Origin of the sequence: Niveispirillum sp. BGYR6 (assembly GCF_027568365.1) — a bacterium.
GTDB lineage: Bacteria > Pseudomonadota > Alphaproteobacteria > Azospirillales > Azospirillaceae > Niveispirillum.
Genome location: NZ_JANLNL010000013.1, coordinates 115,343 through 172,478, shown reverse-complemented (window position 1 = coordinate 172,478; position 57,136 = coordinate 115,343). Strand labels below are relative to the sequence as shown.

General features: G+C 62.4%; 52 protein-coding genes and 2 pseudogenes (1 of these 54 only partly in view). 34 read left to right on the top strand and 20 right to left on the bottom strand.

Annotated elements, in window-relative coordinates; all coding sequences use genetic code 11:
- Positions 1-255: 255 nt before the first annotated feature.
- The 4 genes from PCJ49_RS21930 to PCJ49_RS21915 all read right to left on the bottom strand — a co-directional run bounded on the left by PCJ49_RS21930 (position 256) and on the right by PCJ49_RS21915 (position 1,329).
- Positions 256-420: a type II toxin-antitoxin system RelE/ParE family toxin gene (locus PCJ49_RS21930; RefSeq protein WP_269912837.1), complete on the bottom strand. Its 165-nt coding sequence runs from the start codon at positions 418-420 to the stop codon at positions 256-258.
- Positions 404-580: a hypothetical protein gene (locus PCJ49_RS21925; RefSeq protein WP_269912836.1), complete on the bottom strand. Its 177-nt coding sequence runs from the start codon at positions 578-580 to the stop codon at positions 404-406. The genes PCJ49_RS21930 and PCJ49_RS21925 overlap by 17 nt, the downstream gene beginning before the upstream one ends.
- 181 nt (positions 581-761) lie before the next feature.
- Complete coding sequence (locus tag PCJ49_RS21920; RefSeq protein WP_269912835.1) at positions 762-977, bottom strand: hypothetical protein; 216 nt, start codon at positions 975-977, stop codon at positions 762-764.
- Between the two features lie 223 nt (positions 978-1,200).
- Positions 1,201-1,329 carry a hypothetical protein gene (locus PCJ49_RS21915; RefSeq protein ID WP_269912847.1) on the bottom strand — a complete coding sequence of 43 codons (129 nt, stop codon included), beginning with the start codon at positions 1,327-1,329 and terminating at the stop codon, positions 1,201-1,203.
- Between the two features lie 22 nt (positions 1,330-1,351).
- On the opposite strand from PCJ49_RS21915, the pseudogene PCJ49_RS21910 reads away from it, so the two are divergent.
- A pseudogene (locus PCJ49_RS21910) lies at positions 1,352-2,158 on the top strand (IS3 family transposase); the annotation flags it as partial.
- Here the strand turns inward: PCJ49_RS21910 and PCJ49_RS21905 are convergent.
- The gene (locus tag PCJ49_RS21905; protein ID WP_269912834.1) at positions 2,122-2,391 is read right to left on the bottom strand and encodes a hypothetical protein; all 270 of its coding nucleotides are present in this window, start codon (positions 2,389-2,391) and stop codon (positions 2,122-2,124) included. The pseudogene PCJ49_RS21910 and the gene PCJ49_RS21905 overlap by 37 nt on opposite strands.
- Here PCJ49_RS21905 and PCJ49_RS21900 point away from each other — a divergent pair.
- The 6 genes from PCJ49_RS21900 to PCJ49_RS21875 all read left to right on the top strand — a co-directional run bounded on the left by PCJ49_RS21900 (position 2,366) and on the right by PCJ49_RS21875 (position 7,023).
- A complete protein-coding gene (locus PCJ49_RS21900; protein WP_269912833.1) occupies positions 2,366-3,640 on the top strand; it encodes a putative Ig domain-containing protein in 1,275 nt (424 codons plus the stop codon). The two genes, PCJ49_RS21905 and PCJ49_RS21900, sit on opposite strands and share 26 nt — an antisense overlap.
- A gap of 109 nt (positions 3,641-3,749) precedes the next feature.
- Positions 3,750-5,456 (top strand): TolC family protein, encoded by a 1,707-nt coding sequence (locus PCJ49_RS21895; RefSeq protein WP_269912832.1) that lies wholly within the window; start codon positions 3,750-3,752, stop codon positions 5,454-5,456.
- A 611-nt stretch (positions 5,457-6,067) separates the two neighbouring features.
- Positions 6,068-6,220, top strand: a complete 153-nt coding sequence (locus PCJ49_RS21890) for a hypothetical protein (RefSeq protein WP_269912831.1) — start codon at positions 6,068-6,070, stop codon at positions 6,218-6,220.
- Between the two features lie 57 nt (positions 6,221-6,277).
- Entirely contained in the window at positions 6,278-6,667 is a 390-nt protein-coding gene (locus PCJ49_RS21885; protein ID WP_269912830.1) for a PRC-barrel domain-containing protein, read from the top strand.
- A 15-nt stretch (positions 6,668-6,682) separates the two neighbouring features.
- Positions 6,683-6,841, top strand: a complete 159-nt coding sequence (locus tag PCJ49_RS21880) for a DUF3309 family protein (RefSeq protein WP_269912829.1) — start codon at positions 6,683-6,685, stop codon at positions 6,839-6,841.
- Positions 6,841-7,023: an entericidin A/B family lipoprotein gene (locus PCJ49_RS21875; protein ID WP_269912828.1), complete on the top strand. Its 183-nt coding sequence runs from the start codon at positions 6,841-6,843 to the stop codon at positions 7,021-7,023. Before PCJ49_RS21880 ends, PCJ49_RS21875 begins: the two co-directional genes overlap by 1 nt.
- A 379-nt stretch (positions 7,024-7,402) precedes the next feature.
- Here PCJ49_RS21875 and PCJ49_RS21870 read toward each other — a convergent pair whose 3' ends face one another.
- Both PCJ49_RS21870 and dps read right to left on the bottom strand, forming a co-directional pair.
- Positions 7,403-7,657 carry a hypothetical protein gene (locus PCJ49_RS21870; protein ID WP_269912827.1) on the bottom strand — a complete coding sequence of 85 codons (255 nt, stop codon included), beginning with the start codon at positions 7,655-7,657 and terminating at the stop codon, positions 7,403-7,405.
- Positions 7,654-8,145, bottom strand: a complete 492-nt coding sequence (dps, locus tag PCJ49_RS21865; protein WP_269912826.1) for a DNA starvation/stationary phase protection protein Dps — start codon at positions 8,143-8,145, stop codon at positions 7,654-7,656. Before dps ends, PCJ49_RS21870 begins: the two co-directional genes overlap by 4 nt.
- A 183-nt stretch (positions 8,146-8,328) precedes the next feature.
- Here dps and PCJ49_RS21860 point away from each other — a divergent pair, with 183 nt between their 5' ends.
- From PCJ49_RS21860 to PCJ49_RS21850, 3 genes and pseudogenes are all read left to right on the top strand, one after another.
- Positions 8,329-12,657: a CheR family methyltransferase gene (locus tag PCJ49_RS21860; protein WP_269912825.1), complete on the top strand. Its 4,329-nt coding sequence runs from the start codon at positions 8,329-8,331 to the stop codon at positions 12,655-12,657.
- 43 nt (positions 12,658-12,700) lie between these two features.
- Complete coding sequence (locus PCJ49_RS21855; protein WP_269912824.1) at positions 12,701-13,615, top strand: OmpA family protein; 915 nt, start codon at positions 12,701-12,703, stop codon at positions 13,613-13,615.
- 143 nt (positions 13,616-13,758) lie between these two features.
- Positions 13,759-14,751: pseudogene (locus PCJ49_RS21850) on the top strand (IS3 family transposase).
- A gap of 94 nt (positions 14,752-14,845) precedes the next feature.
- Here PCJ49_RS21850 and PCJ49_RS21845 read toward each other — a convergent pair.
- The 7 genes from PCJ49_RS21845 to PCJ49_RS21810 form a co-directional block, all read right to left on the bottom strand.
- Positions 14,846-15,667, bottom strand: a complete 822-nt coding sequence (locus PCJ49_RS21845) for an HAD-IIB family hydrolase (RefSeq protein WP_269912846.1) — start codon at positions 15,665-15,667, stop codon at positions 14,846-14,848.
- Between the two features lie 2 nt (positions 15,668-15,669).
- Positions 15,670-16,338: a methionine ABC transporter permease gene (locus PCJ49_RS21840; protein WP_269912823.1), complete on the bottom strand. Its 669-nt coding sequence runs from the start codon at positions 16,336-16,338 to the stop codon at positions 15,670-15,672.
- The gene (locus tag PCJ49_RS21830) at positions 16,335-17,255 is read right to left on the bottom strand and encodes a methionine ABC transporter ATP-binding protein (protein WP_347710443.1); all 921 of its coding nucleotides are present in this window, start codon (positions 17,253-17,255) and stop codon (positions 16,335-16,337) included. Before PCJ49_RS21830 ends, PCJ49_RS21840 begins: the two co-directional genes overlap by 4 nt.
- A 62-nt stretch (positions 17,256-17,317) precedes the next feature.
- Positions 17,318-18,133 (bottom strand): MetQ/NlpA family ABC transporter substrate-binding protein, encoded by an 816-nt coding sequence (locus PCJ49_RS21825; protein WP_269912822.1) that lies wholly within the window; start codon positions 18,131-18,133, stop codon positions 17,318-17,320.
- Positions 18,134-18,170: 37 nt separating this feature from the next.
- Positions 18,171-19,178 (bottom strand): 2-oxoglutarate and iron-dependent oxygenase domain-containing protein, encoded by a 1,008-nt coding sequence (locus PCJ49_RS21820; RefSeq protein WP_269912821.1) that lies wholly within the window; start codon positions 19,176-19,178, stop codon positions 18,171-18,173.
- A gap of 270 nt (positions 19,179-19,448) precedes the next feature.
- Positions 19,449-21,077 carry a chaperonin GroEL gene (gene groL / locus PCJ49_RS21815; RefSeq protein WP_269912820.1) on the bottom strand — a complete coding sequence of 543 codons (1,629 nt, stop codon included), beginning with the start codon at positions 21,075-21,077 and terminating at the stop codon, positions 19,449-19,451.
- Between the two features lie 41 nt (positions 21,078-21,118).
- Positions 21,119-21,409: a co-chaperone GroES gene (locus tag PCJ49_RS21810; protein WP_269912819.1), complete on the bottom strand. Its 291-nt coding sequence runs from the start codon at positions 21,407-21,409 to the stop codon at positions 21,119-21,121.
- Positions 21,410-21,790: 381 nt separating this feature from the next.
- Here PCJ49_RS21810 and PCJ49_RS21805 point away from each other — a divergent pair, with 381 nt between their 5' ends.
- The 10 genes from PCJ49_RS21805 to PCJ49_RS21760 all read left to right on the top strand — a co-directional run bounded on the left by PCJ49_RS21805 (position 21,791) and on the right by PCJ49_RS21760 (position 33,810).
- Positions 21,791-23,389: an FAD-dependent oxidoreductase gene (locus PCJ49_RS21805; RefSeq protein ID WP_269912818.1), complete on the top strand. Its 1,599-nt coding sequence runs from the start codon at positions 21,791-21,793 to the stop codon at positions 23,387-23,389.
- A gap of 4 nt (positions 23,390-23,393) precedes the next feature.
- Positions 23,394-23,900: a RidA family protein gene (locus tag PCJ49_RS21800; protein ID WP_269912817.1), complete on the top strand. Its 507-nt coding sequence runs from the start codon at positions 23,394-23,396 to the stop codon at positions 23,898-23,900.
- A gap of 173 nt (positions 23,901-24,073) precedes the next feature.
- Positions 24,074-26,590, top strand: a complete 2,517-nt coding sequence (locus tag PCJ49_RS21795) for a TonB-dependent receptor (protein ID WP_269912816.1) — start codon at positions 24,074-24,076, stop codon at positions 26,588-26,590.
- Positions 26,591-26,738: 148 nt separating this feature from the next.
- Positions 26,739-28,307: an FAD-binding protein gene (locus tag PCJ49_RS21790; protein WP_269912815.1), complete on the top strand. Its 1,569-nt coding sequence runs from the start codon at positions 26,739-26,741 to the stop codon at positions 28,305-28,307.
- Positions 28,304-28,651 carry a ferredoxin family protein gene (locus tag PCJ49_RS21785; RefSeq protein WP_269912814.1) on the top strand — a complete coding sequence of 116 codons (348 nt, stop codon included), beginning with the start codon at positions 28,304-28,306 and terminating at the stop codon, positions 28,649-28,651. Before PCJ49_RS21790 ends, PCJ49_RS21785 begins: the two co-directional genes overlap by 4 nt.
- Positions 28,652-28,816: 165 nt before the next feature.
- Complete coding sequence (locus PCJ49_RS21780) at positions 28,817-29,911, top strand: LLM class flavin-dependent oxidoreductase (RefSeq protein WP_269912813.1); 1,095 nt, start codon at positions 28,817-28,819, stop codon at positions 29,909-29,911.
- Between the two features lie 14 nt (positions 29,912-29,925).
- Positions 29,926-30,840, top strand: a complete 915-nt coding sequence (locus PCJ49_RS21775; RefSeq protein WP_269912812.1) for a TonB-dependent receptor plug domain-containing protein — start codon at positions 29,926-29,928, stop codon at positions 30,838-30,840.
- Positions 30,837-31,178 (top strand): hypothetical protein, encoded by a 342-nt coding sequence (locus PCJ49_RS21770; RefSeq protein ID WP_269912811.1) that lies wholly within the window; start codon positions 30,837-30,839, stop codon positions 31,176-31,178. The genes PCJ49_RS21775 and PCJ49_RS21770 overlap by 4 nt, the downstream gene beginning before the upstream one ends.
- Positions 31,179-31,249: 71 nt before the next feature.
- Positions 31,250-32,680 carry a TonB-dependent receptor gene (locus PCJ49_RS21765; protein WP_269912810.1) on the top strand — a complete coding sequence of 477 codons (1,431 nt, stop codon included), beginning with the start codon at positions 31,250-31,252 and terminating at the stop codon, positions 32,678-32,680.
- A 26-nt stretch (positions 32,681-32,706) separates the two neighbouring features.
- Positions 32,707-33,810, top strand: a complete 1,104-nt coding sequence (locus PCJ49_RS21760; RefSeq protein ID WP_269912809.1) for an LLM class flavin-dependent oxidoreductase — start codon at positions 32,707-32,709, stop codon at positions 33,808-33,810.
- Between the two features lie 77 nt (positions 33,811-33,887).
- Here the strand turns inward: PCJ49_RS21760 and PCJ49_RS21755 are convergent, their stop codons facing one another.
- Positions 33,888-34,052, bottom strand: a complete 165-nt coding sequence (locus PCJ49_RS21755; protein WP_269912808.1) for a hypothetical protein — start codon at positions 34,050-34,052, stop codon at positions 33,888-33,890.
- 61 nt (positions 34,053-34,113) lie between these two features.
- Positions 34,114-35,322, bottom strand: a complete 1,209-nt coding sequence (locus PCJ49_RS21750; RefSeq protein ID WP_269912807.1) for a phospholipase D family protein — start codon at positions 35,320-35,322, stop codon at positions 34,114-34,116.
- 364 nt (positions 35,323-35,686) lie between these two features.
- On the opposite strand from PCJ49_RS21750, the gene PCJ49_RS21745 reads away from it, so the two are divergent.
- The 8 genes from PCJ49_RS21745 (at position 35,687) to PCJ49_RS21710 (ending at position 45,972) form a co-directional block, all read left to right on the top strand.
- Positions 35,687-35,899 (top strand): hypothetical protein, encoded by a 213-nt coding sequence (locus tag PCJ49_RS21745; protein ID WP_269912806.1) that lies wholly within the window; start codon positions 35,687-35,689, stop codon positions 35,897-35,899.
- Positions 35,900-36,159: 260 nt separating this feature from the next.
- The gene (locus tag PCJ49_RS21740; protein ID WP_269912805.1) at positions 36,160-37,539 is read left to right on the top strand and encodes a metallopeptidase TldD-related protein; all 1,380 of its coding nucleotides are present in this window, start codon (positions 36,160-36,162) and stop codon (positions 37,537-37,539) included.
- Positions 37,540-37,544: 5 nt separating this feature from the next.
- On the top strand, positions 37,545-39,005 hold the full coding sequence (gene tldD / locus PCJ49_RS21735; protein WP_269912804.1) for a metalloprotease TldD: 1,461 nt from the start codon (positions 37,545-37,547) through the stop codon (positions 39,003-39,005).
- A 256-nt stretch (positions 39,006-39,261) separates the two neighbouring features.
- Positions 39,262-40,245 (top strand): AraC family transcriptional regulator, encoded by a 984-nt coding sequence (locus PCJ49_RS21730; RefSeq protein WP_269912844.1) that lies wholly within the window; start codon positions 39,262-39,264, stop codon positions 40,243-40,245.
- Positions 40,246-40,452: 207 nt separating this feature from the next.
- On the top strand, positions 40,453-42,768 hold the full coding sequence (locus tag PCJ49_RS21725; RefSeq protein ID WP_269912803.1) for a TonB-dependent receptor: 2,316 nt from the start codon (positions 40,453-40,455) through the stop codon (positions 42,766-42,768).
- Positions 42,769-42,945: 177 nt separating this feature from the next.
- Complete coding sequence (locus PCJ49_RS21720; RefSeq protein WP_269912802.1) at positions 42,946-44,781, top strand: SbmA/BacA-like family transporter; 1,836 nt, start codon at positions 42,946-42,948, stop codon at positions 44,779-44,781.
- Positions 44,765-45,100, top strand: a complete 336-nt coding sequence (gene trxA / locus PCJ49_RS21715; RefSeq protein WP_269912801.1) for a thioredoxin — start codon at positions 44,765-44,767, stop codon at positions 45,098-45,100. Before PCJ49_RS21720 ends, trxA begins: the two co-directional genes overlap by 17 nt.
- Positions 45,097-45,972, top strand: a complete 876-nt coding sequence (locus PCJ49_RS21710; RefSeq protein WP_269912800.1) for a hypothetical protein — start codon at positions 45,097-45,099, stop codon at positions 45,970-45,972. Before trxA ends, PCJ49_RS21710 begins: the two co-directional genes overlap by 4 nt.
- A 170-nt stretch (positions 45,973-46,142) precedes the next feature.
- On the opposite strand, the gene PCJ49_RS21705 is transcribed toward PCJ49_RS21710, so the two are convergent.
- Genes PCJ49_RS21705 through PCJ49_RS21695 form a run of 3 tightly spaced genes read right to left on the bottom strand, consistent with a single transcriptional unit; the run spans position 46,143 to position 49,187 of the window.
- Positions 46,143-47,549 (bottom strand): aminotransferase, encoded by a 1,407-nt coding sequence (locus PCJ49_RS21705; RefSeq protein WP_269912799.1) that lies wholly within the window; start codon positions 47,547-47,549, stop codon positions 46,143-46,145.
- A 14-nt stretch (positions 47,550-47,563) separates the two neighbouring features.
- On the bottom strand, positions 47,564-48,262 hold the full coding sequence (locus PCJ49_RS21700) for an aspartate/glutamate racemase family protein (RefSeq protein WP_269912798.1): 699 nt from the start codon (positions 48,260-48,262) through the stop codon (positions 47,564-47,566).
- Positions 48,252-49,187, bottom strand: coding sequence for a 3-hydroxyacyl-CoA dehydrogenase NAD-binding domain-containing protein (locus PCJ49_RS21695; protein WP_269912797.1), 936 nt, complete (start codon positions 49,185-49,187; stop codon positions 48,252-48,254). Before PCJ49_RS21695 ends, PCJ49_RS21700 begins: the two co-directional genes overlap by 11 nt.
- A 218-nt stretch (positions 49,188-49,405) precedes the next feature.
- On the opposite strand from PCJ49_RS21695, the gene PCJ49_RS21690 reads away from it, so the two are divergent.
- From PCJ49_RS21690 to PCJ49_RS21680, 3 genes are all read left to right on the top strand, one after another.
- Complete coding sequence (locus PCJ49_RS21690) at positions 49,406-50,095, top strand: GntR family transcriptional regulator (protein ID WP_269912796.1); 690 nt, start codon at positions 49,406-49,408, stop codon at positions 50,093-50,095.
- A 139-nt stretch (positions 50,096-50,234) separates the two neighbouring features.
- Positions 50,235-50,993: an SDR family NAD(P)-dependent oxidoreductase gene (locus tag PCJ49_RS21685; RefSeq protein ID WP_269912795.1), complete on the top strand. Its 759-nt coding sequence runs from the start codon at positions 50,235-50,237 to the stop codon at positions 50,991-50,993.
- A gap of 81 nt (positions 50,994-51,074) precedes the next feature.
- Positions 51,075-52,436, top strand: a complete 1,362-nt coding sequence (locus PCJ49_RS21680) for a flavin monoamine oxidase family protein (RefSeq protein WP_269912794.1) — start codon at positions 51,075-51,077, stop codon at positions 52,434-52,436.
- Positions 52,437-52,542: 106 nt separating this feature from the next.
- Here PCJ49_RS21680 and PCJ49_RS21675 read toward each other — a convergent pair whose 3' ends face one another.
- A complete protein-coding gene (locus PCJ49_RS21675) occupies positions 52,543-53,139 on the bottom strand; it encodes a TetR/AcrR family transcriptional regulator (RefSeq protein ID WP_269912793.1) in 597 nt (198 codons plus the stop codon).
- Between the two features lie 170 nt (positions 53,140-53,309).
- Between PCJ49_RS21675 and PCJ49_RS21670 the strand changes: the two genes are divergently transcribed.
- The 3 genes in view from PCJ49_RS21670 to PCJ49_RS21660 are tightly spaced (each overlapping or abutting the next) and all read left to right on the top strand, a layout consistent with a single transcriptional unit that may run on beyond the window.
- Entirely contained in the window at positions 53,310-54,818 is a 1,509-nt protein-coding gene (locus PCJ49_RS21670) for an efflux transporter outer membrane subunit (protein WP_269912792.1), read from the top strand.
- Positions 54,811-55,896, top strand: coding sequence for an efflux RND transporter periplasmic adaptor subunit (locus PCJ49_RS21665; protein ID WP_269912791.1), 1,086 nt, complete (start codon positions 54,811-54,813; stop codon positions 55,894-55,896). The genes PCJ49_RS21670 and PCJ49_RS21665 overlap by 8 nt, the downstream gene beginning before the upstream one ends.
- Positions 55,893-57,136, top strand: the 5' end (the start) of a protein-coding gene (locus tag PCJ49_RS21660; RefSeq protein WP_269912790.1) for an efflux RND transporter permease subunit. It continues 1,816 nt past the right edge of the window; 1,244 of the gene's 3,060 nt are visible here — the first part of the coding sequence; the start codon lies at positions 55,893-55,895; its stop codon lies beyond the right edge, outside the window. Before PCJ49_RS21665 ends, PCJ49_RS21660 begins: the two co-directional genes overlap by 4 nt.

Sequence of the window (57,136 nt, the reverse complement as noted above, 5' to 3'; positions counted from 1 at the left end):
ACCCCGGTCGCATGCAAAGTCGCATGCAAAGCAGAGGCGAAGCCGGAGCGTACAAGGAACTTCTAACATAGCCGCGCTATCTAACAAGCAAGACGGCCTTACTATATGCGCGCTAAATCCCGCCGTCCGTCGATGACCCGGACAATGGCCACTTGATCGACCATACCCTCGTCTGTGTCAGGTCGTGTTTCGTAGAGAATGAGATACGGCTCCTCGACCAGCACCCGCGTGCTTGTCTGAATATCCGGGCGCGGTTCAGGGGCCAAGCCTTGGGTGCTGGCTGAGTTGGCGCGCACGCATTTCCAACGCATCATAGATACGCTCTGCCGCCACCGGGTTCTCGATGCCGATGACCAAGTAAATATCCAGCAAGTCCGTGCGGGCCTGCGGATACCAAAGTACCTCAACCGGCATGCTCATTTGCCGTGTGTGCTTCGTTCAGGCGCTGCTGTGCTTTCCTGCCGCAGCCTGTCGAAATCCATCGGCACAGGTGCGCCGCTTCACCAGCATCGACGGCAGCGCGCAACGCAGCCACCTGTTCGCCGGTCAGGGCAACGCTTACTTTCTGGACTTCGGGCATACGATCCCTCCTCAATTCATGCCGCAATCTTACTACTAAGCAGCATGAATGTCTATTTTTGGTGTATTTTGCCCTGCTCGCCACAGACAAATAACACTAAATAAACTGTTAAATGTCAGATAAACGTCAGTTATCAGCTTGATAACCACCATGTGCAGCGTCGCGGCAGGCCAGTTGTGGCCTATTCGGTTCGCGGCACGGCCCCTGCCTGCTGTGCCTTTACCAGCGCGATGAAACGCTTGCGGATGTCATCCATCAACGCATGGGGAAGCACGCCATAGGCGATGCTTTCCGCGTCTCCCGCCCGCAGTGGGCGAAGATCGGGGCCGGGCCAGAAGAAGCGGTTTGCTTCCGTCAGCGCCACCCAGGAGCGTTCCCCATCCAGCCCAAGGCGCACTTGGTCATGGTGGGGATTTCGACGGCCAGCCGTGCATCGGAGGGCGGCGTATGGGGATGGGCAGGACGGTAACAACCTGTTCGCCGTCTTCCGTCGTGGTGACGAGGATGACGGCGCAGGGGCGATCCTTGACGCCTTCCTCCTGCCCACGGAGATATTCCCGTCGCCACAGATAGCTGTAGCGGATGACAAGCCCTTGAACGGGTGTGGGGAACGGCACGGCTTACAGCGGCATTTCGGCATTGAACGCGGCGGATTCAGGCGCGGGCTGCGATGCTTCCAGTGCTTCCAGATCGGCGTCGGTGAAATCGGCCAATGCCATCACTTGGCGGTCACGCCGCTTGAGGCGCATATACTCTTCGGACGACAGCAGTAGGAGCTGTCGTTTATTGGGCGTGAGCAGTTCGGGCTATTATGCCTGGAAGCGGTGACAAGCCCAGTCTTCGGCAATATGCGGACATGATACTGTTGGCGCATGTCCGTCAGCACTTTGCACTTTCGCACGAGACTTACGGAAGTCCCCGTATGTATGCAGAGCTGAAGACCGCTGGTCTGTCCTGCGGGCGGCGCCGGATTGCCCGGCTGATGCGGGATAATGGACTGAAAGCGTTGACGAAACGGCGCTATAAGAAGACAACCGACAGTGCCCATGGCGGGCCTGTGGCCGCCAACCTGCTGGATCAGGATTTCAGCGCCGAGGGCCCGAACCAGAAATGGGGCGTCGATATTTCCCACATCTGGACGGCGGAAGGCTGGCTGTATCTGGCCGTGGTCATTGACCTCTACTCCCGCCGGGTGGTCGGCTGGGCGGTCAGTGACCGAATGAAGAAAGATCTGGCGATAACAGCTTTGCAGCGCGCCATCGCCACGCGCAGACCAAAGCCCGACTTGATCCACCATTCGGACAGAGGAAGCCAATATTGTTCTGATGAATATCAGAAAATCCTGAAAATCATGGTCTGCAGATTTCCATGAGCGGCAAAGGAAATTGCTATGATAACGCAGTGTTGGAAACGTTCTTCAAGACGCTGAAATCTGAACTCATCTGAAGAACGGTTTTTCTGTCACGTTGGCAGGCAGAACGTGCCATTGGCACATTCATCGACGGGTTTTATAATCCCATACGGCGACACTCGGCCTTGGGCTACAAAAGCACGATCCTGTTCGAGGCCGCCGCCTGACGGTGAGAAAATGGCTCTCCACTTTGCCAGGGCAAGTCCAGCACGCTGACCCTCTCCGGCTCGCTGGCCGCCATCAACAGCTTCGTCAATGCTGGCAATGTCCGCTTCCAAACCGCCGCCAACAGCACAGCCAGCCAGACGCTCGCCATCACCATCAATGATGGCGGCAATACCGGCACCGGCGGTCCCCTGACTGCCAGCAGCGCCGTGACCATCAATGTCACGTCGGTCAACGATGCGCCGGCCGCTACGGGTGTCGCGATCCCGCTGATCCAGGGGCAGGTCGGTCAGTCCCTCAATGTCACTCTGCCGGCCGGGCTGTTCAGCGATGCGGATGCCAACGACACTCTCACCCTGTCGGTACGCAACCTGCCGGCCGGGTTGAGCTTCGATGCCGCTACCCGGACAATTTCCGGCAGCCCGCTGACCGCAGGTACAGGCATAACCATTACGGTTATCGCCACCGACCGGACGGGGCTGACCGCGGAAGTTACGGCACAGGTACAGATCGCAGCAGAACCGGTGACGATACCGATATCCCCACCGCCACCGCCGCCGCCGCCGCCGCCTCCCCCACCGCCCCCGCCGGCGCCGACGCCGACGCCGACCACCACCGCGCCGACAGTCTCGGTCACACCGACAGTGACGACCAGCCTGCCGACGCCAACAGTCACGCCGACCATCTCGGTGACATCGGTCACGCCCACCATATCGGTGGCACCCGTCACACCGACAGTCACCATCGTCACGCCAACCGGGACGATTGCCGCCACGTCCGGCTTCGTCGCCCCCGCTCAGACGGCGGTTACCAGCACTGCGGTGAACACCGGCGGCGCGATCGTCGCCAGACCGGTCGCCGATGTCTCCCTGTCAACCAGCGCCGGCAGCTCACCCCAGGTCTTCACGCTGCCCCCGGCAACCTTCGTCCTTGCCGATGTCGGCTCGGCGGTGACCGTGCAGGCCACCCTGGCCGACGGCAAACCACTGCCGCCCTGGGTCAAGTTCGATCCCGCCTCCGGCACCTTCACCGTCAATGTGCCCGCAAACTTCAAGGGCACACTGGAAGTGCGGGTGGTCGCCCGCACCGCAGAGGGGGACCAGGCCCAGACCCAGTTCGAACTGAATGTCGGTACACCAGCGCAAGATCAGGCACCGGCCCAGCGCTCCCCCAGCCAGGGCGATGGGCAGAACCAGAACCGTGACCAGAACCAGGACGGAAACAATCAGCAGGCACCCGGTCAGCGCACCGACATCCAGGGCGACGGCACCCGTCGGGCCGCTGCCGATCCGGTCCCAGAAGGCAAGCTGCCGGTGATCCAGCAGATCAAGCTCGCCAGCCGCAGCACCGGCTGGCTGGCCGACAGCCTGTCCTGGCTGGATAGTCTCGCCACCGTCTGGCCGGGCGCGGACAACGCCGATGCCGGCAATGACGAAAACGCCGCCCCACCCAAACCGGCCGAAACCGGGGAACGGGCAGCCTGATCATCCAATAATGCCGGGTGGTGCCAGCGGCACCACCCGGTTCCATCCCATCAAATTCAATTGAGCTTGTTAAAGACAAGCCGCCTTCCGCGGAAACGAAGGGGTCATCATGTGGCACGGTCTTGAAAATTTCTCATCCAGCCTGCCGGTGCGTCGGGCGCGCTTGCTGGGGACATCGGCGATTCTGCTGATCGGTCTCGGGGCTTGCTCGATCAAGCCCCAGCCCGTGGCGCTGAATGAGCAGATTGCCCAGGCCGCCGCTGATCGGGAAGCCATGTTCAACGGGCAGGAAGCCCTGAACGGCCCGGTCACGCTGGAACAGGCTCTGGCACGCGCCATCAAATATAACCTCCAGCACCGCCTGACCATGATGGAAAAGGCGCTGGAGGATCGGTTGCTGGATGTCAGTGCCCATGATCTGCTGCCCAAACTGACTGCCCGGGCTGGCCTGCGCACCCGGTCGAACGAATTGCTGACTGTGTCGGAATCCAGCCGTACCGGCAGCCGCTCCATCGATCCAAGCCGCAGCCAGGACCGCAATGGCGGCAATGCCGACCTGCAGCTGTCCTGGAACGTGCTGGATTTCGGTCTCAGCTATTATGCCGCGCAAAGCCAGGCCAATCGCCTGCTGGCGGCAGAAGAACGCCGGCGCAAGGTGGTGCTGAGCATCACCGAACAGGTCCGCTCCGCCTATTGGGAAGCGGTCAGCGCCCAGCAGTTGAAGGACGAGGTCGCCGGCGCCCTGGCCGATACCCGCAAGGCCCTGGATTATGCCCACCAGACAGAGCAGCAGCGCCTGCTGCCCCCTCTGGAAAGCCTGCGCTTCCAAAAGGCCTTGCTGGAGATCATCCAGCAGCTGGAGGCGCTGGATAGCGAGTTGGCCATTACCCAGGCCACCCTGGCCAGCCTGATGAACCTGCCGCCGGCCACCAGCTTCCGCGTGGCAGCCCCGGATACCACTGCCCTGACCGCGCCCAAAATGCCGCTTTCTGTCGATGATCTGGAAGCAATCGCCATGATCGAACGGCCCGAGGTGCGGGAAGAGGCCTATCTGGCCCGCAATACCGTGCTGGAAACCCGTTCAGCCCTGCTGCGCCTGCTGCCGGGCGCCAATCTTTATGGCGGGTTGAATTATGACAGCAATTCCTACCTGGTGAACCAGAACTGGGCCGATGCTGGCGTCCAGGTTACCTGGAACCTGTTCAACCTGTTGAACTGGTCTGACATCCGGGATGCCGGGGAAGCCCGCAAGCAGGTTGGAGAGGTGCGCCGCACCGCCCTGCGCATGGCCGTACTGACCCAGGTCAACCTCTCCTACCATCGTTTCGAGCGCGCCCGTGGCCTGTTCGACCGAGCCGGCGAACTGGAGAATGTCGAACGCCGCATTCTTGGCAATGTCGCAGCCGCGACACAGAATGACGCCCAGAACGTGCTGGAACTGGTGCGCGCCCGCGCCTCGGCCCTGCTGGCCAGCCGCGCCCGCGGCCGGGCCTATGCCGAACTGCAGAACTCCCTGGGCGCAATCTATGCCTCGGCCGGGCTGGACCCGCTGCCGCGGGAAGTGGCTGCCGACAATGTCGACGCCCTGGCTGCTGGCATTGTCGCTGTTTCCAAGGATCTGGAAGCCGGCAAGGTGACGGTGCCACGCATCGCCCCCGCCACCCCCGAAAACCCCGGCCCGCAAGCAACGGATGCCAGCACCCCGCAGACGGAAAAGGTTGCCGCCGCCCCGGCCGGCACCCTGGACAGGATCGGAACACCCGTGGTAGCGCAGGATCCGGTTCAGATGGCTGTGGCCAGTTCAGCAGCACCCTGATCGTTGCGCCGCTGGCAATCTTGACGCGCCAACCGACCTCTCCTGCCCGGCAGCACGCAGGCCCTGACACACCCTGGTGTCCGGGCCCAGATCAGCCCGCAACGTTATATACCCTGAATCCAGTAGAATTCCCGAGAGGGGTTTGCATGTTTTGTGATTTCTGATTCGCTATGTTTATGAGCGAATTGGTTCTGAGCTAGGCTGACCTGCTCCCTGGAAATGTCTCCGGCATAAAGTAAAGTCCTCCGATCGAAGGAGGGCTCTTCTTCATCAAATAGCCCTCCTCTCGGTAGGACAGGGCCTGTACCACTCACAATTCAAGAATTGGAGGGGGGCACGGTGGATTTCCGTGGTCATGCCGGGCGGCATGGATATGCCAGATAATTATCAATATATTTCAAATAATATCAAAAGGCATATAAATGTAAACTACATGGGTACTTTCCGAGTCTGTCTAATTTTATTGAATCGTTTTAGCTTTCAGCATGTTTGATGGTCCGTTCTCTCTCCGACGATCGGGCAGTCAACATTGTCGGCGCGAACTCCGCATATCCGCAGATGCCGCCTGACACCCCGCCCCACCCCGGGGCAGCAACAAGGAAGACACCGACATGGAAAAGCCCGGCAGCAACCACTCCGCCAAGCCCATCGTCACACCCGTTCACAGCGCCCCCGGCAAGCCGGCCGAGACGCCGCATATCCCGGCCGTTCATGCCGACAAGCATGACGCGGAAGCCGATGCCAAGCAGGCGCAGAAGAAGTAGCCCCGCTTGGATGTGCCGGCACCCTTTTCTTTTCAGCTTCATTGCGAAGGACGCATCATGACACGTCTTCATATTCTTCTGACCGGGCTCGCCGTTGCTGCCCTGTCCCTTGATGAAGGTGCTCTGGCACAGGGCGTCCCACAGACCATCGCGTTGACGCAGGTGGACCCGACCACCCTGGCAACTGGTTACCGTACCTCCAAGGTGGTGGGCAGCACGGTCTACAATGCTGCCGGCGAGACGGTGGGCACCATCGACGATCTGATCGTGACGCCCAACGACAAGGTGCCGTTTGCCGTGTTGTCGGTCGGCGGTTTCCTTGGCATGGGGTCGAAATATGTCGTCGTCTCCTACGCGGCGCTGAACGTGACGGACAAGAAGTTCGTTCTGCACGATGCCACCAAGGAAACGCTGAAAGGTCTGCCGGAATACAAATACACCCGCTGACAGAAAGGGTCGGTCATGAGTCTCGGCACCATTCTGCTGATCATCATCGTTCTGATGTTGATCGCGGCACTGCCACGATGGCCGCACAGCACCGGTTGGGGCTATTACCCAAGCGGTGGCATGGGCCTCATCCTTATCATCGTCCTCATCCTGTTCCTGACGGGCAGGATCTGATGACGCCACAGCTGCAGGAGGTCGAGATGACCGGGAAGACCCTTCCATTCCCCTTGCTGTTCGTGATGCTGTTTACGGCGACACCGCTGCTTAACGCCTGTCACACCATGGCCGGCGCTGGGGAGGATATCTCCAAGACCGGCACGGCCATCGAGAAAAGTGCCGAGAAACACACGCCTTGAGCCGGGTGCAAAGTCGGACGGCATAGCCACAAAACTGATGACGGGGCCGCATCCTTAAAACCGACGCGTTGCAAGGCGCCGGTTGCATGGGATGGGTGCGGCTCTCCGATGGGTTTGGCCAGACTTTTCTGCCGGCATCCGCCCGTTGCAGGGCTTCGGTGCGTCCAGGCGATGAACTTCTTCATCACACGGCTTTCCCCATGGTCTGCCGGATCGCGCGATGAAGATCGTTCGTGCGAAAGGGCCTGCGTAGGACCATCGCCCAGGCCGCAGCGATACGCCAACATCGAACAGGCGCGGTACGAACAAGGCGCGCATGACCGGCGCCGTCGCCGTCAATCTTTCATCGCTCTCAAGATAGGCATCAGCGATGATCAGATCAGATCAGATCAGGCGGGCTGGCAATCCCCAACCTTGCGGCTTGGTCATTCGACAGGGCAATGAACCGGACTTCATGCCCAAGATCGCCAAGCGCTGCGGCCAGCGGCAAAGAAATTAAGGGATCGCCGGCCACGATCAGGATGCGAAGGCTTTGCGTGCGATCAGGCGATTGCAGGGCGCCACCCTCATTGTCCCAACGGGACAGCGCGTCACGCGCTGTCATGGAGGGCAGCTGGTTGGGGGCGTCGCTCATGACAGCACCGCATGGGATTCAATCAACCAGAGTTGCCGGTCCATTCCGCGGCAAACTTCAGTAAACAGGTCGGCGGTGCCCGGATCGCCATGCGCGGTGGAGAGGCCAATAGCCTCGCGAACCGATTGGCCGAAGGCGGAGACCGCCTGGGAAAGGGCGAAAATGTGCTGACGTGATTCAGCCACCCCCAGCGTGTACGGCACCAGGAAGGAACGATCAGCTGCCACCTGGATGGTGCCGTGGGCAGTGCCGCCAAGCGCACCTGCCCGCTCTGCAATCAGGTCGGAATAGGTTTCGACCTCAACGGCGATATTATCGAACAACTCATGCACGGCGCCAAAGCCGCTGCCGCGCACATTCCAATGGGCCTGCTTGATCTGTCCATGCAGATCAATGGCCGCAGCCAGGTGGCGGTTCAACAGTTCGACCGACTGGCCGCGGATATTCTCCGACAAGGTGTTGTGCGTGTGGTGCATGCGATCCTCCACCTGATCTCCACATTTTGCGCCAGTTGTAATTCAGCGAGTGGATGACGCAAAGATTCGGGAAATACTCAAATGCATATGGAGTATTTCGGAAGTTTTATATATTTTATCGTATTGTTGTGTGATTGTGATACACTGGAACTAGGCCAATGGGAAGCTTATTGGCTATTTGAAGGTGATTTTACCATGACGCCCATCCCATCACGGCCCGCCGACGCAGTGTCCGTGGAGCGGGACTTCCCGGTGGTTGGCATCGGGGCGTCTGCCGGCGGGCTTGATGCCGCGAGCCGGCTGGTGGCGGCGTTGGGCGATGGCGGCGGGGCGGCCTTTATCCTGGTGCAGCATCTGGACCCGACCAACCGTGACAGCCTGCTGGTCGATCTTCTGGCCAGCCACACGGTCATGCCGGTATGCGAGGCGATGGACGGCATGGAGGTGCTGCCCGGTCGGGTACATGTCATCCCGCCCGGCACCTATCTGTCGGTGACCAAGGGTCTGTTGCGCCTGTCGCCGCCACGGGCCCGTCATGGTGCCCGCATGCCCTTTGATTTCCTGCTGGCGGCGCTGGCCCGCGAATATGGCGCGCGCGCGATCTGCGTGATTCTGTCAGGAACAGGCGCCGATGGCAGCGTGGGGCTGACGGCGATACGGTCGGCCGGAGGCTTGGTCCTCGTTCAGACGCCGGAGGAGGCCGGATATGACGGCATGCCGCGTAATGCCATTGCCACCGGATTGGTCAGCCAGATATTGCCGGTCGCGTTGATGCCGGCCGCAATCCGCCACCATCCCGGCGCCGCAGTCCAGGGTGGGGCGGTTGCCGTGCCCGACGGGCTGCCGGCCGTGGTCGACCTGCTGCGCAGCCGCACACCCTACGACTTCTCCCTTTATAAGGAAGGCACGCTGCGCCGCCGCATCAATCGGCGCATGGCGATGGCGGGCATCGCCATGGGCGAGACGGATGCCTATCTGGACCTGCTGCGCAATACACCTGGGGAACGCGACAATCTGGCCAAGGATCTGTTGATCAATGTCACGAGTTTCTTCCGTGACGCCCCGGTGTTCGACCTGCTGTCCAGCACGACCATCCCCGACCTGATCCGTGCCCAGGCACATGACAATCACCTGCGTCTCTGGGTGGCGGGATGCAGTACGGGGGAGGAGACCTATTCGCTCGCCATGCTGTTCCTGGAGCAGATGACGACGCTAGGACTGAGCTTGAAGTTGCAGTTCTTCGCGTCGGACGTTGATCCCGACGCCGTGGCGACGGCACGGGAGGGGCTGTATCCCGCCAGCATCGCCGGCGCAGTGTCCCCCGAACGGTTGGCTCGGTTCTTCACAACAGAGGATGGGGGATACCGGGTTACGCCGGAATTGCGGTCTCTGGTGGTGTTCACGGTGCAGGATGTGCTGGCCGACCCGCCTTTTTCCAAGCTGGACTTCATCTCCTGCCGCAACCTGTTGATCTATCTTCTGCCCGAAGCGCAGGCCCGCGTGCTGTCACTGTTCCATTTCGCCCTGCGGGATAATGGTTTCCTGCTGTTGGGCGGATCGGAGACGGTGGCCCCGGTCGGGGATGACCGGTTCGAGCTGGTGTCGAAATCCGCCCGCCTGTACCGGCATGTCGGCCGCAGCAGGCCGGGTGATTTCGCCTTCCTGATGAGCGCCGGCGATGGGGTGCGTGTCCCCACGCGGGTGAATGCAGGGCCGGGGCCATCCCGGCAGGCAGCGCTGGCCGATCTCTGCCAGCGGCTGGTCGCCCGTGATTACGGGCCGGCTGCGGTGTTGATCAACCGGCGGCACGATTGCCTTTATTCGCTCGGCCCGACCGAGCGCTATTTGCGGGTACCGGCGGGCCATCCCACGCAAGACCTGCTGTCGATGGTGCTGCCGGGCCTGTCGGTCAAGCTGCGGGCCGCTATCCAGCGGGCTCGCCAGGGACAGGAAGCGGTCATCATCCCCGGCGGCCGCTCACGTCAGGATGATGACAAACGGTCCTTCGGCATTGCGGTGCAGCCCGTGCGCCATGATGGAGAGGACCTGATGCTGGTCTGCTTCATCGACCCGCCCTTGTTCGACAGACAGGCCGTCGGACAAGGCACGCCGGCGCCAAGCGACGGGGTGAATGCGCTGGAACGTGAGCTGGAGCATACGCGCGCGGAACTTGAGGCTGCCATCCGCAACCTGGAACTGGCCGGCGAAGACCAGAAGGCCATGATCCAGGAGGCCCTGGCCATCAACGAGGAATACCAGTCGGCCAACGAGGAGTTACTGACCTCCAAGGAAGAATTGCAGTCGCTGAACGAGGAGTTGACCGCGCTGAACAGCCAGTTGCATGAGACGTTGGACAGACAGCGCACCACGGCCAACGACCTGCAGAACGTGCTGTTCAGTACCGATGTTGCGACGATCTTCCTTGATCTGGCCCTGGCCATCCGGTTCTTCACCCCGGCCATGCGGTTGCTGTTCAACATCTTACCCACGGATGTCGGCCGCCCCTTGTCGGACCTGAATTCGCTGGTTGCCGATGGGGGCTTGTCGTCGGACGCACAGGCGGTGCTGCGATCGGGCGTACCGTTGGAAAGGGAAATCGAAACGCGGACGGGGGCCTGGTACCTTCGCCGCGTCCTGTCCTATCGCACCCAGGATGGCCGGGTCGAGGGCGTGGTCATCACGTTTACCGACACCACCGAGCGCCGGCATGTCGGTGATGCGCTGGCTGCGGCCAAGCGCGCTGCCGATCTGGCCAATCAGGGTAAATCACGTTTCCTGGCAGCCGCCAGCCATGACCTGCGCCAGCCCTTGCAGACGCTGACCCTGTTGCAGGGCGTGCTGTCGAACATGATGAAGGGCGACCGGGAACGGGAATTGCTGGACCGCTTTGGCGAGACGCTGGGTGCCATGTCCGGCATGCTGAACGCTCTGTTGGACATCAACCAGATAGAGGCTGGCATTGTCACCACCGACATCACCCGCTTCTCCCTGCTTGATCTGCTGACCCGGATGCGTGACGAATTCAGCTATCACGCGCAGGCCCGCGGCCTGAGCCTGCGCGTGGTCATGAGCAATACGCAGATCTTCAGCGACCGGCGGCTGCTGGAACAGATGGTGCGCAACCTTCTGTCTAACGCCTTGAAATATACAAGGAAGGGCAAGGTATTGATCGGCTGCCGACACCGGGCGGGTGGGATCAGCATCGAGATCTGGGACACCGGTATCGGCATTCCCATGGCCGAGCAGCAGGCGATTTTCGAGGAGCATCACCAGATTGCCGGGACGGACGAACCGACCAATACCGGGTTGGGACTGGGCCTGTCGATCGTACGGCGTCTGGGGGGGCTACTGGAGCATCCGGTTCGTGTACGGTCGCAGCTTGGCAAAGGTTCGGTATTTGCCGTTGATATCTTGCCCCGCGCAGGAGAGGTGCCGCCGCCATCGGCGCAGTCCGCCCCGGAAGACGCGATCATCGCCACCGGTGCCATCCTGGTGGTGGAGGATGATCCGGAGGTCAGAGACCTGCTGGGGATGTTGCTTCGCGATGTCGGACATAAGGTGGCGTTGGAGGCCGGCGGGCCATCGGCCCTGCAGCTAGTAGCTACTGGTGATTTCAGGCCCGATGTCTTGTTGGTCGACTTCAACCTGCCGGGGGGCATGAATGGCCTTGATCTGCTTGCGGCCCTGCGCCGGGCATTGCACCGACCGGTTCCGGGGCTGCTGCTGACGGCTGACATCTCAACCGACACGTTGCGCGCCGTCGCCTTGCGCAATGAGGTGCAATTGCACAAGCCGGTGAACCCGGCTGCCTTGTTGAGCGCGATCAGACGTCTGCTATCGACACCGCCCCTGGTCACGCGGGTCGAACGGGATCCCATGGTCGCCGCCGACCGCATCACCACCATCCATATCATTGATGACGATGCCATGCTGCGCGACAGTATTCGTCAATCGCTGGCAGGGCAGGGGCGGCGGGCGGAGGAGCATGCCAATGCCGAGGAGTTTCTCGCCCACTTCCAGACGGGTGGCAATGCCTGCCTGCTGATCGACGCCTATCTTCCGGGAATGAGTGGTCTGGGTCTGTTGCATCGCTTGCGGCAGGCGGGCGACAGTGTGCCGGTGATCATCATGACCGGCAGCAGCGATGTCCCAATGGCGGTTCAGGCCATGCGGGCGGGAGCGGTCGATTTCATCGAGAAGCCGGTCAGCCGCGCCGACCTGCTGGCCAGTATCGACCGCGCGTTGGAGCAGGCCCGCGATGGCAGCAAATTGCTGGCCTGGCGCACGGAGGCGGCGAACCATGTCGCCGGGCTCACGGCACGGCAGCGGCAGATCATGGCCCTGGTCCTTGCCGGCCATCCTAGCAAGAACATCGCCGCCGATCTGGCGATCAGCCAGCGCACCGTGGAAAACCACCGCGCCGCCATCATGCGCAAGACCGGGGCGCGATCGCTGCCAGCCCTGGCTCGGCTGGCCCTGGCAGCGGACTGGACCGAGATGACGGAAAAGGAAAAATTCGGATAGAAATTCTTAATCCGGCATTTGTATAATAAAGGCAAAAGGAAAATTGAGTATTTGCCGACGCTTTTTCTGTGAAATTATTCCATGTATTCTATATTTGAAATGGTTTGGAATCGCAACGATTTCCGAACGCAGGAGAATCCGATATGTTGAGAAATACCGTGATGGGGGCATTGCCTTCGGTATTCTGATGCTGGCCGGTTGCACGGCCACGCCCCATCAAGTCGCGACGCGCAGCGCGCCGGGACACGATGTGGGGGTAACCTCGCCCGGATATGTCGCGCTGAAGTCGGGGGACTATGAAACTTCTACCCGGCTGCTGGAGGCGTCCAACATCAAATGGCCCAATAGCCCCTATGACGAGCTCAATCTCGGGGCGTCCTATCAGGCTCAGGGGCGGATGGATCTGGCGGAACCCTTCCTGCGGCGGGCCATGACCCACGGTCATGGGTTGATGCCTGTTGAGTCCACCCAGGATTGGGCCAAGGGCATGACGGTGGAGGAAGCGGCTTGTCAAAATCTGGCCATCGGTCTGGCCCCGGCGACGGTAGAGGGCACGGCGACACCCTGCCAGACCACCCTGGTCGTGGCGGTCATCGCGGCGCCCGGACCGGTGGCGGCGGTCTATCAGCAGACCATGTACAATACCTATTTTGAGTTCGACAAGGCGACGCTGACCAAGGACGGCGAGATCACTATGCGCGATGCGGCCAGGGAGATCCGCAGCGATCCAGCCCGGCGTATCACCCTGATCGGCAAGGCCTCCAGTCCGGGCACGGACTACTACAACATGGCGCTATCGCAGCAACGCGTTGAAACGGTGCGCAACGCGCTGGTCGCGGCGGGCGTGCCATCGTCGCGCATCGAGGTTCGGTGGGTTGGTGAGCGCGAGTTGCCGGTGCCGCGGCGCGACGGTGCGCGCGAGCCGTTGAACCGCGTGGTGGAGGGTACCGTCAAGTAACCGGCCGTTCCGGCCACCCATGGTTAGGGCCGGTCACAGCCCAGTGACCGGCCGTAATCATGGGTGCCGTCTGACCAAGAGCTGGTCCCCAGTTACCGGACAGTTTGATAAGCTTGGTTCGGCCTTATTGAAGGACGACCGACATGACGGGACAGAGGAAGCGATATTCGGCTGATTTCAAGGCGAAGGTGGCACTTGATGCGATCCGGGGCGAGTTGACGATGGCGCAGCTTGTGTCGAAGCACGGTGTTCACCAGACGATGATCAGCGCTTGGCGTAAGCAGGCGATCGAGGGGATGGCCGCGTCGTTTTCCGGCAAAACCGAGGCCACTCCAGTTGTTGATGCTGCCGAGATCGACCGGCTGCATGCCAAGATCGGTCAGTTGGTGGTGGAGCGGGATTTTTTGCGCAAGGCCTCCGGTCGATGAGCGCCGATCGGAGGCGTGAGATGGTGGATCGGTCACATCCCGGCTTGTCGGTTGTCCAGCAATGCGCGCTGCTGTCGATCAGCCGGTCGCATTATTACGGGCCGGTATGGGGCGAGAGTGCTGAGAACCTGGCGCTGATGCGGGTGATCGATGCCCAGTTCCTGGAGACGCCCTGGTATGGCAGCCGGCAGATGACCCACCATCTGCGGCACCAGGGTCATGTCGTCAATCGCAAGCGGGTGCGCCGGCTGATGGGCCGGATGGGGTTGGCAACCATCTACCAACGGCCAAAGACCAGCCTTCCCCATCCCCAGCACAAGATCTGGCCCTACCTGCTGCGGGATCTGACCATCGACCGGCCGGATCATGTCTGGTGCACGGACATCACCTATATTCCCATGCGACACCGACCAGGGCGGACAATTCACCAGCCCGAGGTTCACCGGCATCTTGACCGATGCCGGTATCAAGGTTTCCATGGATGGAAGGGGCCGCTGGATGGACAATGTGTTCATCGAACGGCTCTGGCGGTCACTGAAATACGAATGCGTCTATCTCCACGCTTTCGAGACCGCCAGCGAGGCCAGGGCCGGGATCGGACGCTGGATCGATTACTACAATACCCAACGCCCGCATTCCGCGCTCGGGGGGCAAACACCCGACCAAGCATACAGGCAAAGGGCGGAAAGACTGTGTTTGGCGGCGTGAACTGAACAGGGCCAAGCTTAACGCCAAACAAAAACTGTCCGGTCACTGGGGACCAGCTCTTTCAGGGGCTTTTGCTATTTGCTTCAACCTGGGTTCATTCTGGGAATTTTTTTGCTTGAGAAATCGGTCGCATTTGGGCTCCGGTCAACGCGTGCGTCAGGATGGCCTGGGCCAATTCCACAAAGCCGAGACCGCCGGCGCTGGGCGTGATCCAGCTTGGTGGGGTGGGGATGTCGGCCAGATGGTCGCGAACCGTGCTGACCCCCACCGTATGACGGAAAAAGCCGAACATTGGCGCATCATTGGCGCTGTCGCCGCTGTAAAGGATGCTTTCGCCGTCCCGATCGATATCCAGGCCCAGATGCCGGGAGAGGAAATGACGGGCCGCCACCAGCTTGTCGTAAGCGCCGATCCAGCCCAGGATCCAGAGATTATTCACCGTCCCCTGTCCCCCCGCCGCGCGGATGGCAGACAGGATGGCGTTATCTGTTGACCGCTGACCTGTGCGGGCAAAGGCGATGGATGTCAGGCGAAAGGGCTGATCATCGGCAAGCCGTGCCGTTGGCACGGTACCACGGACATAGGTTGTGATTGCGGCCAGGGCCTCGGTCAGATCGGCGGACCCGTTCCAGCCATCCCGGATGGCGCCATGGCCGGACGGGGCGCGCTGGATGAACAGGCCGCCATTTTCTGCGATGACCGCATCCACCGGCCACATCCGCGCCATCTGGTCACACCAGCCTGCGGGAGCTGCCGTCACAGGGATCACCCGGATGCCTGCTGCCTGCAGCCGTTCAAGCGCCAGATATGTTGCGGCCGGCAAACGGCCATTGAGTGTCAGCGTCTCATCCATGTCGGTCAGGATGGTGCGAATGCCAGCGAAATGACCGGGGGGAGCCTGTTCCAGCGCCTGCATGATCACCGCCGATGCGCCAGACGCCGCACGGCCCAGTCACCCGCTGCCTGAATGACCTGAACCAGCACAATCAGTACCACAACCGTCGCCAACATTACCTCCGTGTTAAACCTCAAATAGCCGTAGCGAATGGCCAGATCGCCCAGACCGCCGCCGCCCACCACGCCTGCCAGGGCTGAATAGCCAACCAGCATGACCAGCGTCAGGGTGACGCCCGACAGCAGTGCCGGCAGTGCCTCTGGCAACAGGACCATGAAGACCAGATGGCGCAGCGTGCCGCCCATGGCCTGCACAGCCTCAATCCGGCCCTTGTCAACCTCCCGCAAGGCTGCCTCCACCACCCGTGCGAAGAAAGGGATGGAACCCAGTGACAAGGGCACGATGGCGGCCGTGCTGCCCAACGAGGTGCCGGCGATCAGACGTGTCAGGGGGATGACGGCGATCAGCAGCACAACGAAGGGCAGGGAACGACCGATATTGACGATGGTGGACAGCACCCGGTGCAGTCGGGGGCGGGGCAGCGGCCCATCCCCGTCAATCAGGTAGAGGGCCAGGCCGGTGGGCAGGCCGGCCATTAGGGTCACGAACCCGGACAGTGCCACCATATACAGCGTTTCCAAGCTGGCACCCCACAGCAGGTCCAGCAGTTCGGTCAGGGTTTCCGGGTTCATCGCACCATCACCCGCACGTCACGCGTGCCCAGAAAAGCGAACACGGAATCCAGATCGGCATCATGGGGCAGGCGGATCAGCAAGCGCCCCACGCTGGTGCCTGCCACCTGTTCCACCCCGCCGCCCAGCAAGGCAGGGGACTGGCCGAGATGCAAGGTGAGGTCGGAGAGGATAGTATCACCCCCTCTTCCCTCATAACGCAGTTCCAGGTGCCGCCCGTCCGATGGCACCTCGGGCAGTGCAGGCAGCAGCCATTGCCCTAGGCGCGATGAAGGGTCAGTGACCAGATCGCTGAGCGCGCCGCTTTCCACCAGCCGCCCACCTTCCAGCAAGGCCGCACCGTCGCAGATGGATTTCACCAGCGACAATTCATGGGTGATCAGCACGATGGTCACCCCCAGCCGGCGGTTGACATCGCGCAGCAGGTCCAGGATTTGGGCCGTGGTCTCGCTATCCAATGCACTGGTTGCTTCATCCGATAGCAGCACGTCCGGGTCAGCTGCCAGGGCGCGGGCGATGCCCACGCGCTGTTTTTGCCCACCGGAAAGCTGGGATGGATAAGCGTTTCCCCGGTCCGACAGGCCGACCAGATCCAGCAGTTCAGCGACCCGCCGCTTTCGTTGCGGCTTCGGAACGCCGGCGATTTCCAGGGGTGCAGCGATATTGTCCGCCGCGGTGCGCGAATGCAGCAGATGGAAATGCTGGAACACCATGCCGATGCGCCGTCGCTGCCGCCGCAATTCGTCAGGCGGCAGCGATGCCAGATCGACATCACCAACCAGAATGCGCCCAGTGCTGGGTGTTTCCAGCCGATTCAGACAGCGGATCAGCGTGGTCTTTCCAGCACCGGAACGTCCCAGGATGCCAAAGATTGAGCCGCCTTGAATATCCAGGTTGATACCATCCAAGGCGGTCATGCTCTGACCGCCTTGGTTATAATCCTTGCGCAGGCCCTGGATGCGGATCGGTTGCCGAGCCGTCATGAATGGACCGGAATCACGGAACCCTTGTAGCGTTCACGGATGAACGCCGCGACTTCCGGCCCCTCCAGCAAGGCTGACAATCGCTTGATGCGGGGATCATTGGCCTTTGCCGGCACGGTGACCAGCAGATTGGCATAGGGATTGCCCTCTGCCTTCTCCAACGCCAGCGCGTCCCGGGCCGGGATCAGCCCGGCCTGCAGGGCGTAATTGCCGTTGACGACGGCCAGATCGACATCATCCAGTGTCCGTGGCAACTGGGCAGGGTCAACCTCGATCAGTTTGATGTTCTTCGGGTTCTCCGCCACGTCGCGGATCGTCGCCAGGCGGGTCAGGCCGGGGCTCAGCTTGATCAGGCCGGCCTGCTGCAACAGGTGCAGGCCCCGGCTGGTGTTGGTGACACTGTTGGACAGCGTTACCTTGGCACCATTGGGAACGGCATCCAGGCTTTTGATCTTGCGGGAATAGACACCCAGCGGCTCAATATGCACGGTTGCCGTGATGGCGAATTTGGTCTTCAGCGTGGCCTCATCCGTTTCTAGATAGGGCTTGTGCTGGAAGAAATTGGCGTCGACATCGCCCGCCAGCGTCAGGTCGTTGACGCGCAACTCGCCCGTTATTTCAATGATCTTCAGTTTCAGGTCGGGTGCCAGCTTGCGCTGGATGAAGGTCAGAATTTCCGCGTGCGGCACGGCCGATGCCAGCACCTTCAGCGAGGCGTCATCGGCCAGCACCACCCCGAATGGCATGATGCCCAGGGCCAGGGCGGCAGCGGACAAAGGTAGCAGGGAACGGCGGGAAAGCGGGCGGGACATGCGGCCTCTGGATTGCTGTTGTTATCGTGGAAAATGCTCAGGCCCCAGGGGCCAGCAGGTCGGCATGATGGCGCTGCGCCACATCGGGGTGGGAGCGCAGGCGCCCTTTCAGGTAATTGGCGCCGATCCCCCGGAATAACGGGTTCAGCGGATCGGCGCTGACACCGCGCGCCTCTGCCTTCAGGTGCGGTGGCAGGGGCAGCAGTGGCACTTCCGCATCCAGATCGGCGCCTAAGAAAAAGGCGATGGATATTCGGTCCTGCGCGCCTGCGGGGGAGGTGACGCGATGATTGGTGGCGCGGATATAGCCGTCGGTCGCCAGTTCCAACAGCTCCCCGCTATTGACGACAAAGGCACCGGGCAGCGGCGGGGCGGCAATCCAGCCGGTTTCCGTCTCCACCTCCAGCCCGCCCAGGTCCGGCTGATAGACCAGGGTCAGCAGCCCGCTATCCTTGTGCGGGCCCACGCCCTGGCGGTCCTGCCCTGCATCGCGTGCCGGATAGCGGATGATTTTCACATGCTGGCCGGGCCGGGCGGCAAAGATCGGATCCAGTGCATTGGCCGGCTGTTCCAGCGCCAGGGCGAAGGCGCGCAACAGCCGGGTGGCGACAATGGTGGCCGCCTGCTGCCAGGACAGCAGGGCCGGGCGCAGGCTGGGCAGGGCCGCCGGCCACTGGTTGGGGCCGGGCAGGCGGGTCCAGGGCGGGGCATCCTTGCTGACGGTCCGGGGCGGTCGCTCCGACCCGATATCCAACTGTTCACGCCAGTCGGGCCGCCCGCGTGTCAATTCCCCGCCGCTGCGTGTATAGCCCCGGAAATGCGGGGAATTGACCATGGCGATGGCGTCCTTTTCCGCCTGTGGCAGTCGGAAAAAGGCATGGGCCTGCTGGTAGGCATCTTCCAGCACCGCCGGTGCGATGCCATGGCCGATAACGTAATAGAAGCCCACATCCCGCACGGCATGACGCAGATCGGCCAGAAAGGCGGTCTGTTCAGCCGACCCTGCGGCCAGACGGCGGAGATCGAGAACCGGCAGCGTCGTCATCGGGTGTTCCTTCGAATTCGATTTCGGCAAGCACGGGTTCGCCCAAAGCCAACAACCCACCGGGGATGCGGATCAGGCATTCCCGGTGGGTTGACGACCAGCCCGGCGCTGAATTTCCGGGCCGCAGTCGCGTTGAAATGGGTGCTGGTCTGAAAATGTTTTGGCGGGTAAATCCGCTGCGGGCATTGGGGAACCCGCAGCGGATCCCACCCCCCCTGTCGCCCGGCCGGAAGCATCCCGGCAACAGGGGGCGTTTGGCGGAAGCCGGGATCAGAAATCCAGGTCGCCGCCCGGTGCGGCGGGGCCACTGGCCTTCTTTTCCGGCTTGTCGGTGATCAGGGCCTCGGTGGTGATCAGCAGCCCGGCGACAGACGCGGCATCCTGCAAGGCCACCCGTACAACCTTGGCCGGATCGATGATGCCGGCCTTCAGCAGGTCGGTGAATTCGCCCTTCTGCGCGTCATAGCCGTAATTGGTGTCAGTGCTTTCCAGTAGCTTGCCGGCCACCACCGAACCATCGGTGCCGGAATTCTCGGCAATCTGGCGCACGGGGGCCTGCAGGGCCTTGCGGATGATATCGATGCCGGCCTTTTCATCGGCGTTCAGCGGTTCCACCGCCCCCAGCGCGCGGATGGCATAAAGCAGGGCGACACCGCCGCCGGGCACAATGCCTTCTTCAATGGCGGCACGGGTGGCGTGAACAGCATCGTCCACCCGGTCCTTGCGTTCCTTCACCTCAATCTCGGTGGCACCGCCCACGCGGATGACGGCGATGCCGCCGGACAGTTTGGCCAGCCGTTCCTGCAGCTTCTCCCGGTCATAATCGCTGGTCGTCTCGGCGATCTGCGCCTTGATCTGGCTGATGCGGCCTTCGATATCGGCCTTGGCACCGGCACCATCAATGATGGTGGTGTCATCCTTGGTAATGCGCACCCGCCGGGCGGTGCCCAGTTGCGACAGGCCGACATTCTCCAGCTTGATGCCCAGATCCTCCGACACCACCTCCCCGGCGGTGACGATGGCGATATCTTCCAGAATGGCCTTGCGGCGGTCGCCAAAGCCCGGTGCCTTGACGGCGGCGATCTTCAAGCCGCCGCGCAGCTTGTTCACCACCAGCGTGGCCAGCGCCTCGCCCTCCACATCCTCCGCGATGATCAGCAGCGGGCGGGACGATTGCACCACCGCTTCCAGCAGCGGCAGGATCGGCTGCAGGCCCGACAGCTTCTTGTCGAAGATCAGGATATAGGGATTGTCCAGTTCGGCCACCAGCTTGTCGGCATTGGTGACGAAATAGGGGGAGAGATAGCCGCGGTCGAATTGCAGCCCTTCCACCACATCCAGTTCGGTTTCCAGGCTCTTGGCCTCTTCCACCGTGATCACGCCTTCATCGCCCACCTTGGCCACCGCCTTGGCGATGATTTCCCCGATGGCGCGTTCGCCATTGGCGGAAATGGTGGCGACCTGGGCCACCTCCTCATTGGTGGAAACCTTTTTCGACCGGGCCTGCACATCGGCCACCACGGCGGCCACAGCCCGGTCGATGCCACGGCGCAGATCGGTGGGGTTCAGCCCGGCGGCAACCGCCTTGGCCCCTTCACGCGCAATGGCCTGGGCCAGCACGGTGGCGGTGGTGGTGCCATCGCCGGCCAGATCGGCCGTCTTGGTGGCCACTTCCTTTACCAGCTGCGCGCCCAGATTTTCGAACTTGTCGGTCAGTTCAATCTCTTTGGCGACCGACACACCATCCTTGGTGATGCGCGGTGCGCCAAAGCTCTTTTCAATCACGACATTGCGGCCCTTCGGCCCCAGCGTCACCTTGACCGCATTGGCCAGAATATCGACCCCACGCAGCAGGCGTTCACGGGCATCGGTGGAGAATTTCACATCCTTGGCAGCCATGGCACAGGCTCCTTCGTCTCAAATGGTTTCGTATTGGGAAATCAGCCGGTATAGACGCCGATGAGGTCGCTTTCCTTCAGGACCAGCAATTCCTCGCCGTTGATCTTGATCTCGGTGCCCGACCATTTGCCGAACAGCACACGGTCGCCCACCGTCACATCCAGCGGCACCAGCCGGCCCTGATCGTCACGGGCACCGGGGCCGATGGCTACCACCTCGCCCTCCTGGGGCTTTTCCTTGGCGGTGTCGGGGATGATGATGCCGCCCTTGGTCTTCTCTTCCTGGGCCAGACGGCGCAGGACGACACGGTCATGCAGGGGACGGAAGGACATATCCTGATGCTCCTCAATTCCTCAAACCCAATGGCGCCCGCCACGCGGCACGCCGTTGATGTGGATTAGCATAAAACTACATTTCCTATTTACGCAATGGGGATTTTATCACAGAAATTATGTGTTATTATGTGTTGAATCGGCAGGATGGACGGATTTCCCATGTTTTTTATGGCGCCAAGCGTCTTATGAGTTTTTAAAATATATAAGTTGAATATTTTAAATATTTCAGAATATGGTGAATAATTAAGCACGAAAATTATGCAATTGATAAAAACTCAAGCATCAATTCATTGACCAGAACTCTGGAATCATTCTAGCGTTTCTATATCGCACTGCGGCATCGGGCCGATCAATCCTTTGTGCGGGCAATGGATCATCATGACAATGAAATTGACGCGGCGCGATCTGCTGCGCCGGGCTGCCGTCACCGGTGGTTATGGTGCCACCTATATGTTGATGCAGGGTTTGGGGATCATGGCGGCCCCCGCTGCCTATGCGGGGCCGCCCGATCTGCCGGCGGGGCTGGGCGGGGGGCGCCATGTCGCCGTGTTGGGGGCCGGCGTTGCCGGGCTGGTGGCGGCGCATGAGCTGGAAAAGGCCGGCTTCCGCGTCACCCTGCTGGAGGCGCGCCAGCGGCTGGGCGGTCGCACCTGGACCATCCGCGACGGCGACAGGATCGAGCATCTGGGCCATGAATCACAGGTGGCGCGCCTTTCCCCCGGCATCGGCTTCAATGCCGGCCCGGCCCGCATTCCCAGCCATCACGAGGCGCTGCTCTCCTATATCCGCGCCCTGAAGGTACCGCTGGAGGTGGAGGTGAACAGCAGCCGCAGCGCCTGGCACCTTTCCCCCACGGTCAATGGCGGCCAGCCGGTGCGCCAGCGCCAATTGGTCAATGATACGCGCGGCTGGCTGTCGGAATTGCTGGGCAAGGCGACGAAGCGCGGCGCCCTGGATGGGGAATTGACGGCAGAGGACAAGGAAAGGCTGCTGGCCTTCCTGCGCGCCTATGGCGATCTGGATGCCGATGGCGCCTTCAAGGGCACGGAACGGTCAGGCTATCTGCGCACCCCCGGTGCCGCCGACCAGACGGGGCAGGCCGTCGCCCCCTTGCCGTTGCGCGACCTGTTCAGCCCCGACACCCTGCCCAGCCTGCTGTTTGAGGATAATATCCTGATGCAGGCCACCATGTTCCAGCCCACCGGCGGCATGGATCGCATCACGGAGGCGTTGGGCGCCAGCCTGCGCCCTGGCACCATCCGGCGCGGGGCAGTGGTGACATCCATCCGCCGGGCGGGCGACGGGGTGGCCATTACCTGGCGGGACAATGGCACGGGAAAGGAGCAGCGGCTGCTGGTCGATCAGGCCATTGTCACCCTGCCACTGCCTATCCTGGCCCGCACCGACAATGATTTCCCGGCCCCGGTGAAGGCCGCCATCGCCGCTGCCACCTATGACCATGCCAACAAGGTGGCGTTTGAGGCCCCGCGCTTCTGGGAGGCGGAGCAGATTTATGGCGGCATCTCCTTCACCGGGGGGGAGAACAGCCTGATCTGGTATCCGTCCGACCATTTCAACGCGCCCACCGGGTTGCTGGTCGGTGCCTATAATGTCGGGGCCAATGCCGCCGCCTTCCAGGCGCTGCCGCTGGCCGAACAGGTGGCCCGCACCCGGGCGGCGGTGGCCCGGGTGCATCCCGGCAGCGCCCCCCATCTGCAGCGTGGGCTGGCCATCAACTGGCGGCTGATTCCCTTCAACGAGGGGCCGTGGCTGCATTGGGAGGTGGATGGCAATGACCCCGCCGCCTATGCCCTGCTGAACCAGCCCATCGGCCCCATCCATCTGGCCGGCGCGCATCTGAGCCAGCTTCCAAGCTGGCAGGAAGGGGCCGTGCTGTCGGCCCAGCGTGCCGTCACGGCCATTGCCCACCGGACCGCCGCCGGCGGTGCCGACATCAAAACCAGTCTGAAAGGTTGATCCCATGCGCGTTCCGCTTCGTCTGCTGGCCCTGCTGTGGCTGGGTCTTCCGCTCGCTGCCCCGGCCCAGGCCGGGGAGATTGTGCGCACCCCGATCCCCGGATCGGATTTCCCGATTGCCGCCGCCGTCACGGTGCCGCCGGGTGCGACCCTGACCTATCTGTCCGGTGCCTTGCCGGCGGTGGCCAAGCCCGACGCCCCGAAGGGCAGTGTGGAAACCTATGGCGATACAGAAGCCCAGACCCTTTCTGTCCTGTCCAAGCTGGAGGCCGGGTTGAAGGCCCAGGGGCTGGGCTTCGGTGATGTGGTGCAGGCCCATGTCTATCTGGTGGGCGATCCGGGCAAGGGTGGGGAGATTGATTTCGCCGGCCTGCAAAAGGCCTGGAGCCGCCATTTCGGCACCCCGGCCCAGCCCAACAAGCCCGCCCGCAGCACCGTGAAGGTGGCGGGCCTGGTGCTGCCCGGCGCCCTGGTGGAGATCGAGTTCCTCGCCGCCAAGGTACAAAAGTAGGGGCGTTTCCTCTTCGCCGGCATTTCCCGTCATCCCGACCTGAAGCCGGGATGACGGGTCAATAGAAGCCCCCCATCACCCGACCAGCTTTCATGCCGCAACCGGCGCCAACCTGCGCGCCGGAACGGCCCCCCTTGTGCCAAAGCCAACAAAATCAACAGGAAGAGAGCCAAATGTCACGTATTCGCACCGGCGCGCTTGCGCTGCTGACCCTACCCTTGCTGCCCGCCTTCCCCGTGCTGGCCCAGACCACTCAGGTGGCGGAAACGGCTGCGCTGGACGAAATCATCGTCACCGGCACCCGCCGGACCGACCGCACCATTGCCGAAAGCCTGGCCCCCATCGATGTCATCAGCGCCGACGCGCTGGCCGAAACCGGCAAGCCCGGCCTGAATGAGAAGCTGAACAGCCTGCTGCCCAGCTTCAACCTGCCGGCCCGCGTCGGTTCCGATGCCAGCCTGATCATCCGCCCGACCAACCTGCGCGGCCTGTCCGGAGACCAGACGCTGGTGCTGGTCAATGGCAAACGCTGGCACCCCTCCGCCGTGTTGAACATCCTGGGCTATACGACCTACGGCACGCCGGTCGATCTGGACCTGCTGCCGGAAGGGGCGATTGAGCGGATCGAGGTGCTGCGCGATGGTGCCTCGGCGCAATATGGTTCTGATGCCATTGCCGGGGTGATCAATTTCATCCCCAACCGCACCAAGACGGGTGGGCGTGTCACCCTGTCCGGCGGGCGATATTACAAGGGCGACGGCACCACCGGTCAGGTATCCGCCAATCTGGGTTTCAGCGATGATGAGGGCGGCTTCCTGTCGGTGGATGCGGAGGTGCGCTATCATGAACGTTCCAACCGGGCGCAGCAGAATCGCGGTCAGCTTTATCCGCTGCTGGATGCCAATAACAACCCGGTCAGCACCACGGTTGCCCGTTATGATGCGGCCCTGCTGCCGCCGGGTCTGAAATTTGATCCGCGTGAGGCCACCGCCGACCGCCGCTCCATCCTGAATTACGGCGACCCGCAATCCCGCTCGCAGAGCTTCCTTTACAATGGGGAGAAGCCGCTGGGCGAGACGGTGAAGGTTTACTCCTTCGGCAGCTATGCCCACCGCGAAGCGCGCGGCTGGTTCAATTTCCGCAGCCCCAACAGCGTCAACAATATTCCCGCCATCTATCCCAACGGTTTCACCCCCATCATCGAAATCATCTCCGACGATACGCAACTGGTGGCCGGCGCCAAGGGGGAGGGGCTGCTGGGTTTTGACTGGGACATCTCCACCGCCTATGGCCGCAACGAGGCGGCCTATTATGTCCGCAATTCCCTGAATGCCAGCCTGGGGCCGACCAGCCAGCGCGATTTCTATGATGGAAGGCTGATCTTTGATCAGGTGACCAACAATGCTGAACTGACCCGGGCCCTGGATACCGGCCTGTTCGCCAGCCCGCTGACCCTGACTCTGGGCGCGGAATATCGCTGGGAGAAATATGCGATCGAGGCCGGGGAGCTGAATTCCTACATCCTGGGCAGCTATCGCCCCACCAGTGGCCCCAATGCCGGGGCCCAGCCCAGTGGCGGCAGCCAGGTCTTCTCTGGCTTCCGCCCATCGGAGGCCGGGTCGCTGGACCGCGACAGCGTGTCGCTTTATGCCGATCTGGAAGGCGATATCACGAAGGAATGGCAGTTGGGCCTGGCCGGGCGGTGGGAGAAATATTCCGATTTCGGCGATACGCTGAACGGCAAATTGTCCAGCCGCTATGCGTTCAGTGACAAGCTGGCGCTGCGGGGCACGGTCAGCACCGGGTTCCGCGCGCCGGCCCTGGCCCAGTCGCTCTATGCCTCCTCCTCCACCATCTTCCGTTCCAATAATGGTGTGCTGTCACCGCTGGATATCAAGGCATTGCCGGTGGACAGCCCGGCGGCCCGCGCCCTGGGGGCGCAGCCGCTGGACCCGGAAAAATCCGTCAGCCTCAGCGCCGGGCTGGTGGTGACGCCGCTGGACAAGCTGAACATCACCATTGATGCCTATCAGGTGAAAATCGATGACCGCATCGTCTCCACTGGCACCCTGGCGGGCTCGGTGGTCAGCAATATCTTTGCCGCCAATGGCATCGACCCCACCATCGCCGGCGGCAGCTATTACACCAATGCGGTCGATACCCGCACACGCGGGCTGGATCTGGTGGCCGATTACCCGTTCGATCTGGGGAACGGGCAGACATTGCGCACCGGTGTTGCCTTCAACCTCAACCGGACCAAGGTCACCGGGTTGAAGGACACGCCGGCCGCCCTGAAGGCCGCCGGGCTGGTGCTGTTCGATCGGCAGAAGCAGAGCTATCTGACGGAGGCGACGCCGCGCAACAAGCTGATCCTGTCGGCCAATTACAAATGGGAAGGCTTCGGCGCCTCACTGCGGGTGACCCGTTTCGGGCGGGTCTGGCAGCGTGATGCCAGCAACCCGGCCCTGGATGATAGTGTCGATCCGCGTTGGATCACCGATCTCACCCTCTCCCAGCGGATCACCGATAATCTGTCACTGGAGTTGGGGGCGAACAATCTGTTCGACATCTATCCCGACCGGCGGCAGGCCGCCAATATCCCGGTCAACGGGTTCGGCGGCTATAACCAGCTTTCCCCCTGGGGGATCAGTGGTGGTTATTATTATTCCCGCCTGACCTACAGCTTCTGATCGGGGCAGGCACAGGTGATGCGGTGCTTGGGGAGCGCTGAAGCCAAGGATCAAGCGCCGCATCATTCAATCATTTCGAATATTTGATTTTTACGGCCCTGTATTTAGCCAACATTGTCAGTTGGATGATTGGGTCGGGACGGGCGGGATGGACGATATCACCCTGACGGCGGATGTGCTGGTGCTGGGCGGTGGCATGGCCGGGGCCTGGGCCGCCGCTGCCGCAGCACAGGCCGGTGCCCGCGTCGTGCTGGCTGATAAGGGCTATTGCGGGACCAGCGGGGTGACGGCAACCGCTGGTCCCGGCCATTGGTGGGTGCCGCCCGATCCGGAAAAACGGGCCACTGCCATTGCCGCGCGGGCTGAACGGGGGCAGGGTCTGGCCGATCCCGCCTGGATGGCGCGGGTGGTTGAGGAAACCTGGCAGACCCTTCCCACCCTTGCCCGCTATTATGCCTTTCCTCGTGACGAGAAGGGGGAGGTGCGATATAGGGCCTTGCGCGGGCCGGAATATATGCGGGCCTTGCGGCAGCAGATTGTCGATCTGGGGGTGGTGATCCTGGACCAGAGCCCCGCGCTGGAGTTGTTGCGCCATGGCGATGGCGCGATAGCCGGTGCCCGTGGCTGGCGCCGGCAGGAAGGGCGTTATTGGCAGGTACGGGCGGGGGGCACGGTGTTGGCCACCGGCGGCTGTGCTTTTCTCTCGGGCCTGCTGGGGGCGCACACCAACACGGGCGACGGGCTGTTGATGGCGGCGGAGGCGGGGGCCGATTTCAGTGGCATGGAATTTTCCACCTATCACACGGTTGCTCCGGCTTTTTCAAATATGACCCGATCCATGTCCTATGCCTTTGCCCGCTATTTTGACGGGGCAGGGCGCGAACTGGATATCAATCCGATGGAGTCCACACGCCCCCTGGCCTTGGCGCTGATGCAGGGGCCCGTCACATGCTGCCTGGACCGGATGCCCCAGCATTTCCGGGATGAACTGCACCTGATCTCCCCGAACGTCATGTTGCCCTTTGTACGCAAAGGGATCGATCCCTACCGGCAGCGTTTCCCCATCACCCTTCATGGAGAAGGAACAATCCGGGGTGTGGGTGGAGTACGGCTGACGGGGCCGGATTGTGCCACTGCCGTGCCCGGGCTTTTTGCTGCAGGTGATGCCGCCACCCGGGAAAATGTGGCCGGTGCCACATCCGGTGGCGGGGCCCAGAATTCGGCCTGGGCGCTTTCGTCGGGTCGTTGGGCGGGGCAGGCGGCCGCAGAACGGGCTCGCCGATCCGGTGTCCGGGTGGGGGAAAAGGTGGAGGCGCTGGGCCGCACCGGTCTGCGGCCTCGTACCCCCCACCGCGCACCCGACCGTGCCACCACCATTGCCGCTGTTCAGGGCGAAATGCTGCCCTATGACAAGATACTGTTTCGGCGCGGGGCTGTTCTGGATCGGTCGCTCGCCCTGTTGGATGGATTGTGGGATGAACTGGGTGGTCAGCCCGCCGAACCTGATCCCGCCCGCAGCCGGGAAGCCGCAGCCCTGGTAGCGGTGGCACGCTGGTGTAACCAGGCAGCCCTGGCCCGGCGGGAAAGCCGTGGCCTGCATGAAAGACAGGATTACCCGAACCCCCACCCGCAATATGCAAGCCGCTTGGCGGTTGGGGGCTTGGGGCGTCTTTGGGTGGGCTGGCAACAGGACGGGCAAAGGGATATTCTCAAATGATCGAACTGCTGGTCATTGATCGCTGCACCGGCTGCAATGAATGTGTCCGTGTCTGTCCCACCAATGTGTTTCAGGCAGTATCAGCCGCCCCTCCCATCATTGCCCGGCAGGATGATTGCCAGACCTGTTTCATGTGCGAGCTTTATTGTCGTGCCGATGCCCTTTATGTCGGGCCTGATTTTTATCAGCAGGAACCGGTGACGGCTGATCAGGTGATCCAAGCCGGTCATCTCGGCCAGTTCCGCAGACATTCCGGTTGGCATGAATGGGAAGGGCATTATCATAACCGCCATTGGCGGATGGATGCCGTTTTCATGGAGGCAAGGAAAATCAAAAATCAATGATACCAGCGGCACGAAAGCTTGACCATATCTGCGCAGATTGATGAAATTTAACCACTCGATTGTTCTAAAATCATCAACAGTGCCGCATGCGGAAACCCATCCGTTTTGCACACCATGATGTGGCATGTTTGTTGCTTAATTCCCATCAAAAATATGGGGATTGTTATGCCGATAGAGTTTTTCTCGCGACTGCCCCTGCATGGGGAGACCCAGTACATTCCGGGTGACAACCGCAACCGTGGTGACTGGAACCGGTTACCAGCAGAAAGCACGGGGGCTGTTTCCAATTTCCGGATTGGGGATGACTTCACCTATATTGACTATCTGTCCCAGGTCGCGCGGGCGGCGGAACTGAACGGGTTCGCCGGTGCCTTGCTGGTGAACGCGCCGTTCGGGGACGAGCCGTGGATCATTTCTGCCATCCTGGCGCGGGAAACGAAGCGGCTGCGGTTCGTCGATGCTTTTCACCCGTTTCATTTCAGCCCCTGGCAGGCCACCCAGATGGCGGCCAGCTTCCAGCGTGCCAGCGGCGGTCGGCTGGTCTGGAACATCATCCAGGGCGGGTCGGATGCTGTGCAGCGGGCGCTGGGCGATCCGCTGGCCCATGATGACCGCTATGAGCGGGCCATCGAGTTCCTGGACGTGGTCAAGGGCTTCTGGGCGCAGGAAAGTTTCCAGTACCAAGGCAAATATTATCAGGCGAACGGGCTGGGTCTGCGCGGGCCGCTGCGGCGGTCGCCCCTTCCCATTATCTGCTCAGCCGGCACCTCGCCCGCAGCCAAACGGCTGGCGGCCCGGCATGCGAATTATTATCTGGTGCTGGCAGAGCGTCCGGACATCGTCGCCGGCCATATCGCCGATGTGAAGGCGCTGGCCCGTGAATATGGGCGGACAGATGAGATCCGTTTCGGCCTGTCCGTCGACGTCATCGTGCGGGAGACGGATGAGGAGGCATTCAAGGAGGCCAAGCGTTTCTTCGATGAAGGCGTGAAGGCCGGAATCGTGCAGGCCACGGCGCAACGATCCGAACAATTGTCGGATGCCAACAAGGCCCGGTACAAGCGGTACAACGAGAAGGAGGTGAACGGGTTCGCGGATCTGTTCATCGAGCCGCACCTGTGGGGTGGCTTCGGCTATGTCGGCATTCCGCCGGGCTTCGCCTTTGTCGGCTCCTATGATGCGGTGGAAGCGAAGATCCGCCAGTTTGCCGATCCCATCATGCCCCCCAGCGCAACCGCGGCACCAACCGTGCTGTGCTGACGCGGCCTCAGATATTGCATGCTGCCATTGACACCGGTATTGCGCGCGGTGCGCTGGACGCCGCCATCGATTATCTGCGCCATCATTCCCGTGCCTGGATCGAAGGTGGCGTCGACCATATCACCCAGGAACCGCATGTCATCAAGCAGATCGGGGAGTTCACGTCCGCCGTCTATGCTGCGGAAATCCTGCTGCGCAATGCGGCGGAAATCTATGACCGGGCGCTGGCTGAACCGGCCGATGAAGCCTTGACGACCGACGCCATCCTGGCCGTCGCCCATGCCCGCGTCGCTTCCGATCACGCCTCGTTGAAGGTCGGCGGGGGCCTGTTTGACCTGCTGGGGGCCAGCGCGGTGCAGGAAAAATTCAACCTGGACCGGTTCTGGCGTAATGCCCGCACCCACACCACGCATGATCCTATCCGCAGCACCGACGATTATGTGAAATATGCCCCCGGCATCACGCGCGGCGGCGGCCAGGGCAACAGCGCCGCCCCCACCCTGCGCGGGCTGGCGTCGGAAGTGTTCCAGAATGGTCAGCGCATTTATAAGGACGGCAATGACCATCCGTTGAACCTGAACGCGTTCGAGGGGGCGGATATTGTCGCCGGCCCGTCATCGGTGATCTTCGGCCCGTCGAATGCCACGGGCGGCTATGTCAATTATCTGACCAAGAAGCCCTATTTCGACAAGCAGCGCAGCTTCGTCAATACCGAGCTGGGCACCTGGGTGTCGGGCACGAAGGAAACCTATCCCGACTTCGCCATCACGGCCGACACGGGCGGGCCCATCGACGAGACGCTGGCCTATCGCATCAGTGTGAAGGGCAAGCGCGGCGGCACCTATTACGACAATGTCGAGAATAATTACGACAGCACCTATGCCGCCCTGTCCTGGAAGCCGCGTCCTGGAAGCCGCGGGAGCGGTTGACGGTCGACTGGAACGGCTCCTACGACAATTATTATGATTTCAACATCACCCGCGGCTGGAACCGGCCGACCCAGGAACTGGTCGATCATTTCGGCTCCTACTATGCCGGCCGGGCCACGCCGCTGATCCGGCTGACCGACGGGCGGATCATCTCCCCCGTCTTCACCTCCGCCAACCCCACGGCGGCACCGGTCGGGTATCAGCTGCGCACGCGCAATGCCCAGGCCCAGTATATTGCCGGCCCACCATCCTGGGCGCGCTGCCCAACAGCAGCGCCGGTGCGGCGGGCAGCATCGTCGGTTGGGTCTATGACCCGACCATTCCCGGCAACGGCCTGACCAAGATCGAGGGCTCGACCGGTTCCGGCCGGCCGGAGGACAAGAATACGGCCAAGCGGTATATCAGCCAGTTGCAGATCGGCTATGAACTGTCGGCCAACTGGGATTTCCTGTCCTCCACCTATTACCAGCGCTCCATCAACAATAATGACAGCGTCGGCTCCTTCATCTACCAGAACCGCAGCACCCTGTGGGATCAGCGGCTGGAAGCGCGCGGCAAGTATGATTTCAATCTGGGTGGACTGGCCGTCGACTGGCAGAGCAATACGGGCGGCGCCTATCGCAACCTGCGTTACCGGGCGCTCTCGGCCAATAACAATTTCAACTACAATCCCTATGACCTGACGCAGGACCCGTCGACCATCACGCCGGCGGCCTTATATGGGCTGAAGCAGGCCAACGAGGCGTCGGGATCTTGGATCGGGGCCGCCGGCGTGCCGCAGCCGTCGCCCTATTTCGGCTATCTGAACCTGCCGGTCATGGTGCCGGTCAATGACGGCTATTATTCGGAACTGGGCGGCTTTCCGCCGGCGGGCGCCGTCTACACCTCCAACGGCTATATCCGGCAGATCAGCGGCTTCACCCAGCAGAATTTCCGCTTCGCCGATGTGGTCGGCCTGAATCTGGGTGTCAATGTCTCCCGCATCACTGCCTATATCCACAATCCCGTCTTCCGCACAACGGCACAGGAATATAGAGACAAGGACAGCTACACGCTGCCCAGCTATCAGGCCAGCTTGTTCGTGAAGCCGGTGGCCGACACCACCTTCTACGCCACCTATGACCGGTCCAAGGCCGTCAATACCGGTGTCTTCGGCAATTTCCTGACCTGGGGTGCCGGCAACAAGCTGAACCCGCTGGCGTTCAAAAGCCTGTCGGAACTGTATGAGGGCGGCGTGAAATGGGACGCCATTCCCGGCAAGCTGTTCGCATCGGCCGATGGCTTTGTGCAGTATCGCGACCTGTCACCCGATACCAGCGGCAACATGGCGCGCGTCCGCATCAAAGGGATCGAGGCGGCGGTTCGCTATGAACATTCCGACAATCTGTCGGGTGGGCTGAATTTCACCAAGCTGAATGCCGTTAATACCTTCATCATCCCCGGCGGGTTCAGCCCGTTCGGCTTTGTGGCGGACAATGCCACCGTGTTCGGCGACAGCAACCGCCTGATCGGGCGCACGGGTGGGCGCTATGCCCTGCCGGGCGTGCCGAAATATTCGCTGAACGGCTTTGTCGATTACCATCTGGATAACGGTTTCGGCGGCGAACTGGCCGTCTGGTACACGGGCAAATTCTACACGAACCTGAGCCAGAGCGTGACCGTCCCCGACGGATACCAGGCCAACCTGACGCTTTATTACCGGCAGCCTTCCTATGATCTGTCGGTCCGCGTCATCAACCTGACCAACCAGCATAATTTCTTGAACGCGCTGACCGGGGGCGAATTCCTGCAGCCGCTGGCCCCGCGTTCGTTCCAGGCGACGTTCACCGTCCGCTTCTGATCCCGTCCGAGAAGAGGAACCCCATCATGGCGGTTAAGATCCTTTGGTACCTCACGGCCCCTGACGGCCCGTTTCCCTGGGAACCGCAGGGGCGGTGGAACACCGATTTCCGGCACATGCAGCAACTGGCCGTGACCATCGACCGGTTGGGCTATTATGGCGCGCTGCTGGGGACGGGCCTGGGGGACGAGGTGCTGACGGTGTCATCCGCCATGATCGGGGTGACCAAGCGCATGCGCTTTCTGGCCGCCATCCATCCGGGGCTGCTGTCGCCGGTGAAGCTGGCCCAGATCGCGCTGACCCAGGACCGGTTCTCCGGCGGGCGCATGGCCTATAATGTCGTGAATGGCAATGACACGGTGCTGCCCGTGTTCGGCGTCAATTACGAACATGACGAGCGCTATGATTTCAGCTTTGAATATTGGGACGCCTTTCAGCGTTTCTATAAGGGCCAGCGCGACGGCTATGCTGGCAAATATGTGAAGCTGGCCGCGGCCCCGCCTGAATATGGGCTGGGCCGGCGCGGGGTGCGGGAGGCGCCCCTGCGCGCCATCCAGCCCGACGGCGTGCCGCTGTGGGGCGCGGGCACGTCGTCTGCTGGCGTCGCCCATTCGGTGAAGCTGCTGGACACCTATCTCAGCTTCGCCGACACGCCGCCGAAGCTGGGCGACAAGTTCCGCCGCGTGGCGGCAGAGGCATCGAAGATCGACCGCACCCTGAATTACGGCACCCGCCTGCAGGTCATCGTGCGGGAGACGGAGGAGGAGGCCTGGGACTACGCGCAGCGGCTGCTCGACCATACCCATATCGACTATGCCCGCCAGTCGATCGAGATGCAGTTGCCGCGCGGTCAGACCCTGGAAAGTTATGTCAGCCCGGATCCCCGCGTGCAGCATAATCTGGACCTAGTGCGCCAGGGCAAGCTGCCGCGTGCCAAGGACCTGGAAATCTATCCCAATGTCTGGGTTGGCCCGTCGTTATTCGGCTTCAACATCGTGTCGCCGCATCCAAAAGAAAACCCCAGCAAGATCAATGTCTTGCTGGGGTTTTTGCTGTCCGGCGAATCGGTGCCTGAATTCTGTGTCCGGAAGGTGTCCGTATCAAAGGTGGTGGCCGGTGCCGCCGAATAGAGGACGATGCCCCTTGCGGCGGGGGGGGCGGGCCGGAACACCAGAACACCGGGAACACGTCCTGCAAGGCAGTGCCTTCACGCGAGCGGCTCGCCGGGATGCGGCGAGACGATGGTACGGGTGCTGCCGTCCTCGAATATGTACGTCCAGCGCCGCTCACCCTCGTCCTTCCACTCGGCAACGGCCTTGAAAACGTTGACGAAGATGAGGCGCTCGCCGATGTAGCCGCGGATCGTCGTCACCAGTCCAGTGCGCTCGTGTGTGTAGCGTTCCGGCTGGACTGGCGGATGGGACGGCCAAGGGTCATTCGTCACCGTCGTGAGACATGTAGACAAAGGCATCCAGCAGGGCGGCCCGCATCGTCCACATGAGCTTTTCTTCTGGATCTTCCGGTTCCGGCACATCGAACCAGGGCTGGTCGGCAACCCAGTTGAGGAGACGTTCATAATTCCTTGGCGTTCCAAGCGTCGTCTTCGGCAGGCCGCTGAGCGCGGCCAACCCCTTTATCGACTGGCTGTTCACCGACACGGCGGCATCCGGCCGCATCAGCGTGATTAGCCTCGTGGCGACGCCGTGGTTGAAGCGGTTGATATCGCTGATGGTGGCGAGCGCCTGCGCGGCGTCAGCTGGCAGGTTTTTCGATGTTTCCAGCGGCAGGATCGCATTCTGGATGATCGACCTTACCGTGTCGTCCTTTCTGAAGCTGCTCATGGCTTTCGCCGCGCCCTTCATGGAGCCAAGCAACCCATAGCCGGTCAGTCCTTCAGGGTCATTGTCGCCCATGATGATGGAGATTTCCTGTTCGGAAAATCTTTGCCAGTTCCGGCTTTTAACAACCATGTTTCCGGCGGCAATCGTGTCGGTGTAGCTTCTGACCTCTCCGAACACGGAGAAGTGCCATTCACGGTCGAGCCAGTAGGCGTCGCATGCCCTTAGCGCCGTGACGTAACCCGGCCAATCCCGCACCCGTCCATTCGCGAGAAGGTGGAACGGGTGATCGGACGGCGCCTTGACCGTCGGCGCCTGATGTCCCCAATCAGGCTCGGCCGGGTTCCACGACTCAATGTAATCCTCCATGTCCGACGACGTGTCGTCGGGCAAGGATTTCCATAGCGCGTCGAACCAAGATTTGGCGCTGCCGTCGTCGATGAACTCATGAACGGCCTCGTCATTCAGGCTAAAACCTCGCGCCGTCAGGTTTGCGCTGCCGATCCAGCAGATCGAGCGATCGCCGTTCACGAACCGATAGAACTTGGGGTGAAAGATTCCTCGCTCTCCCCTGGTGACTTTGAGGTGGCAGGACTCTGATAACTGACGCAACGCAGCCGGGTTCGTGACATTGCCCGAGATCCCGACGATGACGCGCGGCTTTTCCTTTGCCGTTCTGGCGAACTTCAGCACGTCGGTCAGGGCAGGCGACGGCTTTGCCCAGGCCACGGCGATGTCCAGGCTTTGAGCCAACGCCAGATGCCGCCGTAAGCGCGTCAGCAGATCACGTTTCCCGAGAATCATTCCATCACCTCCCAAAGCATCGTTTGAATTCGGCCAATCACCCCCTTCAGGTCAGCATCGATTTCCTTCAGTGGACGATGTGCGCCGGACGGTGACGTGGGTGACGGAGAGTACGGGGAGGTATTGGGGAATGGCAAGAATGTCTTACCGCTACAGGTAGTCAGCATAGCGGGCATGCCTCGCTGAAGGCGATCTTCCCTGGTTCCCAGACGCGCCTACGGCCGCCACGGCGCGCCACGTGAGCGGGCGAAATCGACCGTTTCCGCAAGGCCGCAAAACCGACGGCGGTGTGCGGGTCCGTGCCTTGCAAAACCCTGTCGCACAATTGCGGAGGGGCGCGAGCCTTTTTGCAAGGAGAAGCGACATGAAGCTGGACCTTCTCACGCAAGGCCAAACGGCGGATGACATTCAAAAGTCCCATGTCGATCACTCCAGTGCCCCCCGTCGCTCAACGCGCAGGGGGAACGGTCACATGGGGCAATTCTCAATGCAAATAAGCCGCCTTCCGGGTCAGTTCCGCGTGGAAATCACCAAAATGGCCTTTGTCTTGTGGCAATTGGGTGCTGCCGCCCCCTGAATGGCGGTGCGACGGGCCGTGAAAAGAGGGCTGCCGGCCCTGAACCTGCCCGTCTTGCGCTCTGGAGCAATCAGGCGGGCTTCAGAGGGCAAGAGATCAGCGGTCGAATGCCCTAAACCCATTCAAAGCGGCTCCACGGGGCAAGTGCGCAGCACCTTGCTCGGCTTCCTGCATTGCGTCCCGTCATCAAGGCGCATGTCACGGTTGATGCCAAGAGTACCTGCCATTTTCGGAGATGATCGAGGGGTAGAATATCAAAAATGGTCAATCATCGCGGACAGACCGATCCGGGGGATGCCGGTTCCAATCTGCTGACAAGCGCACAGCATATGGCCGATGTCGCGCAGTCAGTGATTTCACATGCCCGCACCATGGGGGTAGCCGATATTCTGTGTGCTGTTGAGGAAATGGCGGGCGGCACTGTCAGGGTGGTGAACCGGTCGCTGGACAGCGCCGTGCGCGATGGCAGCTATTCGCTGTCCGTCACTATTTATGACCGTGGCAGAACCGGCCAGGCCCATTCGCAATCCCTGGCGGCTGAGGATGTTCGCCGGACCGTGGACCATGCGCGCGCCATTGCCGCCCAGGTTGAACCCGACGAGGCGGCCGGGTTGGCCGCCCCGGCCCTGATGGCCTTTGACACGCCCGATATTCCCCTGTTTGCCCCTTCTGCAATGGGGATGGACGGGCTGGAGGATCGGGCGCTGCAGGCCGAAGAATCCGCCCTGGAGACGGGTAACGGGGCCTTACGGGTGCTGGAGGCCGGCATGGCCAGCCACGACCGGCGCTGGGCCCTGGCCACCAGCCAGGGTTTCCTGCGCACCGGTAGCAGTTCCTTTCACCAGTCCTGGTGTGTGGCCCTGGCTGGCAATGATGGGGCCATGGTGCGGGATGCCTGGCAGTCGCAGGACCGCCACTTCCAGGCGCTGCTGTCGCCAGAGGCGTTGGGGGCGCTGGCGGCACGGCGGACCCTGGATAAGCGGAATGCCCGGCCCGTGCCGGCCTGGAACGGGCCGGTGCTGATTGATGCCACGGTTGCGTCCAGTCTGGTGGGGGAGTTGTGCGCCGCCCTGGGTGGGCGGGCGCAGCACCAGCGCGCCACCTTCCTGCCCGACGCGTTGGGCCAGACGGTGCTGCCGGACGATATCGATCTGATCGAGGAGCCGCTGGAGCCCTTCGGCCTCGCCAGCCGAGCCTATGATGGGGAAGGTGTGGCGGGCCGAACCCGTGCCATTGTGGAAGGGGGTGTTGTATCGGGACTTTTCCTGAGTTCGGCCTCTGCCCGCAAGCTGGGAATGCAATCGACCGGCAGCGCTGACGGTTACGGCAATCTGACCCTGAGCAGCCGTCAGCCCGGTGGCGATCAACGGCAGATGCTGACCCGCCTGCAGCGGGGCCTGTGGCTGACCGAATTTCTGGGTGGCAATGTCAACCCGGTGACGGGTGCCTATTCCAAGGCGGCGGCCGGTTTCTGGGTGGAACAGGGGCAGGTGGCCTATCCGGTTCACAATCTGATGGTTTCCGGGAACATCCGCGACATTCTGCGCGGCGTCGTCACCATTGGCAGCGATACGCACCGCGCCGGCGCGGTGCGCACCGGTTCCATCCTGATTGAAACCCTGCAGGTCACGGGGGGCTGAAAACCATGCTGATATCTTCGTGCAACGATGTGATCGCCCACGCCCGGCAAGTGCTGCTGACCCCGGAGGGGCTGGATCTGGATAGCCTGGGCCGGACGCTGGAAGCGATGAGCGGCAAAGGCATCGATCACGCCGATCTTTATTTTGAAAGCGGCAGCCAGGAGGATTGGATGCTGCAGGAGGGCCGCGTCACCCGTGGCGCCTTCTCCATCACCCGAGGGGTTGGGGCCCGGACCATTGCCGGGGAGAAGGTGGGGTTCGCCTATGCCAGCGACCTGACACCCCGTGCCTTGCAGGCCCTGGTGGAGGCCAATCGCAGCATGATCCGCCTGGGCCGGGATGCGTCTGAGGCCGGTGGTGTCGATCTTTCCGCCGGCCCCCGGGGCGGGGGCGCGGCCTATCCGCCCGTGGCGGCAGGGGGCGGGCTGGAATCACCTGCGCGCATCGCCTTGTTGCGCCGTCTGGATGGGCTGGCGCGGGCGGCCGATCCGCGTATCCGCCAGGTGATGGCACGGCTGAGCGTCACCGACACGCTGGTGCTGATTGCAGCCAGCGACGGGACCCTGGCCGCCGACATCCGCCCCCTGATTGAAATCAACATGTCGGTCCTGGCCGAGGCCGGCGGCCGTCGGGCCAATGGCTCGGCCAGTTTGGGCGGGCGTATGGCCCTGTCCGCCGTGACAGAGGAAAATCTGTCCGCCATGGCTGACCGGGCCACCCGCATGGCGCTGACATTGCTGGATGCGCGCCCGGCTCCGGCGGGTGAAATGCCGGTGGTGCTGGGCCCCGGTTTCCCCGGTGTGCTGTTGCATGAGGCCGTCGGGCACGGGCTGGAAGGGGATGCGCACCGTAAACGCTCCTCCGTCTTCGCCAGCATGATGGGGGAGATGATCGCCCATCCCAGTGTCACCGTCATGGATGATGCCACGGTGGCAGGCGCGCGCGGCGCGCTCAACATTGATGATGAAGGCACGCCGGGTGCGCGCAACCTGCTGATCGACAAGGGGCGTCTGGTTGGGCTGATGCAGGACCGGATGAATGCCCGGCTGTTGGGCGTGGGGGTGACGGGGAATGGCCGCCGGCAATCCTATGCCGATCTGCCCATGCCGCGCATGACCAATACCTATCTTCAGGCCGGGCAACATGACCCGCAGGAGATCATCGCCAGTGTGGGCAACGGGCTTTATGCCGTCTCTTTCGGCGGGGGGACTGTGGATATCACCAGCGGTCAATTCAACTTCACCGCCACCGAAGCCTATCTGATCGAAGATGGCAAGGTCACAGCCCCGGTGATGGGGGCGACCCTAATCGGCATGGGACATGAGGCGCTGCGCCATGTCTCCATGACCGGCCATGACCTGGCCCTGGATGCGGGCATCTGCATCAAGGCCGGCCAGCAATTGCCGGTCTGTGTTGGCCAGCCGACGGTGCGGATCGACCGGATGCTGGTCGGCGGGGCCCGCTGAACCTGGCTTGCCCCACAGCGCATTCCCCTTATCTGGTCGATATGGGAATGCGCCGTAATTATGGCGGTATCAGACTGGAAAGAGGGTAGGTGGTGGGCACCTGCGGCTTTCCATCTGGTGCCCGTTGATTTGCCTGAGAGTGCATCCGTTATAATTTACGCTTCCTTTCCCCCTCTGCCCATGGCGCATTGACGGATCGGCGCAAACCCATGCCAGCAAGGGGCGTTGGCGACGATTTCAAGCATCGGGGCAGGTGATGACGATGTCGGCGGAGATGGATGTCAGGTGGGAGGAAATGCAGGCGGCATTCGGCGCCATGGCATCTTCCTCCACGCTGCCGCAGGAATGGCAGTTGATCACTATTCCCACCGAACTGGCCCTGATCCACAAGATCAGCGCCGATGCCTTCCAGTTCAATGGCCAGCGCGTGGGCATGGCCAACCCCAATGATCTGAAATGCCGTCTGGTGCTGGTCGAAAAAGGTTCGCTTTCTGTCATGCAGTGGAGTGGCCATCGCCGTTTAGGGCCTGGGGAGGCGGTGCTGTTGACGGATGTGAATGGCAATGAGCTTCACGCTTCAGGGCCGATCGAACTCATCATTCTTGCTTTGCCGATCTGGTGGTGCCTGCGGGAACTTGCCGAAGCCACCCGGGTCATTACCGAGACGTTCATTCCGGCCGGCTTCATCGGTGCCAGTGCGCTGGCGCAGTTGGTCCGGGCCATGGCGGAAAAGGGCAATGGGGTCTGGGTGGCGTCAGCAGGGCGCCTGCTGTCTGCCTTGCTGAAAGAAGCCTTGCTGGCGCAGGTGAATGAACATGAGTCCGCGCGACAGGGGGCCGTGTTCACCGAACGGCGGATGCAGGAGATTTTTGCCTTCATCTGCCTGAATTATGGCCAGGAAGGCTTGAGCGCCCGTGATGCGGCTGCGGCATTGGGCTATTCACTGCGAACCGTGCATAAGACCTGCGCCGCGCGGGGCACCAGCTTTACCACGCTGTTGATGGAAACCCGGCTCTCCGCTGCCGCCTATCAGCTATCCCTGGGGACGGAACGGATATCCGAAATCGCCTATGAAGCGGGCTTCAGCAGCCTTTCCCATTTTTGCCGGTTATTCCGCCAGCGCTTCGGTCTGTCGGCGGGTGAATATCGCCGGGGGGTTGCTTTGCCCCTGGTGGGATCGGCGGATGACGACTATGGCGATGACCAGCCAGCTCCCACGGCTTCCCCCACGGACCCGTGATGGCAGGGCACTCCCAGGCAATGACTTACGCACGCTGAGGCAAGACATAAAACTGTCAATTACTAAGATGTTTGCCGTGGCAAATCGGTGAAATAAAATATGCACATTATGAAAATGTGAAATATTCACTGTCACCTTGCGTGGTGAGAACCGGGGGAAAGCCCGTCGCCGTTTGCCTGCGTCATCTCAGAACGTTGGGGGTCTTCCGTGAGAACCGTGTTTTCCAGCCTTGTCGGTGGCAGCCTTGTTGCCTCGGCCATCCTGTCCCCGGCAGCCATGGCGGCGCCGATCAGCGAAAGTTATAATTTCGATGTCGCCGACGGCCGCTTGTTGGATGTGGTTGGTGTCATCACCGAACAGGCCCGCGCCACCAGCGCCATCAACCTGCCGGACGGGGCGAATGTGCCGGTCAAGGGGGTCCGGGGCCGCTACACGCTGAAAGAAGCGTTGATTCAGGTTCTGAAGGGCACGCCTTTTGATGTGGATATTTCCGCTGAAGGCAAGGTCAGTGTGGTGCGCCGGGAAGATGCCGTGGAAATCCTGGTCGTGGCGACGCGCCGGCGTGATTTCGTGCTGGACAGCAGCAGTATGCTGACGCGTACCGACACCCCGGCCCGGGAGATTCCGGCGACAGTGGATTCCGTGACGGAAGAGGTGCTGGAAAGCCAGAACGCCCTGTCGGTGGGGGAGGCGCTGCGCAATATCCCCGGCGTCAGCTATGCGGTCGGTATCGCCACAACCCCGAAGATCGGGCAATTCTCTACCCAGAATGTCAATTTTGTCAACGGGTTGCGGGCATCTGCCCTTTCCGTCAATTCCCCGATCAGCGATGTGGAATCCGTTCAGGTCCTGAAAGGGCCGGCGGCCATCCTGACCGGATCGGAAGTGGCGGGCGGCGTGATCAATCTGGTGCCCAAGCGTGCGACGGGGCGGCGGATCAGTGACGTGACCCTGGGGGGCGGCAGCAATGGCCAGTATATTCTGGGTGCTGACGTTGGCCGGACCTTGCTGGAAGATGAGGGGCTGGCCGGCCGTCTGGTTCTGCTGCGTCAGGCAGCCGACCGGCAGCCGGGTGGTGGGCGTGATCCGTCACAAACGGTGGTCAATCCCATTTTCGGCCTGCGCCGCGATGATCTGAAGATCGATGCCAGCCTGCAATGGTACCGCAATGACACGCCGCTGCTGGACACCTATTTCTGTGATCCGGCCAATGGCAGCTTTACGCCCTATGGCAACAATATTTCCGACAAGGCGCATCGCCAGGTCGAATCCACCCGTTTGTCCTACAGTATCGAAGACAAGATCGCCGATCTGGGAACGGATGGCTCGCTGACCCTGCGTTATCGTGGGCTGTTGCAGCGGGCCACGGGCGAGACGCAGATGCAATCGCCCCTGTTCATGCTGCCAGGGATGGGGGCCTATATTCAGAATGTTGCCTCTTATGACCGGCAGCGCCAGATCAGCCAATATGCCGATCTCTATGCCAAGTTCTCCACCGGGCGGTTGCAGCATCAGCTGATTGCTGGTTTCAACTATTCTGAAACGAAGACGAGAACAGCGGATACCGACGTGCCGCCGGGCATTCTGCCGCCGGGAACGCCCTTGCTGTCCGTCCCGAAAGACCAGCCCCGCGCCCCGATACGGGCCGAGCAATACAGCTTCGTGCTGCAGGACCAGATTACCTGGGATGCCTTCCATCTGCTGCTGGGGGCCAACCAAACACATTATGAGGACAAGGCCAGACGCTATAGCGGCGGTGTGTTGACCCCGACGGTCAGGGCGGAGTTCAACCGGTTCCTGCCCAATGTCGGTGTGGTCTATGATGTGGCGGATTGGGTATCCGCCTATTACAGCTATGCCAATGCGTTGATCCCCGTCTCCTCGCTCAATCGCAGCTTTGACGGCGCGACCCTGCGCCCGACCTTGCGCAAGCAGCATGAGGTGGGCGCGAAGGGGGCTTTCCTGGATGACAAGTTGACGGTCAACCTTTCCGCCAGCAAGGTCAGCACGGATTATGAAACCCGCGATGACCCCCTGCATCCCGGCTATTATCGCTCGGTGCCGGGGCTGGATGCCTGGAATTACGAAGTGTCACTGGCGGGCACGATCACGCCCAGCCTCCGCCTGCTGGCGGGCTATGTCTATTCGAAATCCAAATATAAGCCGGATGACCAGATCGGTAATATCCGCCGGACCAATGTCGGCTTCCCCCAGCATTCCGCCAACCTCTGGGCGATTCAGACCTTCACCCTGGGTGAAGAGGAACAGCTGGATGTGGGCTTGGGCGGGAATTACAGCGCCCGGTTCCAGACGGCTGATCTGCTGACGGGGCGCTATCTGCAGGTGAACCGTTCGTCCCTGTCTGTGAATGGCAGCTTGGCCTACGCGGTCAATGGCAACAAGATCAACCTGACGGTGGACAATATCTTCGATCGGCAGAATTTCCAGCCCTTCGAGACGACTTCGCAAATCACCTCGGCCCCGCCGCGCACCTTCCGTGTGACTTTCACCAAGTCGTTCTGAAACCCAGTTGCCCTGATCAGAACCTGACGGTTCTGATCAGGGTCCTCTATCGCCGGCGCCAACATCCGTTGGCTTGGCTTCACGCGGCACGGGCCGCGCGGCGGCGGTCGCTGCCGTACCAGGCTTGCGATAAGTTCCATTCATCACAGCTTGGTATAAGACGGGGAATCCTGAAAAATGCAATCGACACAGCCGCTGGTCGATCCGGTGGTGACTGAAGTCGTCTCCTCCGATCTGCCACCTGAGTCCCGTTCAGAGGGGTTGCGGGCCGATATCGCTTATGGCGCGCGGCTGATTGCCAGCTATCTGCGCAGTGATCTTGTTATCGGTGTGGCGTTGCTGGCCATGAAGTTCGGGCTGGAAGCGGGAAGCAGCATGGTCATGCTGAAAGCCCAGCTCCAACTGGCCGAGGTGACCAATGCTCTGGTGGAGCGCAAGACAGACATCGTTCCGCCCCTGTTATCGGTCATTCTTCTGCTGGGCGTCTGCGTGATCGCCTTCTCGCTATTGCGCGATTTTTCCAGCTACACCCTGCGGATGCGGGCGCGGCAGCACCTGACCGACCGCATTACCGACCGCTGGATGGCAAAGGATCGCTTCTATCATCTGGAGCGCTACCGCAAGGTCGATCACCCAGAGCAGCGGATACAGGAAGATATCTACGCCTTTGTCGAAAATGTGCTGTCGATGGGGCCGACCATCTTCGGGGCTGTCTTCTCCATCACGCTCTATGCCCGTGAGCTCTGGCGGTTGTCGCCCCCGTTGACCGTCTCCCTGTTCGGGACGGAGCTGGTTGTGCATGGCTCCTTCTTCTTTGCCGTCTGCGCCTTTGCCTTCGGCTGGACCTTGGTGACCCATTGGCTGGGGCGGGGGCTGACGCGGGCTGAGATCGTGCGGCAGCGGCTGGAGGCCCAGTTCCGTGAGGATATGGCCGGCATCCGGGAAAATGGCGAGGCCATCGCCTTTGAAAAGGGAACCCGGATCGAATGCCAGCGCCTGAACGGGACGTTTGGTCTGATCCGCCGCAACTGGTTGCTTTATACCATTGCCAATATGCGGGTGACCCTCGCTTCCAGTGTACCGACGGTGGTTTTGCTGGCAGCACCGATGCTGATGTGCGCGCCCTATATCATGAAGGGGCAGATGCAGATGGGTGACCTGCAGATGGTTACCGGGTCGATGATGATGGTCTATAACTCCGCCGGCATCTTCATCATTCTCTATCGCGGTCTGGCGATGCTGCGTTCGGCCGTCTCGCGTCTGCATTTTTTCGACCGTCAGCTCGACAGTCTGCCAGCCCCCTCCATCCAGGTTACGCCAGCCGATGGCGGTACCATCCGCACCCGCGATCTGGCCCTGGCCTATCCGGATGGGCGGCCGATGCTGCGGGTTGCGGATCTTGCTATTGCCCCCGGGGACCGGCTGTTGATCAAGGGGCCTTCCGGTGCCGGGAAGAGCACGTTGCTGCGGGCCTTGTCGGGCCTGTGGCCGCATGGTGGCGGACAGGTGCAGGCACCGGACCATGTTCGTTGCTGTTTCCTGCCCCAGCGCAGCTATATGCCGGATGGCACTCTGGCCTCGCTCATCGCCTATCCGGCGGCACCGGACAGCATTCCCGATGCTGTCTATGCTGAAATTCTGGGCCGGTTGAACCTGGCCGCCCTGGTGCCGAGACTGCACGAATTTGCACCCTGGCGGCGTATTCTCTCACCCGGTGAACAGCAGCGCATCGCCTGTGCGCGTGCCATTCTCAGCGGGGCGGACTTTGTTTTCCTGGATGAGTCCACCAGTGCGCTGGATATGCACGCTGAGACAAGTTTTTACACGCTTCTGGATGAGCGGCTTCCCAAAGCAGCGATTATATCCGTTGCACACCGGTCGACCGTTGAACGGTTCCACAACCAGATCGCCGAAGTGACTGCGGGGCAGCTTGTCCTTCAGCCGTCACCCCCGTCTGTCGATCCGGCATCCCGACCCAGCCAAGAGGGTATCACCCATGTCATTGATCGCTGAGATATCCGAGGCGGCGTTCGCCACGGAAGTGTTGCAGGCCGGCCAGCCCGTCCTGGTTGATTTCCACGCCCAATGGTGCGGCCCCTGCAAGGCCATGGCACCGGCGCTGGAGGATGTGGCCCGTGAATATGAGGGGCTGGCCCGCATCGTGAAGGTGGATATTGACGCCCAGCCGGGCCTTGCCCAGACCTATAGCATCCGGGGCGTGCCGACGCTTCTGCTGGTCGCGGGCGGCGAGGTGAAGGAACGCTATACCGGCGGCCTGGGGCGCGGCAAGCTGTCGGAAATCCTGGAACGCCATCTGGAGCCGGGCCAATGAGCGCCTTGAAAAGCGAGGCCTTCTATGGCGCGGAGTTTGTCCGCACCGAGGTGCTGGACGGGTTGCAGGGGGGGGAACGGGCCGGGACGCTGATGCGCCTGTGGCTGGCCGGCCGTTCCCACGAAGCACGCTACGACGTGATCGCGGCAGAGTTCGGCCTGGATGCGTCCCTGGTGCGGCTGGTGTCGGCGCTGGGCGGCGATCCGCTGGACAGCGATGTGCAGCGCTTTGTCTTTGATCTGATCAAGGCGGTGCCGACCGGGGCACCGATTGACAATGTTGTGTCCGACTGGATGATCTGGACCTGGGATCACGGGTTCGTCAGCCTGCGGGAGCGGCTGCGGGGCAGCGAGGCCGAAGCGCCGGCCCAGGCAATCATCGACCTGATCCGGACCAACAGGATCGATCCGGTGGATGCCGGTCTGTTCCGTCAGGCCCGCAATGCGGCGCGGCGGGCCACCGCCGCGAGCCCGACCCTGTCTTCCTATGGCGAGGTTCTGCAGGCCATGGCCTGGGACAGCAAACGTCTGCCGGGGGTGATCCAGGACGTGGTGTCCGCCTGGACCCAGGCATTGCGCCAGGAAAGCCTGCGGAACAGCGGTTGGACAGAGGAGATGGAGCGCGAGTTGGACGCGCTGCGTACCGGCATTTTCGATGCCGCTGCTGCAGAGGTCAAGGCTGCTGGTTTGACCGAGAGGGAGGAGATGATCCGCCTTCTGCGCAAACTGGAGGCGGAGGGCTGGGAACGTTCCGGCAAGGAGGCCTTGCGTGACCAAAACCAGTCATGCCGGTTTGTCGCCAACGCCCATATTGCCCAATGGGTCGAAAGCGCGCGCCTGGCCCTGATCGAACAGGTCAAAGCGGCCGGGTGACCCGCTGCTGAAACCAATCTGCCTTGATCGGTGATGATCAAGGCAGATTGACCATCACCATCCCGGCCCTGGACCGGTGCTTGAAGTCATGGGCCAGGCGCAGGGACCGGGTACAGATGAGGGAACGCGAAATCTCCCTTGATCGGTCACGGGTCATGGGAGATTGGGCCTTATCCGGCCAGGGCCTTCAGTTGCGGGGTCACGCGCTCCAGCGCGGTGACGTAGCGTTCCACGGCCTCTTCTAGTTCCGCTTCCCCGATGATCAGGGGCGGGGAGAAGGAATTGACGGGCAGATAGGGCAGGGCGCGGGCCAGCACCCCCTGTTCGGTGGCTTCCCGCGCAACGATCCGGTGCGGGGCCGCCTGGGGGGCGAAGGCGCGGCGGGTGGCCCGGTCGGCGATAAGCTCCACGCCCACCATCAGGCCGCTGCCCCGGATGTCGCCAACAAACGGATGGCCCCCCAGCCGTGCGCGCAGCCGTTCCAGCAGCAGGTCTCCTTGCTGGTTGGCGCGGGCGACCAACTGTTCCTGTTCCAGGATATCCAGGTTCGCCAGGGCCACCGCGCATCCGACCGGATGGCCGGAATAGGTGAAGCCGTGCATGAAGGTGCCGGTCTTGGGGGATGCCTGGGCCAGGGCCTGCCAGAGCCGGTTGGAAATAATGGTGGCCGATAAGGGGAAATAGGCGCTGGTCACGCCCTTGGCCAGGGAGACGATATCCGGCTTCAGCCCGTATTTGCCCGATCCGAACCAATGGCCGGTACGCCCGAACCCGGTGATCACCTCATCCACGATCAGCAGGATATCATGCTGCGCCAGCAGCTTCTGAAGCCCTTCAAAATAGCCGGCCGGTGGCAGCAGCACGCCGCCTGTTCCCATCACGGGTTCGGCGATGAAGGCCCCGATGGTCTCCGGCCCTTCGCGTTCGATCAGCGCCGCCACCTCGGCGATCATGCGGGCGCTGAAATCCGCCTCGCTTTCCCCGTCATGGGCGAAGCGGTAATGATGCGGGCAGGAGGTGTGCAGCACATCGGCGACCGGCTGATCGAACATCTGGTGATAGGAGCTGATGCCGGTCAGGCTGCCACTGGCATAGGAAACACCGTGATAGGCACCTTGCCGCGAGATGATCTTCTTCTTGGCCGGCTTGCCGATCAGGTTGTGATAATAGCGCACCAGCTTGAAGGCCGTGTCATTGGCGTCCGATCCGGATGTCCCGAAGAACACGCGCGCCATATCCTGTGAAACCGTGTCCCGGAACAGGGTCAGCAGGCGGTCGGCCAGCCGGATGGCGGGTTCCGATGCGGCCCCCCCGAACAGGTGCTGGTAACTGAGCCGACGCATGGCGTCGGCGGCCGCATCTGCCAGTTCTGCCCGGCCATAGCCGACATTGACGCACCAGAGCCCGGCCCCCATGTCGATCAGGGTCCGGCCCTTATGGTCGGTGACCTGCACACCCTGGGCGCTGTCAATGATGTAGGGGCCGTTCTGCTGCTGGTCGGCGATGGAACTCACCGGATGGAACAGGCTGGCCTGATCGATGGCTTCCAGGGAAGCGGGGGTGAAAGGGCTCGACATGGGGGAACCTCTGGTCAGACTTTTTCGAAAGGAAGGCAGCGGCGGCGCAGCGCTTCCACGGCAGCGACGGGGGTGCTGAGCACCGGGACATTCAGGCGGGATTGCAGCAGCGATTGCGCCCGCGCCAGGGAGAACTGGCCCAGAATGATGATGTCGGCTGCCCTCAGGCTTTTGGCGGCGTGCAGGACGATCCTGTCATGTGCGGCCGTATCACCGGCCTTCAGCGCCGCCAGCGCCCCTTCGGCAACGGCGATATCGGCCTGCACCGTCTGTCCCCGATCGGCGGCCATGGAAAGCAATTCGCGGTGTAAAGCCGGGGCTGATGGCCCGAAGCTGACCACAAGCCCGATCCGGCCCCCCTTGTCCAAGGCGGCATCGAAGGCTGATTCATTGGGGCGCAGGACGGGAATGGTCAGGCGCTGCTTGACCTGATCAATCGCCGGTCCGAAGGCCGAACAGGTGAACAGGATGCCGGCGGTGGACCCCGCCTTTCCCACGGTCCCGGCGGCATAATCGGCCAGGGTCTGGAAGCGCACCATCATGGGGTCGTCCAGACGGCCGCTTTCGGCCAGATCGACCGCCAGTGAGCTATCCAGAAGATCGAAAGGATATGCTGCCGGCCAATGGTCGCGGAAAGCGGCCTGGGCAGGGGTGACGGATTCCGCCAGGGCGTGGATCAGGGCGATCCGGGGGGCTGGCTGTTCAAACGGCATGGTCATCCCCCGCTGAGAGCTGTTGCCGGGCGGTCAAGGCTGCGATTAGACCCTGGTCGCGTTGTTGCTCCAGCGTGGCGATGGAACGCCCGGCCGCTTCCTGCGCGATCCCCTCGACAAGCTGCTGGCAGATTTCCGGCGTCAGCCGGGGCTGACCCAGGCTGGCCCAGCGGCGTTCCTGACTGGGGCCGAGATGCTGCAGGTAATGGCCGATGCCGCCCGCGCCTCCGCCCAGATGATAGGCCAGATGCGCGCCGATCACCGACCAGCGCAGCCCCGGCCCATGCACCAGCGCACGGTCGACATCGGCCACATCGGCGATGCCCGCCGCCACGATATGCACGGCTTCGCGCCAAAGGGCAGAGGCGAGCCGATTGGCGATATGGCCGGTCGCCTCCTTCTTCAACACCACCGTTTCCCGCCCCAGCGCCTGATAGAAGCGCACGGCCCGGTCAACCACCGCCGCTTCCGTCCCGTAGATTTCCACCAGGGGCATCAGGTGTGGCGGGTTGAACGGATGGGCCGTCACCAGCCGGCCGGGCCGGGCCATGCCGGTGGCCAGCGCTGACCAGGTCAGTGACGATGTGCTGCTGGCAATCACGGCATCTGCGGGGGCGGCCGCTTGCACCTGTGCATAAAGGCGCTGTTTCAGCGCCACGTTCTCCGGCGCATTTTCCTGCACCCAGTCTGCATCGGCCACAGCGGCTTCCACCGTGGCGGCCAGACGGATCTGCCCCGGTTCGGCTGCGGCCACACCCAGGGCACGCAACTGATCCAGCATGGGCAAGACATGGCGGGGCAGCGCCGCCAGGGCATCGCCGTCGGGGTCCCAGGCGCTGACATTGATGCCGTGTGCCAGTAACAGGGCGGCCCAGCTTTGTCCGATCAAACCACAGCCCAACAGGGCAACATCCCGTTCTGGCATTCATCGGGCTCCATTCAGGGGAACCGGTGCCGCCCCAGCGGCGCCTGACTTTTTCTATTTGAGGGACGGGCAGGGCGGATGCAAGATGAATCGTGATCTGCGATCGCATTTTTGTCGTGGCTGAAAATGGAGCAGGGATGGCATATTGCTGAAACACAGCCTTGTTTGGCGTGATGGAGCCGTTACCATGGGCCGCTGTGAATTGCAGGGGGAGTGACGTGAGCCTGATATCGCCGATTGGTCTGGAAGCGATCGAAACCGTACCGCTTCATGAACTGGTCTATAAGCGGCTGACCCATGCCTTGATGTCTGGCCAGATTGAGCCGGGCCGAAAGCTCACATCACGTAAACTGGCGGCGGAACTGGGCACCAGCGACATGCCCGTCCGGGCGGCCCTGCTGCGGCTTCAGGCTTTGAAGGTGCTGACGCCCCTGCCCACAAATGGCACCCTGACCCTGCCGCCGATGACGCGCGAGCGATTCCTGGATCTGATGAAGACCCGACAGGTCTGTGAGGGGGCGGCCACGGAAATGGCAGCACAGCACCTGACCCGCGCCCAGATACGTGCCTTGAAACTGGCCGGTGCCGGCCTGACTCAGGCGGCCCGCGATCAGGATATCGCCCGTTATCTGCTGTGCAATTACGAGTTCAAATTCACCGTGTACCGCATGTGCGGGTCGGAATCGCTGTTGTTTCTGATTGAAACCCTGTGGCTGCAGGTCGGGCCGTTTCTGCGTCAGTTCGCCGGAAAGTTCGGGGGTGATCTTTCCGGGATTCTGACCCTGGATCATCATCCGGCCGTCATTGACGCCTTGGAACGCCGCGACGGGCCGGCGGCGGCGGCGGCCATGCGGGCGGACATTGCCGATGGTGCGCATTTCCTGAACGAGCACGCGGAATTTTTCTGAGGCCGGCGGCTCATGGTCAGCGAAGGAACGCCCTGACCATGGGCCGCGTACGAATTGCCCCTTGATTTTTGCGATCGCAAATCTAAGATCGCAGTAATCATCAAACATATCCATAACGGGTACAGGGGAATCTGGGAACATGTCGATCTTTGGCAAGACGGGCATCGTTACCGGTGCCACATCGGGGATCGGGCGGGCCATCGCCCTGGAACTGGCGGCACAAGGGGTAAGTCTGCTGCTGGTGGGACGGGATGCCGTCCGCGGTGCAGCGGTCAGGGACGCGGTGGCCACCCAGGGGGTGCAGGCGCATTTCCTGGCGGCCGATCTTTCCGATCGGTCGGCGCCCGATCGGATCGTCCAGGCTGCTCTGGACGCGTTCGGGCGCATCGACCTGCTGGTCAACAATGCCGGCATGATGGTGACGGGAACCGCGCAGAACACCACGGATGAGCAGTGGGACCGGGTATTGGATGTCAACCTGTCCACAGCCTTCCGTCTGTCGCGCGCTGTGCTGGCCCCGATGCTGGCCCGGCAATCGGGGGCCATCGTCAATATCGCCTCTGACTGGGCACTGATGGGCGCGCGCGGGGCTGTGGGCTATGCCGTGTCGAAGGCGGCCCTGGCGCAGTTGACCCGCTGCATGGCCCTGGACCATGCCCGCGACGGCATTCGCGTCAATGCCGTCTGCCCCGGCGATACGGATACGCCCATGCTGGACGGGGCCATTCCCGGTCTTGAACGTGGCGAGATGCTGTCCACGATCGGGCAGGGCGTTCCGCTGGGCCGCGTGGGTCGGCCGGAGGAAGTGGCACGCGTCGTGGCGTTCCTGGCCTCTGATGCCGCCACCTTCATGACGGGCGCGCTGGTGCCGGTGGATGGCGGCAATTCCGCCCAGTGACGGCCTGCCCGCCGCCCGGTTCCCCATTCCGTGATCGGCCCCCCCGATGGCGGGTGCCCCCAGATGTTTCAGGAGATTGAGATGCCTGCCTCTGCCTCTCAAAATGTTGATGTCGCCATTATCGGGGCCGGTTTCGCCGGCCTCAGCGCTGCCCGCCGGATACAGGATGCCGGATATTCCGTGGTTGTTCTGGAAGCCCGTGACCGTGTGGGCGGACGCATCCATACCCGCCGCACCCCCGATGGGCTCCCCGTTGATGTGGGCGGCCAGTGGATCGGGCCGGGCCAGGACCGGGTGTTGGCCCTGACCGCCGAACTGGGCGTGGAAACCTTTTCCACCCATGAAGCGGGCGACAATCTGTTCTGCAACCAGGGAAAAATCATCCGTTTCGCCGATATGGTGCCCCCCTATGACGCGGCGGAGGAAGCGGAAATCCATGCCGCCTTCGCCACGCTGGACAGGCTGGCCGCCACCATTGATCCCCAGGCTCCCTGGTTGGCACCGGACGCCGAAGCGCTGGATAGCCAGAGCTATGCGGCCTGGATTGACCGCACCGTCAGCGGCGCGCCGGCGCGGTTCTGGCTGCGCTTTCTGGGCCATTCCATCTTTGCGGCCGATGCGCGCGAACTCTCCTTGCTGCATGTGCTGTTCTATATCCGCGCCGGGGGCAGCCTGGATGGGCTGATCCGCATCGGCGGTGGGGCGCAGGAATGGCGCTTTACCAAGGGGGCACAGCATCTGGCGGAACGGCTGGCCGATCTTCTGCGGCCGGCGATACGCTTCAACCATGTCGTCCGGGCCATCACCCAGGATGAACAGGGCGTCACGCTGGATCATGGTGATGGTACCGTGCGTGCGCGCCGGGTGATTGTCACGCTGCCCCCTGCTTTGGCCGGGCGTCTGACCTATAGCCCCGCCCTGCCGGGGCGGCGCGATCACCTGACCCAGCGGATGCCGATGGGGGCCTGCATCAAGATACAATGTGTCTATGATCGCCCCTTCTGGCGGCAGCAGGGGCTGTCGGGTGTGTCGGTCAGCGATCAGGGGCCGATCAGCCTGACCTATGACAATTCCCCGGCCTCTGCTGCCGTGGGCGTCATTGTTGGTTTCATCGAAGGGGATGACGCCAAGGAATGGACGGGGCGCAGCGTGGCGGAGCGGCGGCAAGCCGTTCTGGATACGCTGGCCCATCGTTTCGGACCTGATGCCGCCCGTCCGCGCCATTACGAGGAACAATCCTGGCTGGAGGAGGAATTCTCCCGTGGCGGCTATGCCGGTTTCATGGTGCCCGGCGCCTGGACCAGCCTGGGGCCCGCCCTGCGGGAGCCGGTGGGGCATATCCATTGGGCCGGCACCGAAACCTCCTGGGCTTGGTGTGGCTTCATGGAAGGCGCCATCCGGTCTGGCGAACGGGCCGCCGAAGAGGTGGTGGCATTGCTTTAATCGTAATCCGCCTTGATCATAATCGATCAAGGCGGATTTCATGCGCCCCTCCCGCGTCGGGCCCCCGCATCCCGTGGACCTGGCCCCATGGCGACGGCACCAATGGTCAGGAATCCTGGCTGTTGGTGCCGTTTGATTCTGCCCGCACCGCATCGGCGGCGGCCCCCAGAAACTGCCTTGACAGGTCGTCGTCATTGACGGACCGGGCAAGGAGGACGGCGCCAACCATGGTTGCCAGCGTGGTCATGGCCTGCTTGCGCGTTTTATCGTCCTGAGGGTCGCCCAGCCACGCTTCAAGCAGATCAAGCTGTGACCGGATGCCGTCTTCAAAGGATGCCTTGACGCCATCGCCCTGTCGGGCCGCGTCCGCACCCAGGGCGACAATCGGGCACCCAAGCTGCCATTCATCCCGATGCTCTGGGCTGAGATATAGGGTCAGCATCGCGGCCAGCGGATCAGCGGGGTTTTGTTCGGCAGCCTTTGTCCAGCGCTGGAAAACATTTTCGAACGCGCGCCGGGACGCCTGGGCGGCCAAATCCTCCTTTGATGAAAACTGCTTATAGAAGGCGCCCTGCGTCAGCCCGGCCCCTTCCATCAAATCCTTCAGACCGATCCCGTCAAAGCCGTGCTCCCGAAACAGGCGGCTTGCCACGGTGATGACGTGCTCCCGGTTCTCGGTCGCCTGGGTGCGGCTTACACGCATCAGCCCTCTCCTTTTTGGATTGCGAACGTAATCTATGTAGTCTATATAGAGTTCGAACGCAATCTAATCTGTGGCCCGGCATCGGGATTTAATGTCGCGCCCTTCGGCGCGGCCCTGGCCGCTGCTTCAACGAACCATCCTAACCCCTCTTATGACGGAGTAGAACACACATGCTCTCCGCGTCTCCCGGCGCAGTTCATCCGGGGCGATCTGGCGGGCGGGTATCCACCTCGGCTTTGGCAGCAGTTCTGCTTCTGGGTGGATGCGCCGTAGGCCCGGATTACCGCCCCCCCTCGGCTGCGCTCACCGGCTTCCACGGCCCGGCTTCCCAGGCATCCGGGCCCAACATGGTTGCGGCCCCCCGGCTTGAAAACTGGTGGGAAGATTTCAACGATCCAGACCTGACCCGTATTGTCCGACGGGCGCTTGATCAGAATCTTGATCTGACCGCCGCCCTGGCCCGGGTTCAGCAGGCACGGGCGGCCGCCCGTGGGGCCGGTGCCCGGCTATTGCCGAGTGTCGATCTGTCTGCCCAGGCCAGCCGGCAACGCCAGTCGCTTGAAAGCCCTGCCGGCGCCATCGCCCGCAATCTTCCCGGCTATGACCGCAATCAATCCCTTTACGATGTTGGTGCCGGGGCCAGCTGGGAGCTTGACCTTTTCGGTGGTCTCCGCCGGGCAGCCGAGGCCGAAACCGCGCTGGCGGAGGCCGCCGAAGCGGCCCATGCGGGAACACGGATATCCATCGCTGCGGATGCGGCGGATACCTATCTCCGCATCCGGGGTGATCAGGCGCGTATCAACGCGGTCACCGATCAGATTGCCACCAATGTTGAGCTGCTGGCCCTGGTGCAGCAGCGGTTTGCGCAAGGTCTGGGCTCTGACCGGGAGGTGGCCCAGGCTGAAGCCTTGCTGGCCGGCGCCCGGGCCGCGCTGCAGCCGCTGCAAATTGACGTGCAGGCGCAGTTGAACCGTCTGGATGTGCTGATGGGCGTCCAGCCGGGTACCTATGCTGCGGAACTGGGCGCGCTGAAGACCATTCCCGCACCGCCCGCCCTTGTCGGGGCCGATCCCGCCGATCTGTTGCGCCGTCGCCCGGATATCATTGCGGCAGAACGTCTGCTGGCGGCGTCCAATGCACGGATCGGCGTGGCCATTTCCGATTACTATCCGAAATTCTCGCTGTCGGGCCTGTTGGGTTTTGAAAGCGCGGCTTCCGGCAATCTGTTGCGCGCCAGCACATTCCAGCCACAGGGCGTTCTCGGGCTGCGCTGGCGGCTGTTCGATTTTGGCAAGGTTGATGCGCAGGTCGCCGCCGCCAAGGGGGCGGAAGCCGAAGCATTGGCCCGGTACCGTCAGTCGGTTCTACGTGCCGCAGAGGATGTCGAGAATGCCTTCACGGCCCTCGCCCTGCTGGATGTTTACGTACAGGAGATGGAGCGCGAGGTGAACGCCCTGGAGCGTGCCCGTAGCCTCTCCCAAACAGCCTACAAGCAGGGTGTGGTCTCCCTGACCGACGCCCTTGATGCCAACCGTCAGAAGCTGGCGGCGCAGGATGCCCTGGCCAGTGCGCGGGCTGATCTGGCGCGCGCTGCCGTTTCCGCGTTCCGAGCGCTCGGGGGTGGCTGGTCTTCACAGATGTCGCAGCGTGCGGAGGTCGCAGATGCCCCGAATGAGTAAAATATTTCTGACGCTTGGTGTCGCCGGCGCCGTCATCAGCCTGACGGGCTGTGGCGCGCCTGCCTCATCCGGGGAGGATCCCCGTCAACAGGCCCCGCTGGTCCGCATCGCGGTGGCAGAGCCCGCCGCCGGCATCCAGCGCGGTTACACCGGCATTGTCGCCGCACGGGTGCAGAGCAACCTGACCTTCCGTGTGGCCGGCAAGGTCACGGCGCGGCTGGTCGACACCGGGCAGCGCGTTCACGCGGGCCAGCCGTTGATGCGGCTTGACCGTACCGATTATGAACATGCGGTTTCCGCCCAACGCGGTACGGTCGCCGCCGCCAAGGCGCGCATGGTGCAGGCCGTGGCGGATGAAACGCGCTATCAGGTCCTGGTCGCATCGGGCGCCGTTTCCCGATCGGCCTATGATCAGGCGAAGGCTGCGGCCGACAGTGCCCGCGCGCTGTTCGCGGCCGCAGAAGCCCAGTTGAAGGTGGCGGAAAACGAAGGCCAATATTCCACCCTGCTGGCGGATGCCGACGGGGTGATCATGGAAACGCTGGCCGAACCCGGCCAGGTCGTGGCCGCCGGGCAGCCTGTCATGCGGCTGGCCCAGGCCGGCCCGCGGGAAGCCGTCATCCATCTGCCCGAAACCGTGCGACCGGCCGTCGGATCGGTTGCCCAGGCCAGCCTTTATGGCAGCACCGGGCAGGGGGTGGCAAAATTGCGCCAGCTTTCAGAGATGGCCGATCCCGTGACCCGGACCTTTGAAGCACGCTATGTGCTGGAGGGGGCGGCCGCTGCCGCCCCGCTGGGCGCGACGGTGACCGTACGGCTGACAGGCCAGGACAGCCAGCCGGATGTGCAGGTGCCGCTGGGCGCCCTGTTGGATGATGGTGGCAAAACCGGCGTCTGGACACTGGACCGCAGCAACTCCACCGTCCGGTTCCAACCGGTCAAGCTCATTCGCTTGACCAGTGAAACCGCCCTGGTCTCGGGCCTGAATCCAGGGGAGCCGGTTGTTTCGCTGGGCGCCCATCTGTTGCAGGAGGGGGGCCGGGTCAGGACCGGTGCCGAAGGCGGGGACAAAAGATGAGCCTTAATCTTTCCGCAATCGCCGTCCGTGAACGGGCGGTGACCTTGTTCTTCATCTTGCTGCTGGTGGCGGCGGGTGCCTTTGCCTTCTTCAAGCTGGGGCGGGCAGAAGACCCCAGCTTCACCATCAAGACGCTGACCGTCACCACGGCATGGCCCGGCGCGACGGCGCGCGAGATGCAGAATCTGGTGGCTGAACCGCTGGAAAAGCGGCTTCAGGAACTGACCTGGTATGACCGGGTGGAAACGACAGCGCGGCCGGGCTTCGCCTATATGACGGTGACGCTGAAGGACAGCACCCCGCCCGCCACCGTGAAAGAGGAATTCTATCAGGCGCGCAAGAAGCTGGGGGATGAGGCCCGCAACCTGCCGCCCGGCGTCTATGGCCCCTTCGTCAATGATGAATATTCGGATGTCAGCTTCGCCCTCTATGCGCTGAAGGCCAAGGGGATGCCGATGCGGGAGCTGGTGCGCCGGGCCGAACAGATCCGCGAGGATCTGCTGCATGTGCCCGGCGTGAAGAAGATCAACATTCTGGGGGAACAGCCGGAGCAGATATTCGTCGAATTCTCCCACGCCAGGCTCGCCACGCTGGGTTTGTCGGCCCGGGACATCCTTGCCACCTTGCAGCGGCAGAATGTCGTCACACCGGCCGGTTCGGTGGATACGCAGGGCCCGCGGGTCTTTATCCGGGTGGATGGCGCCTATGACAGCGTGCAGGCCATTGCCGATACGCCCATTGCCGCCGCCGGGCGGACGCTGAAGCTCTCTGACATCGCGGAGATCCGGCGTGGGTATGAGGATCCTTCCACCTATCTCATCCGCCGTCAGGGCGAACCGACCCTTCTGCTTGGCGCCGTCATGCAGGAAGGATGGGATGGCCTAGCCCTTGGCAAGGCGCTGGAAGAGAAGACTGCCGCCATCGCGCAGGCGATGCCGCTGGGCATGAGTTTCGACAAGGTCAGTGACCAAGCCGTCAATATCACCTCGGCCGTTGACGAATTCATGATGAAATTCGCCATGGCCCTGGGGGTTGTGCTGCTGGTCAGCCTGATCAGCCTGGGCTGGCGGGTCGGCATCGTCGTGGCCGCCGCCGTTCCCCTGACCCTGGCGGTGGTCTTTCTGATCATGCTGGAAACCGGCCGCTTCTTCGACCGTATCACGCTGGGGGCGCTGATCCTGGCCCTCGGTCTGCTGGTCGATGATGCCATCATCGCCATCGAGGTGATGGTGGTGAAGAT

What these genes read in the sequence shown, in the direction of transcription:
- PCJ49_RS21700 (WP_269912798.1), bottom strand. Translation starts at nt 48,262, where the DNA reads ATGCCGTTTGAACAGCCAGCCCCCCGGATCGCCCTGATCCACGCCCTG.
- tldD (WP_269912804.1), top strand. Translation starts at nt 37,545, where the DNA reads ATGCTGATATCTTCGTGCAACGATGTGATCGCCCACGCCCGGCAAGTG.
- PCJ49_RS21665 (WP_269912791.1), top strand. Translation starts at nt 54,811, where the DNA reads ATGAGTAAAATATTTCTGACGCTTGGTGTCGCCGGCGCCGTCATCAGC.
- PCJ49_RS21895 (WP_269912832.1), top strand. Translation starts at nt 3,750, where the DNA reads ATGTGGCACGGTCTTGAAAATTTCTCATCCAGCCTGCCGGTGCGTCGG.
- PCJ49_RS21840 (WP_269912823.1), bottom strand. Translation starts at nt 16,338, where the DNA reads ATGAACCCGGAAACCCTGACCGAACTGCTGGACCTGCTGTGGGGTGCC.
- groL (WP_269912820.1), bottom strand. Translation starts at nt 21,077, where the DNA reads ATGGCTGCCAAGGATGTGAAATTCTCCACCGATGCCCGTGAACGCCTG.
- PCJ49_RS21780 (WP_269912813.1), top strand. Translation starts at nt 28,817, where the DNA reads ATGCCGATAGAGTTTTTCTCGCGACTGCCCCTGCATGGGGAGACCCAG.
- PCJ49_RS21810 (WP_269912819.1), bottom strand. Translation starts at nt 21,409, where the DNA reads ATGTCCTTCCGTCCCCTGCATGACCGTGTCGTCCTGCGCCGTCTGGCC.
- PCJ49_RS21875 (WP_269912828.1), top strand. Translation starts at nt 6,841, where the DNA reads ATGACGCCACAGCTGCAGGAGGTCGAGATGACCGGGAAGACCCTTCCA.
- PCJ49_RS21860 (WP_269912825.1), top strand. Translation starts at nt 8,329, where the DNA reads ATGACGCCCATCCCATCACGGCCCGCCGACGCAGTGTCCGTGGAGCGG.
- PCJ49_RS21925 (WP_269912836.1), bottom strand. Translation starts at nt 580, where the DNA reads ATGCCCGAAGTCCAGAAAGTAAGCGTTGCCCTGACCGGCGAACAGGTG.
- PCJ49_RS21870 (WP_269912827.1), bottom strand. Translation starts at nt 7,657, where the DNA reads ATGAGCGACGCCCCCAACCAGCTGCCCTCCATGACAGCGCGTGACGCG.
- PCJ49_RS21670 (WP_269912792.1), top strand. Translation starts at nt 53,310, where the DNA reads ATGCTCTCCGCGTCTCCCGGCGCAGTTCATCCGGGGCGATCTGGCGGG.
- PCJ49_RS21915 (WP_269912847.1), bottom strand. Translation starts at nt 1,329, where the DNA reads ATGCGCCTCAAGCGGCGTGACCGCCAAGTGATGGCATTGGCCGATTTC.
- PCJ49_RS21880 (WP_269912829.1), top strand. Translation starts at nt 6,683, where the DNA reads ATGAGTCTCGGCACCATTCTGCTGATCATCATCGTTCTGATGTTGATC.
- PCJ49_RS21695 (WP_269912797.1), bottom strand. Translation starts at nt 49,187, where the DNA reads ATGCCAGAACGGGATGTTGCCCTGTTGGGCTGTGGTTTGATCGGACAA.
- PCJ49_RS21750 (WP_269912807.1), bottom strand. Translation starts at nt 35,322, where the DNA reads ATGATTCTCGGGAAACGTGATCTGCTGACGCGCTTACGGCGGCATCTG.
- PCJ49_RS21740 (WP_269912805.1), top strand. Translation starts at nt 36,160, where the DNA reads ATGGTCAATCATCGCGGACAGACCGATCCGGGGGATGCCGGTTCCAAT.
- PCJ49_RS21760 (WP_269912809.1), top strand. Translation starts at nt 32,707, where the DNA reads ATGGCGGTTAAGATCCTTTGGTACCTCACGGCCCCTGACGGCCCGTTT.
- PCJ49_RS21800 (WP_269912817.1), top strand. Translation starts at nt 23,394, where the DNA reads ATGCGCGTTCCGCTTCGTCTGCTGGCCCTGCTGTGGCTGGGTCTTCCG.
- PCJ49_RS21845 (WP_269912846.1), bottom strand. Translation starts at nt 15,667, where the DNA reads ATGCAGGCGCTGGAACAGGCTCCCCCCGGTCATTTCGCTGGCATTCGC.
- PCJ49_RS21675 (WP_269912793.1), bottom strand. Translation starts at nt 53,139, where the DNA reads ATGCGTGTAAGCCGCACCCAGGCGACCGAGAACCGGGAGCACGTCATC.
- PCJ49_RS21710 (WP_269912800.1), top strand. Translation starts at nt 45,097, where the DNA reads ATGAGCGCCTTGAAAAGCGAGGCCTTCTATGGCGCGGAGTTTGTCCGC.
- PCJ49_RS21825 (WP_269912822.1), bottom strand. Translation starts at nt 18,133, where the DNA reads ATGTCCCGCCCGCTTTCCCGCCGTTCCCTGCTACCTTTGTCCGCTGCC.
- PCJ49_RS21785 (WP_269912814.1), top strand. Translation starts at nt 28,304, where the DNA reads ATGATCGAACTGCTGGTCATTGATCGCTGCACCGGCTGCAATGAATGT.
- PCJ49_RS21705 (WP_269912799.1), bottom strand. Translation starts at nt 47,549, where the DNA reads ATGTCGAGCCCTTTCACCCCCGCTTCCCTGGAAGCCATCGATCAGGCC.
- PCJ49_RS21795 (WP_269912816.1), top strand. Translation starts at nt 24,074, where the DNA reads ATGTCACGTATTCGCACCGGCGCGCTTGCGCTGCTGACCCTACCCTTG.
- PCJ49_RS21890 (WP_269912831.1), top strand. Translation starts at nt 6,068, where the DNA reads ATGGAAAAGCCCGGCAGCAACCACTCCGCCAAGCCCATCGTCACACCC.
- PCJ49_RS21730 (WP_269912844.1), top strand. Translation starts at nt 39,262, where the DNA reads ATGACGATGTCGGCGGAGATGGATGTCAGGTGGGAGGAAATGCAGGCG.
- PCJ49_RS21820 (WP_269912821.1), bottom strand. Translation starts at nt 19,178, where the DNA reads ATGACGACGCTGCCGGTTCTCGATCTCCGCCGTCTGGCCGCAGGGTCG.
- PCJ49_RS21680 (WP_269912794.1), top strand. Translation starts at nt 51,075, where the DNA reads ATGCCTGCCTCTGCCTCTCAAAATGTTGATGTCGCCATTATCGGGGCC.
- PCJ49_RS21830 (WP_347710443.1), bottom strand. Translation starts at nt 17,255, where the DNA reads ATGACCGCCTTGGATGGTATCAACCTGGATATTCAAGGCGGCTCAATC.
- PCJ49_RS21930 (WP_269912837.1), bottom strand. Translation starts at nt 420, where the DNA reads ATGAGCATGCCGGTTGAGGTACTTTGGTATCCGCAGGCCCGCACGGAC.
- PCJ49_RS21720 (WP_269912802.1), top strand. Translation starts at nt 42,946, where the DNA reads ATGCAATCGACACAGCCGCTGGTCGATCCGGTGGTGACTGAAGTCGTC.
- PCJ49_RS21685 (WP_269912795.1), top strand. Translation starts at nt 50,235, where the DNA reads ATGTCGATCTTTGGCAAGACGGGCATCGTTACCGGTGCCACATCGGGG.
- PCJ49_RS21745 (WP_269912806.1), top strand. Translation starts at nt 35,687, where the DNA reads ATGAAGCTGGACCTTCTCACGCAAGGCCAAACGGCGGATGACATTCAA.
- PCJ49_RS21885 (WP_269912830.1), top strand. Translation starts at nt 6,278, where the DNA reads ATGACACGTCTTCATATTCTTCTGACCGGGCTCGCCGTTGCTGCCCTG.
- PCJ49_RS21805 (WP_269912818.1), top strand. Translation starts at nt 21,791, where the DNA reads ATGACAATGAAATTGACGCGGCGCGATCTGCTGCGCCGGGCTGCCGTC.
- trxA (WP_269912801.1), top strand. Translation starts at nt 44,765, where the DNA reads ATGTCATTGATCGCTGAGATATCCGAGGCGGCGTTCGCCACGGAAGTG.
- PCJ49_RS21790 (WP_269912815.1), top strand. Translation starts at nt 26,739, where the DNA reads ATGGACGATATCACCCTGACGGCGGATGTGCTGGTGCTGGGCGGTGGC.